General features: G+C 46.5%; 75 protein-coding genes (2 of these 75 cut by a window edge). 41 read left to right on the forward strand and 34 right to left on the reverse strand.

The genetic code is table 11. From position 1 onward, the window contains the following. On the forward strand, positions 1–77 hold the end of the coding sequence (locus tag ADM98_RS09085; protein ID WP_053454519.1) for a zinc-binding dehydrogenase. The gene continues 955 nt to the left of window position 1, outside the view; 77 of the gene's 1,032 nt are visible here — the last part of the coding sequence; its start codon lies off the left edge, out of view; its stop codon occupies positions 75–77. A 74-nt stretch (positions 78–151) separates the two neighbouring features. Here ADM98_RS09085 and ADM98_RS09090 read toward each other — a convergent pair whose 3' ends face one another. Further along, a complete protein-coding gene (locus ADM98_RS09090; protein ID WP_053453201.1) occupies positions 152–646 on the reverse strand; it encodes a hypothetical protein in 495 nt (164 codons plus the stop codon). A gap of 230 nt (positions 647–876) precedes the next feature. On the opposite strand from ADM98_RS09090, the gene ADM98_RS09095 reads away from it, so the two are divergent. Beyond that, positions 877–1,731 (forward strand): LysR family transcriptional regulator, encoded by an 855-nt coding sequence (locus ADM98_RS09095; protein ID WP_053453202.1) that lies wholly within the window; start codon positions 877–879, stop codon positions 1,729–1,731. A gap of 70 nt (positions 1,732–1,801) precedes the next feature. Here the strand turns inward: ADM98_RS09095 and ADM98_RS09100 are convergent, their stop codons facing one another. The 4 genes from ADM98_RS09100 to ADM98_RS09115 form a co-directional block, all read right to left on the reverse strand. Next, positions 1,802–2,089, reverse strand: coding sequence for a putative quinol monooxygenase (locus tag ADM98_RS09100; RefSeq protein ID WP_053453203.1), 288 nt, complete (start codon positions 2,087–2,089; stop codon positions 1,802–1,804). 54 nt (positions 2,090–2,143) lie between these two features. Continuing rightward, entirely contained in the window at positions 2,144–2,806 is a 663-nt protein-coding gene (locus ADM98_RS09105) for a type 1 glutamine amidotransferase domain-containing protein (RefSeq protein WP_053453204.1), read from the reverse strand. A 164-nt stretch (positions 2,807–2,970) separates the two neighbouring features. Then, on the reverse strand, positions 2,971–3,357 hold the full coding sequence (locus ADM98_RS09110) for a hypothetical protein (protein ID WP_053453205.1): 387 nt from the start codon (positions 3,355–3,357) through the stop codon (positions 2,971–2,973). Between the two features lie 43 nt (positions 3,358–3,400). Beyond that, entirely contained in the window at positions 3,401–4,261 is an 861-nt protein-coding gene (locus tag ADM98_RS09115) for an alpha/beta fold hydrolase (protein ID WP_053453206.1), read from the reverse strand. 249 nt (positions 4,262–4,510) lie between these two features. On the opposite strand from ADM98_RS09115, the gene ADM98_RS09120 reads away from it, so the two are divergent. After that, positions 4,511–5,194, forward strand: coding sequence for an ABC transporter permease (locus ADM98_RS09120; protein ID WP_053453207.1), 684 nt, complete (start codon positions 4,511–4,513; stop codon positions 5,192–5,194). Between the two features lies 1 nt (position 5,195). Continuing rightward, the gene (locus tag ADM98_RS09125; RefSeq protein WP_053453208.1) at positions 5,196–6,086 is read left to right on the forward strand and encodes an ABC transporter ATP-binding protein; all 891 of its coding nucleotides are present in this window, start codon (positions 5,196–5,198) and stop codon (positions 6,084–6,086) included. On the opposite strand, the gene ADM98_RS09130 is transcribed toward ADM98_RS09125, so the two are convergent. The 3 genes from ADM98_RS09130 to ADM98_RS09140 form a co-directional block, all read right to left on the reverse strand. Then, complete coding sequence (locus tag ADM98_RS09130; protein WP_053453209.1) at positions 6,075–6,686, reverse strand: YdeI/OmpD-associated family protein; 612 nt, start codon at positions 6,684–6,686, stop codon at positions 6,075–6,077. The two genes, ADM98_RS09125 and ADM98_RS09130, sit on opposite strands and share 12 nt — an antisense overlap. 66 nt (positions 6,687–6,752) lie before the next feature. After that, entirely contained in the window at positions 6,753–7,838 is a 1,086-nt protein-coding gene (locus ADM98_RS09135; RefSeq protein ID WP_053453210.1) for a GGDEF domain-containing protein, read from the reverse strand. A gap of 154 nt (positions 7,839–7,992) precedes the next feature. Further along, positions 7,993–8,376, reverse strand: a complete 384-nt coding sequence (locus ADM98_RS09140) for a hypothetical protein (protein ID WP_053453211.1) — start codon at positions 8,374–8,376, stop codon at positions 7,993–7,995. Positions 8,377–8,517: 141 nt separating this feature from the next. Between ADM98_RS09140 and ADM98_RS09145 the strand changes: the two genes are divergently transcribed. From ADM98_RS09145 to ADM98_RS09160, 4 genes are all read left to right on the forward strand, one after another. Then, positions 8,518–9,522: an ABC transporter ATP-binding protein gene (locus tag ADM98_RS09145; protein ID WP_053453212.1), complete on the forward strand. Its 1,005-nt coding sequence runs from the start codon at positions 8,518–8,520 to the stop codon at positions 9,520–9,522. Next, on the forward strand, positions 9,519–10,313 hold the full coding sequence (locus ADM98_RS09150) for an ABC transporter permease (protein ID WP_053453213.1): 795 nt from the start codon (positions 9,519–9,521) through the stop codon (positions 10,311–10,313). The genes ADM98_RS09145 and ADM98_RS09150 overlap by 4 nt, the downstream gene beginning before the upstream one ends. Further along, the gene (locus ADM98_RS09155) at positions 10,310–11,101 is read left to right on the forward strand and encodes an ABC transporter permease (protein WP_053453214.1); all 792 of its coding nucleotides are present in this window, start codon (positions 10,310–10,312) and stop codon (positions 11,099–11,101) included. The genes ADM98_RS09150 and ADM98_RS09155 overlap by 4 nt, the downstream gene beginning before the upstream one ends. 250 nt (positions 11,102–11,351) lie before the next feature. Next, a complete protein-coding gene (locus ADM98_RS09160; RefSeq protein ID WP_160315924.1) occupies positions 11,352–12,239 on the forward strand; it encodes a DUF2268 domain-containing protein in 888 nt (295 codons plus the stop codon). Between the two features lie 66 nt (positions 12,240–12,305). Here the strand turns inward: ADM98_RS09160 and ADM98_RS09165 are convergent, their stop codons facing one another. The 6 genes from ADM98_RS09165 to ADM98_RS09190 form a co-directional block, all read right to left on the reverse strand. Next, the gene (locus ADM98_RS09165) at positions 12,306–13,889 is read right to left on the reverse strand and encodes a PH domain-containing protein (RefSeq protein WP_235504864.1); all 1,584 of its coding nucleotides are present in this window, start codon (positions 13,887–13,889) and stop codon (positions 12,306–12,308) included. 7 nt (positions 13,890–13,896) lie between these two features. After that, a complete protein-coding gene (locus ADM98_RS17580) occupies positions 13,897–14,199 on the reverse strand; it encodes a PH domain-containing protein (protein ID WP_053453217.1) in 303 nt (100 codons plus the stop codon). 273 nt (positions 14,200–14,472) lie between these two features. Further along, positions 14,473–15,249 carry a hypothetical protein gene (locus ADM98_RS09175; RefSeq protein WP_053453218.1) on the reverse strand — a complete coding sequence of 259 codons (777 nt, stop codon included), beginning with the start codon at positions 15,247–15,249 and terminating at the stop codon, positions 14,473–14,475. Positions 15,250–15,334: 85 nt separating this feature from the next. After that, positions 15,335–15,757: a MarR family winged helix-turn-helix transcriptional regulator gene (locus tag ADM98_RS09180; protein WP_053453219.1), complete on the reverse strand. Its 423-nt coding sequence runs from the start codon at positions 15,755–15,757 to the stop codon at positions 15,335–15,337. 19 nt (positions 15,758–15,776) lie between these two features. Continuing rightward, positions 15,777–16,196 carry a MarR family winged helix-turn-helix transcriptional regulator gene (locus ADM98_RS09185; RefSeq protein ID WP_053453220.1) on the reverse strand — a complete coding sequence of 140 codons (420 nt, stop codon included), beginning with the start codon at positions 16,194–16,196 and terminating at the stop codon, positions 15,777–15,779. A 154-nt stretch (positions 16,197–16,350) separates the two neighbouring features. After that, the gene (locus tag ADM98_RS09190; protein WP_053453221.1) at positions 16,351–16,881 is read right to left on the reverse strand and encodes a hypothetical protein; all 531 of its coding nucleotides are present in this window, start codon (positions 16,879–16,881) and stop codon (positions 16,351–16,353) included. 199 nt (positions 16,882–17,080) lie between these two features. Here ADM98_RS09190 and arr point away from each other — a divergent pair, with 199 nt between their 5' ends. The 3 genes from arr to ADM98_RS17340 all read left to right on the forward strand — a co-directional run bounded on the left by arr (position 17,081) and on the right by ADM98_RS17340 (position 18,295). Further along, entirely contained in the window at positions 17,081–17,482 is a 402-nt protein-coding gene (gene arr, locus ADM98_RS09195; protein ID WP_053453222.1) for an NAD(+)--rifampin ADP-ribosyltransferase, read from the forward strand. A gap of 16 nt (positions 17,483–17,498) precedes the next feature. After that, positions 17,499–18,023: a hypothetical protein gene (locus ADM98_RS09200; RefSeq protein ID WP_053453223.1), complete on the forward strand. Its 525-nt coding sequence runs from the start codon at positions 17,499–17,501 to the stop codon at positions 18,021–18,023. Positions 18,024–18,118: 95 nt separating this feature from the next. Continuing rightward, positions 18,119–18,295 (forward strand): hypothetical protein, encoded by a 177-nt coding sequence (locus tag ADM98_RS17340; protein ID WP_160315925.1) that lies wholly within the window; start codon positions 18,119–18,121, stop codon positions 18,293–18,295. Between the two features lie 11 nt (positions 18,296–18,306). On the opposite strand, the gene ADM98_RS09205 is transcribed toward ADM98_RS17340, so the two are convergent. Further along, positions 18,307–18,744, reverse strand: coding sequence for an Rrf2 family transcriptional regulator (locus ADM98_RS09205; RefSeq protein WP_053453224.1), 438 nt, complete (start codon positions 18,742–18,744; stop codon positions 18,307–18,309). Between the two features lie 164 nt (positions 18,745–18,908). On the opposite strand from ADM98_RS09205, the gene ADM98_RS09210 reads away from it, so the two are divergent. Further along, on the forward strand, positions 18,909–19,544 hold the full coding sequence (locus tag ADM98_RS09210; RefSeq protein ID WP_053453225.1) for an NAD(P)-dependent oxidoreductase: 636 nt from the start codon (positions 18,909–18,911) through the stop codon (positions 19,542–19,544). Between the two features lie 128 nt (positions 19,545–19,672). Next, positions 19,673–19,855: a hypothetical protein gene (locus tag ADM98_RS09215; protein WP_053453226.1), complete on the forward strand. Its 183-nt coding sequence runs from the start codon at positions 19,673–19,675 to the stop codon at positions 19,853–19,855. A gap of 440 nt (positions 19,856–20,295) precedes the next feature. On the opposite strand, the gene ADM98_RS09225 is transcribed toward ADM98_RS09215, so the two are convergent. The 5 genes from ADM98_RS09225 to ADM98_RS09245 all read right to left on the reverse strand — a co-directional run bounded on the left by ADM98_RS09225 (position 20,296) and on the right by ADM98_RS09245 (position 23,109). Beyond that, positions 20,296–20,655 carry a hypothetical protein gene (locus ADM98_RS09225; protein ID WP_160315926.1) on the reverse strand — a complete coding sequence of 120 codons (360 nt, stop codon included), beginning with the start codon at positions 20,653–20,655 and terminating at the stop codon, positions 20,296–20,298. Beyond that, positions 20,648–21,448 carry a hypothetical protein gene (locus ADM98_RS09230; protein ID WP_053453229.1) on the reverse strand — a complete coding sequence of 267 codons (801 nt, stop codon included), beginning with the start codon at positions 21,446–21,448 and terminating at the stop codon, positions 20,648–20,650. The genes ADM98_RS09225 and ADM98_RS09230 overlap by 8 nt, the downstream gene beginning before the upstream one ends. A 28-nt stretch (positions 21,449–21,476) precedes the next feature. Next, positions 21,477–22,019 carry a GNAT family N-acetyltransferase gene (locus ADM98_RS09235; protein ID WP_053453230.1) on the reverse strand — a complete coding sequence of 181 codons (543 nt, stop codon included), beginning with the start codon at positions 22,017–22,019 and terminating at the stop codon, positions 21,477–21,479. A gap of 29 nt (positions 22,020–22,048) precedes the next feature. After that, positions 22,049–22,459, reverse strand: coding sequence for a DUF2231 domain-containing protein (locus tag ADM98_RS09240; protein WP_053453231.1), 411 nt, complete (start codon positions 22,457–22,459; stop codon positions 22,049–22,051). A gap of 86 nt (positions 22,460–22,545) precedes the next feature. Next, positions 22,546–23,109, reverse strand: a complete 564-nt coding sequence (locus ADM98_RS09245; RefSeq protein ID WP_053453232.1) for a DedA family protein — start codon at positions 23,107–23,109, stop codon at positions 22,546–22,548. Between the two features lie 160 nt (positions 23,110–23,269). Here ADM98_RS09245 and ADM98_RS09250 point away from each other — a divergent pair, with 160 nt between their 5' ends. The 3 genes from ADM98_RS09250 to ADM98_RS09260 all read left to right on the forward strand — a co-directional run bounded on the left by ADM98_RS09250 (position 23,270) and on the right by ADM98_RS09260 (position 25,782). Continuing rightward, positions 23,270–23,899, forward strand: coding sequence for a DedA family protein (locus ADM98_RS09250; RefSeq protein ID WP_053453233.1), 630 nt, complete (start codon positions 23,270–23,272; stop codon positions 23,897–23,899). Between the two features lie 86 nt (positions 23,900–23,985). Continuing rightward, positions 23,986–25,080, forward strand: coding sequence for an MGDG synthase family glycosyltransferase (locus ADM98_RS09255; RefSeq protein WP_160315927.1), 1,095 nt, complete (start codon positions 23,986–23,988; stop codon positions 25,078–25,080). Positions 25,081–25,095: 15 nt separating this feature from the next. Then, complete coding sequence (locus ADM98_RS09260; RefSeq protein WP_053453235.1) at positions 25,096–25,782, forward strand: polysaccharide deacetylase family protein; 687 nt, start codon at positions 25,096–25,098, stop codon at positions 25,780–25,782. A gap of 44 nt (positions 25,783–25,826) precedes the next feature. On the opposite strand, the gene ADM98_RS09265 is transcribed toward ADM98_RS09260, so the two are convergent. Then, positions 25,827–26,075, reverse strand: coding sequence for a hypothetical protein (locus tag ADM98_RS09265; protein ID WP_053453236.1), 249 nt, complete (start codon positions 26,073–26,075; stop codon positions 25,827–25,829). Between the two features lie 82 nt (positions 26,076–26,157). Next, positions 26,158–27,267: a GGDEF domain-containing protein gene (locus tag ADM98_RS09270; RefSeq protein ID WP_053453237.1), complete on the reverse strand. Its 1,110-nt coding sequence runs from the start codon at positions 27,265–27,267 to the stop codon at positions 26,158–26,160. Positions 27,268–27,424: 157 nt separating this feature from the next. On the opposite strand from ADM98_RS09270, the gene ADM98_RS09275 reads away from it, so the two are divergent. Further along, positions 27,425–27,958, forward strand: a complete 534-nt coding sequence (locus ADM98_RS09275) for a DUF402 domain-containing protein (protein ID WP_160315928.1) — start codon at positions 27,425–27,427, stop codon at positions 27,956–27,958. After that, positions 27,955–28,440 carry an NUDIX hydrolase gene (locus ADM98_RS09280; protein WP_053453239.1) on the forward strand — a complete coding sequence of 162 codons (486 nt, stop codon included), beginning with the start codon at positions 27,955–27,957 and terminating at the stop codon, positions 28,438–28,440. Before ADM98_RS09275 ends, ADM98_RS09280 begins: the two co-directional genes overlap by 4 nt. A gap of 36 nt (positions 28,441–28,476) precedes the next feature. On the opposite strand, the gene ADM98_RS09285 is transcribed toward ADM98_RS09280, so the two are convergent. After that, positions 28,477–28,974, reverse strand: a complete 498-nt coding sequence (locus ADM98_RS09285; protein WP_053453240.1) for a DinB family protein — start codon at positions 28,972–28,974, stop codon at positions 28,477–28,479. An 86-nt stretch (positions 28,975–29,060) separates the two neighbouring features. Here ADM98_RS09285 and ADM98_RS09290 point away from each other — a divergent pair, with 86 nt between their 5' ends. The 5 genes from ADM98_RS09290 (at position 29,061) to ADM98_RS09310 (ending at position 32,525) form a co-directional block, all read left to right on the forward strand. Next, positions 29,061–29,816, forward strand: a complete 756-nt coding sequence (locus ADM98_RS09290) for a helix-turn-helix domain-containing protein (protein ID WP_053453241.1) — start codon at positions 29,061–29,063, stop codon at positions 29,814–29,816. After that, positions 29,816–30,451: a M15 family metallopeptidase gene (locus tag ADM98_RS09295; RefSeq protein WP_053453242.1), complete on the forward strand. Its 636-nt coding sequence runs from the start codon at positions 29,816–29,818 to the stop codon at positions 30,449–30,451. The genes ADM98_RS09290 and ADM98_RS09295 overlap by 1 nt, the downstream gene beginning before the upstream one ends. Next, entirely contained in the window at positions 30,421–30,693 is a 273-nt protein-coding gene (locus ADM98_RS09300; RefSeq protein ID WP_082318528.1) for a phage holin, read from the forward strand. Before ADM98_RS09295 ends, ADM98_RS09300 begins: the two co-directional genes overlap by 31 nt. Positions 30,694–30,827: 134 nt before the next feature. Continuing rightward, complete coding sequence (locus ADM98_RS09305) at positions 30,828–31,964, forward strand: GGDEF domain-containing protein (RefSeq protein WP_053453244.1); 1,137 nt, start codon at positions 30,828–30,830, stop codon at positions 31,962–31,964. Positions 31,965–32,030: 66 nt separating this feature from the next. Further along, complete coding sequence (locus tag ADM98_RS09310) at positions 32,031–32,525, forward strand: Imm64 family immunity protein (protein ID WP_053453245.1); 495 nt, start codon at positions 32,031–32,033, stop codon at positions 32,523–32,525. A gap of 43 nt (positions 32,526–32,568) precedes the next feature. Here the strand turns inward: ADM98_RS09310 and ADM98_RS09315 are convergent, their stop codons facing one another. Next, the gene (locus ADM98_RS09315) at positions 32,569–32,862 is read right to left on the reverse strand and encodes a hypothetical protein (RefSeq protein WP_053453246.1); all 294 of its coding nucleotides are present in this window, start codon (positions 32,860–32,862) and stop codon (positions 32,569–32,571) included. A 210-nt stretch (positions 32,863–33,072) separates the two neighbouring features. Continuing rightward, positions 33,073–33,753 (reverse strand): hypothetical protein, encoded by a 681-nt coding sequence (locus ADM98_RS09320; RefSeq protein ID WP_053453247.1) that lies wholly within the window; start codon positions 33,751–33,753, stop codon positions 33,073–33,075. Positions 33,754–33,877: 124 nt separating this feature from the next. Here ADM98_RS09320 and ADM98_RS09325 point away from each other — a divergent pair, with 124 nt between their 5' ends. Continuing rightward, complete coding sequence (locus tag ADM98_RS09325) at positions 33,878–34,951, forward strand: threonine aldolase family protein (RefSeq protein WP_053453248.1); 1,074 nt, start codon at positions 33,878–33,880, stop codon at positions 34,949–34,951. Here ADM98_RS09325 and ADM98_RS09330 read toward each other — a convergent pair. Beyond that, the gene (locus ADM98_RS09330) at positions 34,921–35,328 is read right to left on the reverse strand and encodes a MerR family transcriptional regulator (protein WP_053453249.1); all 408 of its coding nucleotides are present in this window, start codon (positions 35,326–35,328) and stop codon (positions 34,921–34,923) included. The two genes, ADM98_RS09325 and ADM98_RS09330, sit on opposite strands and share 31 nt — an antisense overlap. A gap of 82 nt (positions 35,329–35,410) precedes the next feature. Between ADM98_RS09330 and ADM98_RS09335 the strand changes: the two genes are divergently transcribed. The 4 genes from ADM98_RS09335 (at position 35,411) to ADM98_RS09345 (ending at position 37,506) form a co-directional block, all read left to right on the forward strand. After that, positions 35,411–36,160, forward strand: a complete 750-nt coding sequence (locus ADM98_RS09335; protein ID WP_053453250.1) for an SDR family NAD(P)-dependent oxidoreductase — start codon at positions 35,411–35,413, stop codon at positions 36,158–36,160. A gap of 506 nt (positions 36,161–36,666) precedes the next feature. Further along, on the forward strand, positions 36,667–37,008 hold the full coding sequence (locus ADM98_RS09340) for a DUF3139 domain-containing protein (protein WP_053453251.1): 342 nt from the start codon (positions 36,667–36,669) through the stop codon (positions 37,006–37,008). 46 nt (positions 37,009–37,054) lie between these two features. Beyond that, the gene (locus ADM98_RS17345) at positions 37,055–37,210 is read left to right on the forward strand and encodes a hypothetical protein (protein ID WP_160315929.1); all 156 of its coding nucleotides are present in this window, start codon (positions 37,055–37,057) and stop codon (positions 37,208–37,210) included. An 83-nt stretch (positions 37,211–37,293) separates the two neighbouring features. Next, positions 37,294–37,506, forward strand: coding sequence for a hypothetical protein (locus ADM98_RS09345; RefSeq protein ID WP_235504865.1), 213 nt, complete (start codon positions 37,294–37,296; stop codon positions 37,504–37,506). A 214-nt stretch (positions 37,507–37,720) separates the two neighbouring features. Here ADM98_RS09345 and ADM98_RS17350 read toward each other — a convergent pair whose 3' ends face one another. After that, positions 37,721–37,897 carry a hypothetical protein gene (locus ADM98_RS17350; RefSeq protein WP_160315930.1) on the reverse strand — a complete coding sequence of 59 codons (177 nt, stop codon included), beginning with the start codon at positions 37,895–37,897 and terminating at the stop codon, positions 37,721–37,723. Between the two features lie 73 nt (positions 37,898–37,970). Here ADM98_RS17350 and ADM98_RS09350 point away from each other — a divergent pair, with 73 nt between their 5' ends. Both ADM98_RS09350 and ADM98_RS09355 read left to right on the forward strand, forming a co-directional pair. Continuing rightward, the gene (locus ADM98_RS09350) at positions 37,971–38,264 is read left to right on the forward strand and encodes a hypothetical protein (protein WP_053453253.1); all 294 of its coding nucleotides are present in this window, start codon (positions 37,971–37,973) and stop codon (positions 38,262–38,264) included. After that, positions 38,261–38,455, forward strand: a complete 195-nt coding sequence (locus tag ADM98_RS09355; RefSeq protein WP_053453254.1) for a hypothetical protein — start codon at positions 38,261–38,263, stop codon at positions 38,453–38,455. Before ADM98_RS09350 ends, ADM98_RS09355 begins: the two co-directional genes overlap by 4 nt. A gap of 25 nt (positions 38,456–38,480) precedes the next feature. Here the strand turns inward: ADM98_RS09355 and ADM98_RS09360 are convergent, their stop codons facing one another. Beyond that, positions 38,481–39,056, reverse strand: coding sequence for a hypothetical protein (locus tag ADM98_RS09360; protein WP_053453255.1), 576 nt, complete (start codon positions 39,054–39,056; stop codon positions 38,481–38,483). A gap of 219 nt (positions 39,057–39,275) precedes the next feature. Between ADM98_RS09360 and ADM98_RS17680 the strand changes: the two genes are divergently transcribed. Both ADM98_RS17680 and ADM98_RS09370 read left to right on the forward strand, forming a co-directional pair. Next, a complete protein-coding gene (locus ADM98_RS17680; protein WP_053453256.1) occupies positions 39,276–40,181 on the forward strand; it encodes a methyl-accepting chemotaxis protein in 906 nt (301 codons plus the stop codon). A 172-nt stretch (positions 40,182–40,353) separates the two neighbouring features. Further along, entirely contained in the window at positions 40,354–41,289 is a 936-nt protein-coding gene (locus tag ADM98_RS09370) for a cation diffusion facilitator family transporter (RefSeq protein WP_053453257.1), read from the forward strand. 46 nt (positions 41,290–41,335) lie between these two features. On the opposite strand, the gene ADM98_RS09375 is transcribed toward ADM98_RS09370, so the two are convergent. Further along, positions 41,336–41,653 carry a hypothetical protein gene (locus ADM98_RS09375; protein WP_053453258.1) on the reverse strand — a complete coding sequence of 106 codons (318 nt, stop codon included), beginning with the start codon at positions 41,651–41,653 and terminating at the stop codon, positions 41,336–41,338. Positions 41,654–41,849: 196 nt separating this feature from the next. Here ADM98_RS09375 and ADM98_RS09380 point away from each other — a divergent pair, with 196 nt between their 5' ends. Together ADM98_RS09380 and ADM98_RS09385 are read left to right on the forward strand one after the other, a co-directional pair. Continuing rightward, positions 41,850–43,028, forward strand: a complete 1,179-nt coding sequence (locus tag ADM98_RS09380; protein WP_160315931.1) for an MFS transporter — start codon at positions 41,850–41,852, stop codon at positions 43,026–43,028. A gap of 379 nt (positions 43,029–43,407) precedes the next feature. Further along, positions 43,408–44,148, forward strand: coding sequence for a sugar nucleotide-binding protein (locus tag ADM98_RS09385; RefSeq protein ID WP_053453260.1), 741 nt, complete (start codon positions 43,408–43,410; stop codon positions 44,146–44,148). 49 nt (positions 44,149–44,197) lie between these two features. Here ADM98_RS09385 and ADM98_RS09390 read toward each other — a convergent pair whose 3' ends face one another. Both ADM98_RS09390 and ADM98_RS09395 read right to left on the reverse strand, forming a co-directional pair. Beyond that, positions 44,198–45,337, reverse strand: a complete 1,140-nt coding sequence (locus tag ADM98_RS09390; RefSeq protein WP_053453261.1) for a globin domain-containing protein — start codon at positions 45,335–45,337, stop codon at positions 44,198–44,200. Between the two features lie 139 nt (positions 45,338–45,476). Continuing rightward, positions 45,477–47,090 carry an ABC transporter substrate-binding protein gene (locus ADM98_RS09395; RefSeq protein WP_235504866.1) on the reverse strand — a complete coding sequence of 538 codons (1,614 nt, stop codon included), beginning with the start codon at positions 47,088–47,090 and terminating at the stop codon, positions 45,477–45,479. Between the two features lie 120 nt (positions 47,091–47,210). Between ADM98_RS09395 and ADM98_RS09400 the strand changes: the two genes are divergently transcribed. The 4 genes from ADM98_RS09400 to ADM98_RS09415 all read left to right on the forward strand — a co-directional run bounded on the left by ADM98_RS09400 (position 47,211) and on the right by ADM98_RS09415 (position 49,708). Further along, positions 47,211–48,446, forward strand: a complete 1,236-nt coding sequence (locus ADM98_RS09400) for an MDR family MFS transporter (protein WP_053453263.1) — start codon at positions 47,211–47,213, stop codon at positions 48,444–48,446. A gap of 15 nt (positions 48,447–48,461) precedes the next feature. Next, positions 48,462–49,034 carry a GNAT family N-acetyltransferase gene (locus tag ADM98_RS09405; protein ID WP_053453264.1) on the forward strand — a complete coding sequence of 191 codons (573 nt, stop codon included), beginning with the start codon at positions 48,462–48,464 and terminating at the stop codon, positions 49,032–49,034. A gap of 159 nt (positions 49,035–49,193) precedes the next feature. Then, complete coding sequence (locus tag ADM98_RS09410; RefSeq protein WP_053454520.1) at positions 49,194–49,421, forward strand: helix-turn-helix transcriptional regulator; 228 nt, start codon at positions 49,194–49,196, stop codon at positions 49,419–49,421. Then, positions 49,418–49,708, forward strand: coding sequence for a hypothetical protein (locus ADM98_RS09415; RefSeq protein ID WP_053453265.1), 291 nt, complete (start codon positions 49,418–49,420; stop codon positions 49,706–49,708). The genes ADM98_RS09410 and ADM98_RS09415 overlap by 4 nt, the downstream gene beginning before the upstream one ends. Positions 49,709–49,835: 127 nt before the next feature. Here ADM98_RS09415 and ADM98_RS09420 read toward each other — a convergent pair whose 3' ends face one another. Next, positions 49,836–50,582, reverse strand: a complete 747-nt coding sequence (locus tag ADM98_RS09420) for a hypothetical protein (RefSeq protein WP_053453266.1) — start codon at positions 50,580–50,582, stop codon at positions 49,836–49,838. Position 50,583: 1 nt separating this feature from the next. Beyond that, positions 50,584–50,907, reverse strand: a complete 324-nt coding sequence (locus ADM98_RS09425; protein ID WP_053453267.1) for a PadR family transcriptional regulator — start codon at positions 50,905–50,907, stop codon at positions 50,584–50,586. A 141-nt stretch (positions 50,908–51,048) separates the two neighbouring features. Here ADM98_RS09425 and ADM98_RS09430 point away from each other — a divergent pair, with 141 nt between their 5' ends. The 3 genes from ADM98_RS09430 to ADM98_RS09440 are packed head-to-tail and all read left to right on the forward strand — an operon-like array spanning position 51,049 to position 53,370. After that, positions 51,049–51,717, forward strand: coding sequence for a GntR family transcriptional regulator (locus tag ADM98_RS09430; RefSeq protein WP_053453268.1), 669 nt, complete (start codon positions 51,049–51,051; stop codon positions 51,715–51,717). Beyond that, positions 51,717–52,649, forward strand: coding sequence for a DMT family transporter (locus ADM98_RS09435; protein ID WP_053453269.1), 933 nt, complete (start codon positions 51,717–51,719; stop codon positions 52,647–52,649). The genes ADM98_RS09430 and ADM98_RS09435 overlap by 1 nt, the downstream gene beginning before the upstream one ends. Before the next feature lie 16 nt (positions 52,650–52,665). Beyond that, positions 52,666–53,370, forward strand: coding sequence for a DUF554 domain-containing protein (locus tag ADM98_RS09440; RefSeq protein ID WP_035408116.1), 705 nt, complete (start codon positions 52,666–52,668; stop codon positions 53,368–53,370). Between the two features lie 42 nt (positions 53,371–53,412). Here ADM98_RS09440 and ADM98_RS09445 read toward each other — a convergent pair whose 3' ends face one another. Further along, positions 53,413–53,765: the 3' portion of an NUDIX hydrolase gene (locus ADM98_RS09445; protein ID WP_053453270.1), read on the reverse strand. 118 nt of this gene lie beyond the right edge of the window; only the last 353 of its 471 coding nucleotides appear in the window; its start codon lies beyond the right edge, outside the window; it ends in the stop codon at positions 53,413–53,415.

The raw sequence follows: 53,765 nt of genomic DNA on the forward strand, positions 1-53,765 counted from the left end.
CACTCGCTGAAGCGCGTGAAGCGCAAGCCTATTTCAAACAAGCCGGTAAATTCGGGAAGGTCGTCTTGCTACCCTAAATGAAAAAAGAACAAAACGAGCTATCTGATTCCTTTTAAGGAAAGGATAGCTCGCTTTCGTATCGATCTATAGATTACGCGTTAGGGAAAATATGATAGAGCGTGAGCATCGAACTGACAGGTTCGTCTTCCGTGTAATCCGTGAATTCCTCTTTTGATTGATAAATTGTATACGTATTGTGTGGGAACAGTTCCGTTATCCATTCTGGAACATCTGTAGAAAGTGGAAGCGACTGAGTCCGTTCAAGTGGAAACGGTGTTCCGACCGGATTCGGTGTGTGGACATGTATTGCGTCTTGCGAAGCATCCTCGAGTGCGATTGTCATGTAAATCTGATGCTCCATCTGTTTTTCTTGTAGTTTTTGCTGCATATCCTGTAAGGCGAACAACGCGATTCGAAGGTGTGCTTTACGAATGCGTAGACTCGTGTTGCCATGTCCATAAAAGTCAGGATGCATATGCCAGTCGTTGAACCAGTCGTCTGAATCAATATAGGAGGGAGAAGAAAAGCTTTTAAATTCAAGTGCGAGATTTTTAAAATAACGGCGTTTACCGCGAAATTTTTTCATGATTCGTCGACCTTTCAAGTTAAGTATATGTACATATTATCATGTCGTATCAAGACCATCTTATCTATTGAACGACGCACAGTCATAATACGATGTTCAATTATTATCTTTAAAATCATATTCAAATCATTCATAAATATTTTTATGATACTCTAAATAAATCATTATTTGTCTTATGTATCTAGTGTTTTTATAATCAGGGAGAGAGTAAATCCAAAGGAGAACACTACATGATTGATTTTGAATGGTATCGGAGTTTCATCCATGTCTACCAACAACGTTCCGTCTCAGCAGCGGCCCGAATTCGTTTTTTAACACAACCGGCGGTCAGTCAGCATATCGCGGCGCTCGAGGCAGAACTCGAGACATCCTTGTTCATCCGTGCGCCACGGCAAATGATTCCGACCGACGCAGGAAAAGCGCTCTATACTCAAGTCGTCGGACTGATCGACCGGCTCGAGGCATTATCGCTGGAGATGAAATACGAAGCAGGGGAACAACCTCGTCCACTCTTAAAGTTCGGGGGACCGACGGAATTCGTCACGCATGGCGTCGTGCCAAAACTCCCGCTTGACGTCGCGCAATTCACGGCAGTCTTCGATTTGACGGTACCACTGTTGCAACGCTTACTTGCAAATGAGCTCGATTTCATCATCGCGACGAAACGGATCGATGAGCCGGGTGTCCAGTACGTCCCGATTGCCGACGAACGTTTTCATTTAATTGCTCCGATCAACTACGACGTTCCGGAAACGGATCTGAAGGAATGGATGGACCGACAGCGCTGGATTAGCTATGGACTTGAGTTGCCGATCATTCGTCGTTACTATCAGACACAATTCGGGGAACGACCAGGGATTCGACCAGAAATGATTTTACCGAACGTCGACGCGATTCTAAAAGCGATCGAGGCGGGGCACGGCATTAGTGTTCTACCGGACTATCTCGTCGAAGCGGCGATTAACGCTGGACGGGTACAACGGATTGCGCCAGAACGATTCGCGACGAACCAGTTGTATGTCGCCTATCGATCCGATTCACGCCATGACCCAGTGCTACAACAGGTGATCGAGGCATTAAGTTGAATAAGATGAAAAAAGTCCAATCCTCAAGCAAATGCTGAGAGGATTGGACTTTTTTAGTATGAAATATACCTTACTTCGATATGTCATGTAAGAACGTCAAGTTTCGATCAGCGACGAGACTGGAACTGTTTCCTCGATAGGCTTGATAGTGCGGTGAAGCGACATGCTGATCGAATGCGTCCTGATCACGCCATTGTTCGTAAAAGTAGAAGACATTCGGATCGTCGACGGCTCGGTGTGCCTGATACGTCAGGCAACCTGCCTCCGACCGCGAAGGTGCAAGCACACCTTCGATGATTGAAGCGAGCTGTTCGCCTTGATTCGGATGCGCTTCGATCCGGGCAATCAGTTGAATCATCGATAGAACCTCCTATGAAAAGAGATCCTTCATCCAAAGGATCTCTTGTTTCGATTAGTTGAGTGTATGAATGACGGCTTTCGCGACCGCGATTGTGGATTGTGGATTTTGACCCGTGACGAGGTTTCCGTCGACTTGGACGTTTTCCGTAAAGTTGTCAGCCGTGATGACGTTCGCACCGAGTTCACGAAGACGTGTCTCGAGCAAGAATGGCATGTAGACGTCAAGACCTGTCGCGCGTTCTTCTTCATCCGTGAACGTTGCGATCGTCTTTCCAGCGACGAGTGGTGTTCCGTCTGAGAGTGTCGCACTGACGAGTCCAGCTGGTCCGTGGCAGACCGCAGCGACCGTCTTGTTCGCTTCAAACAATGTCCGAAGGGCGTTGTTCAAGGCATCACTTTGTGGCAAGTCGAACATCGTACCGTGTCCACCTGGCATGAAGATTGCATCGAATGCTGAGAAGTCCTGGATTGCTTTTAAATCAAGTGTCTCTTTCAAGAGTGGAGCTGTCGCTTGGATCTCAGCTGGGACTTCCTCTTCTAGGCTCCGTGCGTCGATTGGTGATTCGCCGCCGTTCGGGCTTGCGACCGTGACGGTATATCCTGCGTTTTTGAATTCGATGTACGCTTCCGCGAACTCAGACAACCAAAGTCCAGTTGCGTGACCTTCTTTCATTTCTTTCGCGTTCGTGACAACCATTAAGATGTGTTTACTCATGATGTGTTCCTCCTTTTTCGTTTGCCGATTGGCTACGTGATTAGAATACGCCTGACTGAAACGAAAAACAAATTAATAAAAATGTGTATATCGATAAATAAATTTATAGATAAAAATTAAAACTACTTCCGACTATTGCGTCGAAAGTAGTCTGAAAAAGTGGATTAACGTACGTCAGAAGAATAGTTAGATAGCATCGAGTGACTTCGTATTGTCACAATGACACTCGCAAGACTTGCAACCGTTCCGAGGACGGCGACGATAATTGTCGAAGAACCATTCGGAATCAAGAAGCCGACCGGAATTAGTCCGACGAAGCTAAAGACGATCAGTGATTGATAAATGACATTGACGATCTTCAGTACAGGGTGCTCGAAAAACGATAGGATGAGTGGTGGTAGGAATAAGAAGACAATTAGTCCAATCGCCATGTAGACCGATAACGGCTCCTCAAACGAGATGGTATTGCCTGTTGAATGGCGTGCTGCGACGAGCACGGCGACGATCGCGACGCATAAGGTTACACAAACGAACGTTAACCGTTTTAGCATATGAACCCCTCCTTTTCACTCTAATTCCATAATAAACCAATTGTCAAAGGGAAGACAATCTTTTTCCGGACGCCCAATGATGACGAATCGCCTCGATGATGATGTCGGGACGATCCCAGTGCAACAGATGCCCGGTTTCCGGAACGAGATGGATCGTCGTATTCGTCAAATCGTGTAACAGATTCGTCGCCTGAAGTCGAATTGGTATTTGATCCGTCGGTAACGTCGCGACATATAACTGAATAGGTGACCCCTTAATATCTGCTAGAAAATCAAGGACATCATCGTAGTGAAGTGCGCGTACGATCGCAGCAGCGGTCGCTCCACGCGCATGCCAGTGATAACGTCCGTTTTCTAGACGAAGCAAGTCGGTACCCGCCTTGTCAAGAGCAGGGGAGCGACGTGCATCCGGAGCATAGACAGCAACGTCTAAAAATTCGTCCCATGTCGCGACAGAGTCTTCGAAGTCACGTTCGTAAAAAGCGACTTCCTCTTCGACTGACATCCCGTACAGCCGTTTACTATGATAGCCACCGTCGATCAGAATCGTACCGAGCACTCGATTAGCATGTTCAATTAAATAATAGAGCGAGAGGACACTTCCCCATGAGTGGGACAAAGCATAGAACTGACGAATATCGAGTATATGTAGGACCTCATCGATCCAGTCCGTGAGTGGCTTCATGCGATAGTGTAGAGGATCTGTAAAAGCTGCTGTTTTTCCGTGACCGGGTAAGTCGAGCGCGATGGTGCGAAATTCGCTTGCGAGTGCTTCTGCGATTTCGATGAAGCTAAGACTTGTACTGCCGAGTCCGTGGAGGCAAACGATCGTCGGAAGGTCTTGTGTTCCCCATTCCGTGATGTGAACCGCTTGCTGCTGACAGTTAATTGTGTAACGTTTCATCCTACTACTCCCTTAGAAAGCGTTTCTTTCACTGTACCATAAGGAAAATATCGGGATTTGAAAAATAAGGAAACTTTCTGCGGGAACTAGCGTAGAACAGATGATACGTCATTTACATAAAGGAGACTTCAAATGGAAACAATCATCACGATGCTCTTAACGGTCATTACTTTATATGGACTCGGAGTCCTTGTTACGAAGCTAAAAGATCGATTGCGTTAATCAAAAATACGTCTAAAGGAGTCGACCATGTTTCCGATCCTCAAACAAGAATTCACGAGCAGCTTTAAAAGTATCAAAGCGATTTTGTTGATCCTCTTTCTGACGATCAGCTCAGTCTTTACAGCGTCCTATTTGACGAGACATCCGGAACTGCTCGCTGGAGTCAATCAATCGTCCGTCTATACATCAAGCATTAAATTCTTCATTCTATTCTTCGGTTTTCTGTTTGTCTCCGCGCTATCGCATGACATTATCAACCGTGAAATCGAGACGCGGACGATTCGTTTACTCGTCACGAAGACATCGCGCTTCCGAATCATAGCGGAGAAGTTTCTTGGATCTTTGTTCTTCTGGTGCGCAACGCTTTCGATTAACTTTTTGATTGTTTCGCTCTATGCGAAGCAGTTGTTCTGGATGGACTATGTAACGATCCTGATTGTCATCATCTACATCACGAGTTTTAATATCTTCTTATCGACGATGATCACGAAGCCTGGTTTGACGATGTTTCTTGGTATCTTTTTCGGAATTATCGTACCGATCATCGGCTTATGGTCGGCGTTCTCGGAGAAGTGGTACATGGTACCGTTTCAATACATCTTGCCGTATCATGCCGTCATCGTTTCTGGAATTCAACTGCTAATACCTGTGTTATGGAGTGGACTGTTCTTGGCGATTGCTTACTTAAAGCTCAAACGAAAGGATTTATAATATGAATGCGATTGAAGTAAGAGGATTGACGAAATCGTTCGGTATAAAAGAAGTCTTACGCGAGGTTAATCTGACAGTCGAGCAAGGAGAAATCTTTGGTTTTTTAGGGCGCAATGGTGCCGGGAAATCGACATTGATTCAGATTCTAACTGGGATCACTCAAGCATCAGCTGGAACCGTCTCGCTGCTCGGTGAACCCGCTGATCGACTGGATGCGATCAAACGACGGATTGGTGTCATGCCGGATACATCAAATCTCTATCATGAGATGACAGCGCGCGCGTTTCTTGAATACATGGCAGGATTATCTGAAGTTCGCGTCAGTAAAAGTGAGATCCTAGAACTACTCGGTCGGGTCGGATTGAGCGGGACGGAGCGTCAGAAAATCGGGAGCTTCTCGTTTGGGATGAAGAAGAAAATCAGTATCGCACAAGCACTCGTCGGAAATCCAGAATTGCTTTTTTTAGACGAACCGACATCTGGTCTTGATCCAGAGTCCGCAATCGATATCCAGCGACTGTTGTTCGCGTTAAAAGCCGACGGCAAAACAATCTTTTTGACCTCGCATAACTTAAACGAGATCGAAAAGATTTGTGACCGCGTCGCAATCATGGCAGAGGGACGAATCGTGCGCTGCGGAACTGTTGCATCGTTGCAAGAAGCGATCGGGCAGGAAGTTCAGATTCGCATTCGGACTGTCCCACAACTCGAGCTATTACATCTTCCGAATACCATTCAGGAATTGTCGCAAACGGATGAATATACACGGCTCAATCTACCGACCGAAGAGGATATTCCGGAGTTACTCGTCATGCTCGCGAAGCAAGACATAAAAGTGTATGAAGTACACATCGAACGCCAATCGTTAGAAGAGATTTTCTTAGCTGTCTGAAGGAGAAAGGCTCACTTCCGTTGTCGAATGATTTTCAACGAATAGACGACCTCCATCATTCCATTGACCGTATATCTGATTCAGTTTCGTTTTTTCAATTAAGGTCTGCAGACGTTTTTCGTAGAGAACCGGATCTTTGCGCACACTTTGAATCGTATCGATCCGGATGCGGCGATAGAGCTCCGGGAAATTGTTAAAATTCTCATCGACGATCGGATCTTCCTGTAGACGTGCCTGAATCACTTCATCAATGACGAATGCTTCAGGAGACATGTCCGGTAAAATTTGTCGACCGGACGGTTGCATCAAACCGAGACGTTCCAAGCGACGGACACGTTCTTTATTGAGTTCAGTCCAGTTACTGTTCGGGCGGCGTGGTGTAAAACGTTGCGCCAGTTCACCGTCTTCGGTTTTCTTTGTAATCCCGTCGATCCAGCCGAAGCAAAGTGCCTCCTCGACGGCATCGAGATAGAGAAGACCATCTCCGGCTTGTTTTCGACTGAGGATTACCCAGCAAAATGACTTATGTTCCGCGTGTTCCGATAACCACTGTCGAAAGTCCGCGCGATTAATAAACCGTAAGACGTCCGTGATCTCCATGCTCGTTCCTCCATTCCATAGTGAAATCCCCCCTTAGCGTTATACGAGGGAGGATTTCACTTTTTTTCAACATAACGGGTCATGATGAAAGACACAATTTCGACCGCTCTTTTTCGCTTGATAGAGAGCAGCATCTGCTTGCTGGATCGTCTGCAAAAAATTATGCGTCTCGGACGGTTGGTTGGTTTGTCGAGACACACCAATCGATAGCGTTACTTGAAGTGGTTCCGTTACGGATAGCTCGTACGTCCGTTTGGCACTGGCTTCACAGATTTGTTCTGCAAGTCGTCGCGTCTCAGGTAACGAATGCTCCGGCAACAGCATCATGAACTCCTCGCCACCAAATCGTCCGAGTACACATGAAGGGGGACAATAGGACGTAAGCAAGGCGCTGATTTGACGCAGAATGTGATCGCCCTGGTCATGACCGTATGTATCATTGACCTGTTTGAAATGATCGACGTCGATGATCATGATGGAAAAGTTCATCTGTTGTGATTTATAACGCTGGACGGTCTCTTCCAAACGGCGCCGATTATCAAGACCTGTCAGCGTATCCGTCAAAGCGAGACGACGATGCATCCGGACTTGATTGAAGTGCCACCGGACTTGATGCAGAATGCTATGCAACAGAAGTCCAGCACAGCCATTGCCGATGAGAAAGATAGATATCGCAGTCACGTCATTCGGTCGGACGTGATGGACGTATGGTAAACAGAGAATGAGTGCGATACCGAAAATGATTGGAAACGAGATGAATCGGTCAGGTGCTTCGTTCTGTAAATAGAGCACGACGATGCTGACAATCAGGTACGTCAAAACGAGCCACATCACGTCGGTTGACGGAAAGACAAATAGTTGGAGGGCAGCGAAGACGAGTGTCGTGATGAAGCCGCTACTGATGCCGCCATAGATGAAGGCGATGACGATCAATGTAATTGATAAATCAAATCGAAATCCCTGATAGGTGATGGCATTGAGGATGATCCAATAGCCAGCACCTATTGCAAGAAGCAGTACTAATAGATTTTTCTTCAGCCAACTGTCTAGCGTATTTCGAAACTGAAACCGTTTAAAAAAGAACAGGGAGATGAGCACGAAGAAAAAGGTTAGCGCGACATTGAGGATGAGGTGATTCAGTGTATTCCACATGTTCGTGTTCCTCTCGACTAGTTTCTAAAAATTAACTACAGTAAAATGATTCATTTAGTGAATATTTATTCTATACAACCAACGATACCCTAAAGATGTATGAAAGTATCATGATTTTCTTATCTTTTAAAAAAGAGTAATGCGTTCAATCAGCTTAATAGTACTCTGAGATTTTTTCACGCGAAGATTCGACTAGATAATCGAGTGAGACGAAATTCCGAATGAATGCGTAGGCACCGATTTCCCCGAGTGGCACGCCTAATCGTTCAGCCTGTTGGCTCCGCGTATCTTCTTCCTGATGTAAAATCTCGAATCCAGCAGCTTGCATCCGCTCCCCGTCGAATTCAAGCGTCACGACGTCACCGTCTACCCAGTCTGTTTTCAATTGGTGGAAATGAGTACGATAGGCATCGTTTGGTGGATCGACTTCAAACGCGATCAAGCCTTTGGGTGCATCGACTTGGAATATTGGCGACAATCCGCCGCGTGTCACGATGGATTTCATGTGATGGCGATGTGTCATATGACGTAAGATCATGGTCTGACCACTCCTTTTTCATCTATTATTACGCGACTTCGTCAGAATATCGAGAAAAATTTTCAAATGAGCTGGAAGATGTTTGGATTTTTCTGGTATACTACTTTTTCGGAAAGCGTTTGCACAAAAGGGGGAGAACACATGCAATCATTTGCGATCAAAGCAACGGGACTGACGAAACACTATCAGATCCTACAACGGGAACCAGGACTACGCGGGGCAATCAAAGCGCTGTTTCGCCGGACCTACCGGACGAAAGAGGCAGTCAAAGGCATTGATTTGACGATTGAAGCAGGAGAGCGCATCGGCTACATCGGCTTCAATGGTGCCGGGAAATCAACGACAATCAAGATGCTTGCTGGTGTCTTACGTCCGGACGCGGGGAACGTTCGGGTATTTGGACTTGACCCACATGCTGACCGGGTCAAGAACGCATCGCAAATCGGTGCCGTTTTTGGTCAGCGGACCCAACTGTTCTGGGACATTCCGGTCCAAGAATCGTTTGAGCTGTTGAAGGAAATTTATCAGGTGCCGAAGTCAGAGTTTGATGAAACGCTCGCGTGGTTTCGAGAGAAGCTAGAGTTAGCACCGCTCCTTGACGTACCGGTCCGGCAACTGTCGCTCGGTCAAAAGATGCGTTGTGAATTAGCAGCAGCATTCCTACATCGACCAAAAGTCGTCTATCTCGACGAACCGACGATCGGACTTGATATCGAGATCAAGGAAACGATCCGTCACTTCATTCGGGAGATGAGTGACCGCTGGGGCACGACCGTCATCTTGACGACACATGATATGCAGGACATCGAGGAAGTCTGTGATCGAGTGATCGTCCTTGACGACGGGAGCATCATCTATGACGATACGATTGATCAGTTGAAGGAGTCATTCAGCCATGAGCGGACGCTTCGGATCACACTGGAAGAACCGGTGTCGTTTACTTTACCTACGGCGTTGATCAACCGCGTGATCTTATTTACGACGGATGAATTGACGTATGAGCTCGCGTTTGACGACCGCGAATTATCGAGTGGACAAGTCATCAAGGAGATCGTCTCATTGTATGCGGTCCGGGACGTCTCCGTTTCCGTACCGAAGATGGAGACATTGATCCGAAAACTGTACCAAGCGGGGATCAGCGCATGAGACTCCGAAAATATACCGCGTTGATGCGGTCACAAATCAAGGTCGATCTTGCCTACACCGCTTGGTACTGGGCCAGTATGTTTAGCGTGACGATGCGACTGTTCATTCTCTACTTCTTCTGGCAAGCGGTTTACGCGAATAAAACGGACGTCTCCGGCATCTCACTGTCGACAATGCTAACTTATGCGATTCTCGCGACGATGATCGATCAGTTCCGTGGCGGTGCTGGACGCGATCTCGCCCGGATGATTAAACAAGGGGCGATTGCAATCGAATTGCTGCGTCCGTATCACTTGCTCGATAAATTACTCGCGCAAGACATCGGCTCAAAACTCTCGGTCTTGTTCCGCTCGATCCTACCACTTGTCCTCGTCTCGATTCTGTTCATCGGTGTGGATCGACCACAGTCATGGCTAGCTGGACTCGCTTTCGTCGGCAGTGTTGTTTTTGCCGTCTTACTTGCGACACTGATTGATTTACTCGTCGGTATCTTCGCCTTTTATACCGTCAACATTTGGGGACTTTCCGTCTTACAAGACGCTGTCATCACGATCATGTCTGGAGCAATCGTTCCGTTGACGTTATTCCCGGACTGGTTTCAAACGATCAGTCTCTACTTACCGTTCGCTTCGCTCGTCTACGTTCCGGTCGCGATTTATACGGGAGAAATCGGTGCAAGCGGCATCCTGCAAGCGTTACTCGTCCAAATCGGTTGGTTGATTGGGTTCTTTGTCTTGTTACGTGTCACGTTCGCGCTCGCGATCCGGAAAGTGACGGTGTTCGGCGGATGAAACGATACATAAAACTCTACTGGCTGTATGCAAAAAGTCATTTTAAGGTCATGATGGAATATCGGATTGATTTCCTGATTGGTGTCCTGTCGGTCTTCGGTCAACAGTTTGCCTCACTCTTTTTCCTGTCGGTCGTCTTTCAGCATATCGAGACGTTAAACGGTTGGGATTTTTACGAAATCTTATTCATCTATGGGATCGCTTTCCTAGGACGTGCCTTGCATCATATCTTCTTTGATAACCTCTGGACGATCGGCTGGCAGTACATCCGGACCGGTAATCTGGATCGATTATTGATGCGCCCGGTCAATCCGCTGTTTCAAATCATCGCTGAACGGGTCCAACAAGACGGGTTCGGTCAATTGTTGATTGGTGGTGGGGTGCTCTATATTGCTTCAGAGCAGTTGAACATGGTCTGGAGCTTCGGTGATTTTTTGATGTTGGTCGTCCTTGTTCTTTCGAGCGGCCTGCTTTACATCGCGATCAACTTGTTTTTTGCGACGTTCTCGTTCTGGATGGTCGATAGTCTGCCGGTCGTCTCAGCAGTCTTCAGTCTGAGTGACTTTGCTCGTTATCCGATGACGATCTACTCGAAAGTATTAATGTTCGTCTTGACCTACATCATCCCGTTCGGATTTACTGCCTTTTATCCGGCGATGTATTTCTTTGACGGGAGAGGATATGGAGCGATGGCTCTTGCGTCACCACTCGTCGCGATTATTGCCTGTTTGATTGCCTATCGGTTCTGGTTGTTCGGGCTAAAAGCATTTGCGAGTACGGGGTCATGAAATGATGAGAACCTTGAAGTGTTAGGACGCTTCAAGGTTCTTTTTGTGTATAGCGATTTAGAGATAGATTTTTTGTCTAAAATATGAAACTTTTGTTATTAAATAACAGTATAGAATATTGAGACGTAAATCTGAGGGAGGGGTTACATTGAAAAAAGGAGTGCTCGTATTACTCTGTTTGATGTTGGTTACCTTATCGGGGTGTACCGTTTGGGAAAGGGCAGAAAACTTCTTTTCATCGAATGACGAAATGATTAAAAACAAGACGATCAAGATGGGTCAAGATGATCAGGTCAAGATTGTTCCGCTCTATACGCAATACAATCAGTACTTAGAAGAAGCGATGCAGACAGGAAACTCAAACGACAACACGAACAGTTATCTTAAACATGTCTTAGGCTACATCGATGAAATCGGTGAGCAACAAAATCTCGATCTAACATATATGAAAAGTTATTTTATGCTACAAGCTACTGAGTATAAAGAACAATTAGTGAGTCGGACGAAAGAGCTGATGAAACAAGATACAGAGATCAAAAAAATCATTGAGAAAAGTTATACTGCTTCACATCGGGCATTACCTAAACAAACGAATACGATTTTCATCGTGCCTGTTAACTCGGAATTCATGGAGCGTATGGATGTCATGGGAGGGGTCGCAGGATTAGCAACTAGAGATTGCTTCATTTTATTCCTTACTGCTGACTATGATAAGAAAATGTTAGAATATGCAGTAGCACATGAATATCACCACACTGCTTTATATGATCGAATGAAGTTAGATACTTCTTTAGAAGACGAAGCCAGTCCACTGATCCATTCACTCCTCCTTGAAGGGAAGGCGGATCAGTTCGCGAAACGCGTCGTCAAAGGTGTGACACCAGCCTGGGTCGAGCCATTAGAAGAAGAGACGAAACAGCATGTTCTACGTTTAATGAAAAATGGCGAGTTAACGCAAGATGATATCATGGACGGAAATAATGATAAGGATGTACCTTTGTGGAGTATGTATCGATTGGGTAAAGACATCATGGACGCATATCTTGAAAAACATCCTTCAGAATCGATAGTAGATTGGACGACTAAAGACGCGGAAACGATCTTAAAGGATTACAAGTATAAAACTGATCTCCTTTGATTCAAAAAATAGACCCGTCAGTATAAAAGAAGCTGACAGGTCTATTTTTTGTACTTCAAGATTGATTCATTCGATATACCATCTTTGACAATGCTTCGTCCATTCAATCGGAACATCCGTGATCCGTACTTCCTTTGCTGGAGTCGCATGTAAGGTGACGGTGACGGTTGCAAGACCAAGACGTTGTTGCACGTAAGACTCGGACAGCTCGAGTCGTTCGATGCCATCACGGCGCATCCAGTACGTAAGAGGGGCGAGTCCCCCTTGATGGAAGTGTAGCAATGTCGGACTCATCGTATATATACTGAAGCGGCGACTCAAGATTTGTGACGTGATGATAGCAAAGCAGATCAACACGGCAAGAAAACGTAAGCTCGGGAACATGAACCATATGCAAATCGGAATGATACCCCATAACAAGACGGTCCGACATAATTTTACGACGATTGCCAGTTGAGGAATCGTAAGCGTCCGAGGTGCCACTTGAAAATCAGGTAACACTTTCGGAATCAAGTCGAGCGCTTTTGAACGTTGGATGAACGGGAACAAAACGGCAGACGTGTTTTTGTCTTGTTGTTCGGGATCAATCGAACTGATCATCTTGACTTGATTGATTCCGAGTAACTGATGGATGAAACGACTCCGCATCGTCATGGCTTGAATCCGGTCTTTTTGAATCGAGAAGCGCGTAACGCTCTCCCAGCCTTTTTCAATCTGAATCAAGCGTTGATCTGCATCAATGCGAAAGCCAGAATATAAGCGATAATTCCGAAAGACACCATAACTGAGAGCAAGGATGATCAAGATTCCAATCATCGAAACACGCATGACGTTAGATTGGGTACTGAATCTGACAATCGAATTGATGATATCATCGAGCTCAAGAAAACGACTTAATTCTCGATAAACAGAGTAAAGAAGGAAGAAAAAGAACAACGGACTGAGTGACGTCAGCGAAGCCAGCGCAATCTCCTTGAATTGAATCGCGTATTGTTCTTGATTTGGCGCTAGCATGGTCGTTGCGACTTCTGGTAGTGCCTCAGGATCATGCTTTCGTGTAACGATTGACTCGATCTGTTCCTTGATTTGTGCTGCTTCTAGTTTTGACAGCATCTCAAGACGAACGTCGGCATCGGAATCCGTCGAACCGGTCTCAATGACGAGTGACGTCAGACCCGTCACGCGATGAAACAACGATTCGTATTCCGTGATCCCTTGGATCCGTTCATAGGGAATCTGTTTTTTCTCCGTCACGAACGCACCTTTTTCAATCAGAAGCTCTTGTTCCTTGAGTTGATAGTTAAAGTGTTTCCACTGCAACACGAGACCGATTAGATGCACGAGAATGAAACTACCGAGCACCGTGTATCCATACCAAGAGAACAGCGGTAAGGATAAGCGGCGGAACAAGAAAGAGATGATGAGAGCGACGAAAACGAATTCTTCCGTAGCAATGCCGAAGCGATACGGAATCCAGGCAGGATGGAGCTTAAAGGAAGTCATGGATGGTTCCTGTCGCATCAGCTCGCTCCTTTCGTGACGTACGGTCTGATAAGGCAGTGATTCGTTGCGTGATTTCCGTTGCTTGTGCAAGTGGTAAAGACGGAATGTCATGGACGTAACCGATTGTGCCAATTTTGACTGTTGCAAGATTATATTATTTACTGAGTGGTCCTTGCGATGTCTTAACGAAATAGATTTTATTGATTGGGATGATCAGATGCTTGCGCATGAAGGCACCATGCTTTAATTGAATGCACTGAGCATCAATCTCGTAACGCCATGTCTTTTGCCGGTAGACCGGTAATACGGTGCACTCAATCAAAGCCGAACTGATCGTCACTGCAATCAACACATAGAGAACGATCCCGTTCCAGCTGGACCACTGATAGTACGTATCGACGAATAGCAGACCAACCAATACGATTAACACGGCAGTCGAAACCAACGCATCGGTCAATCGCCATACTTTGATTGCGTCTTTCGAGATGGTTTGAGTAGGTTCTTTTAATTCATATATTCATATGGCTTCCTTTCTATACTCTTTGTAGAGATACGTCATTGATTCATTATCAAAATGTAAAATGATGGTATTATGTATGGGGGTACAAACCTATCACTAACAGGAATAATATTCCTTTCAAAACTGTAATGAAGTTTTCTTTTGAAGTTGATTCATCATAAACGAAACACGTCCGAATCTCCTTTAAGTTAAGACATTCGGACGTGTTTTTTAGGTAGTATCTGTTCGTGCGAGTGAACGAATCGTTGTTGACATGGCAGGTGAGACAGGATGAATCTGTTCGATATAATCGAGAATTGCTAGTGCGGCTGTTTTATTTTGCAAATAGCCTGGCATCATCTCTGAGAATCGGTTGACCATTTCTGGAAAACGTTGCTCAATCCGACGTTCCGGAGCAAACGGATCAACGTATGTCGCTTCCTCTTTTTCAAATGATGATAAAACATATATCAATTGACCGACAGCAAATTGTTGAATCAAACGAAAGGCTGATAACGTTTCGCCACGTGCTTCGCGACAGAGCCCGACATATAGATTCGTCAGCGCTTCATGGATGGCGTAATCAATCGATGGATGTTCGCTCGAACTGTTATGCGGTTGCGGGACTAAGCGTTCAAACGCGTCGAAGGAAGAATCGCACCACACGATGCGACCTGCTGAAAATGCAATTTCAGAAAGCTCATCTAATTCAAAGATGGCGAATTCGGCATAGATGCCGTCGTCGAACATAATTTTATGTCCATCCTGCGTATTCTGAAATTGAAATTGTAGAGGATGTGCGTTTTCTAACCAGTCAAGTTGCTCGATGAATCGAACCTTTTTACCGGGTTTTGCGATGACGAAAAAATCTAAGTCCGAATAGTCATCGAGTCGTTCGAGTTCTTGACCGACAGAACCGAGACCAAGCAGGACAAGCGCATCATCTGTTTGTGCAATCGTTTGCCCAATTGCGTCTAATCGTTCTAATAATACGTCTCTATGTGTCATCTCTGTTGCTCCTTCTTTTTAGTATCTCTATGTAAAAACCGCGGACACCTCGATAGGAAAGCGTCCGCGGTTATCGGAAGTACGATCAAAAATGATTGCTTTGCATCTTATGCAGCAATTGATCAAATGTCTCATGATCTTTAGATGTGAAGGCGCGGAAGTAGCGATCGTCAATCTCCTCGATCTCAGGCGCTGATTTTTGAACGAGAGCTGTGCCATCCTCTGTCAATAGAATCCGCTTTTCTCGGTTGATCCGTTTTCGGATGACAAGATGCTCTGCTAAGAGTTTTTTGACGGTTTGCGAAATGGCACCACTTGAGAGCTCAAGCGTTCGTTCGAGTGATTTCTGTGTGGCACTCTCCTGATGATACAGTGTCATCAGTAAATCAAACTGTGACTTCGAGAGTCCTTTGGGTTTAAGTACATCGTTGACTTCTTTCGAATAACGGCCGTGAATCCGCTGAATGGCGTTCCAGTGCTGCATCGAAGATTCGAATGTGAAGGTCATGTTTTTTCCTCCTCTTCTGTCATGCGGGATTGAGCTTATTGAAGAAACGGATTAATTCTTCCTGTTGTCGAGCCGTCAAGGCATTGAATTGTTCTTGTTGAAAACGTTCATAGGCGGGCAAAACTTCTTGAAGGATGGCTGTTCCTTTATCCGTCAACAGAAGATAATTCGTCTTCCATTTCCGCTTGCGGGTGATCAATTGCCGCTCGAACAGTCGTTTGATTCCGTGTGAAATCGTGCCATCGGTCACTTGGATCCGTTCAGCGATTTCCTTCTGGCTCGTACACGAAGTCGTGTGTAGGCAACGCAATACTTCAAGATTCGTATGGGATAGATCCCAATGTTTCAAGAATGCATTGACGCGTTTGATTTGTTGATTATGGTAAGTCGAAATCGTTTGCCAGCATGCCATGGGATATGTCTCTGTCGTTGTTGTCATGGGGAACCTCTTAAATATAGAATGTACTGCTGATGAACTACTTTTACCATACCATATTAAAAATATGTCGTGCTACTAGTTTGAACGCAAACCCATGACTTCCCATCATTTTAAGGAATCTGTACAAAAAAAGACCTGAACATGTCAGGTCTAATTAGGATGGAATCCCGTTTGATAGCGTGAGGTAAGAATCCATTAATCGGAATCCATACTTCGTAAAACATTGATCCGAGACGCGCCCTTGTAAAGTGATCGTCGCATAATCACCACGGATGGCATAGTGCGTATACTTTTTTTCGATGTCATGGATCAATGATTCAAGAAGCAGTCCGCGCTCACCGAGACCTTCTTCACGGACGTTGATTTCAAGTAAACAGAACGTACCGAATTCCGTAAGAGAAGTGCGCTCGGTCCGTTCGTGGAGAACGGTCAAGAATGAACGTTTTGAGATAAGTGATCGATTATTTGATGGTTCAAGAATCGTGACGTAATAACTGAGTGCCGGCGGACGCAAATTACGCGTGACTTCAACGACTTGACGCTGGTTATTATATGCGAGACCAACGATTTGTTCTTGTGGATGACTCGGCACGGTCAGTCCTTCTTGCTCACAAACGGTTTGCCACTCGGCTTCTGGAATCCAGACAGCCTCTTCGGTTTTCGCTAAAGCTTTAAAGAACTTCACGTTGAACGGATGACCTCCTAACGTATATGTAAAATGACTATCCCCATCATGCCTGACGGGCAGACAAAAAACGAGTTACAATCTGACGACAAATCGTTTTCCTTTGTTACAAGTATACCGTGAAATTTCATTTTGAAACAGACTACATCTCCCTGCATCTACTGTCTATACTAAATATATAAGACAGGAGGCGAATAGTATGAAGGCAGTCGAAGGACCGTTTTTTCATGGCACGAAAGTCACTTTGCAAATCGGGGACGTGTTGACGCCAGGATACGCGTCGAACTTTCGCGAACAACCGCTCAAGCACGTCTATTTCACAGCAACACTTGATGCAGCGAAGTGGGGGGCGGAGCTCGCACGATCTAACGCTCCGGAACACATTTATCTCGTTGAGCCACTCGGGTCGTATGAGGATGATCCGAATCTAACGAACAAACGGTTCCCTGGTAATCCAACTCGCTCTTATCGCTCGCTTGAACCGGTAAAAATCATTGCTGAGCTCGGCACGTGGGAACGTCACACGGACGAAGAGATTGAGACGATGAAAGCATCCCTTCAACGATTACGAGCAGAAGGGAAGGATACGATCATTGACTAAAAGACGAGGAGAAGATGTGTCTGTACATGACTTCGAATCGATCAAGCCAAAGACTGTGACCGCAATTGATCAGCTCCTAGTCGACAATTTGCATGCCATTCGCCTGGATCGAGACGACGAGCGATTGATCACGATCATGGAAGATCCGTTCGTTCCACCATATGAAACGATCTTGGGTGTCTATTGCGTGTATCGAAAATCAATCCTAGATTTGCTGAAAGGAAAGATTATCTCTGTCGATAGTTATGACTTCAAAGGAGCGTTCTCAAAAGATAAACTCCTGACAATAGAAGATGTCGAAGGAGTGCTTGGTATGGCGACATTCATCGTTATTGCTTCAGAAGATAACACATATATGTCCCACTATTTCATCGGTGGTGACGCAGAGAAACTTAATTCGATATTGAATGTATGCTTCGGTCATCCGAATAAATCGGATGAACATGCGTCGAAACGTTCCATCAAACGCTTCGAGCAGGATGTTCTGATCGTTGAAAAGATGGGGTGTGTGAAGTTACTAGGAAATGAAAAGAGAAACTAATTAAATTTATGATACACACTAGGAGGTATTCTTTTACCATAATGCACTGCAGGTGAATATGAGGTGGTATAATATGTAAAAAGGAGGCCGCTCGAATGTCTCGCTTTAAACAAGAAAAGAAACAAACACTTGATCATCTTCGTGATGGTGTTGATCAGGGTCTCGGTAGTGCCGTACCTCGTGGACAAAACGACGGGATGCGCGGACTTGAGATGCTCGCGGTTCTCGTCGTTCTCGGTGGTGGGTACCTGTTATATCAATGGTTCATGTAATGAAAGAAGCATCATCCTTGCGAGGACGATGCTTCTTTTTGTTCGATTTCGCTGACGATATCATCAAGTGTGACGTGAGCGAGCACCTTCTCAAGCGCGGATTGTGCGAGCTCAAAGATCGGTGTGACGGTCGATTGGATGTTTCGTCCGACCGGACAGTCTGGATTTGGTGTTGCATGAATGCCGAACAGTTCCTTATCCGGAACGACAGCAACGGCTTGATAGACATCAAGTAGTGTGATACTAGATAACGGTCGTGCGAGTCGTGCTCCAGCGACACCCGGGCGAACCTCGATCAAGTCGGCTTTCTTTAACATCCCCATGATCTTACGGATGACGACCGGATTCGTATTGACGCTACCGGCAATCAAGTCGGACGTCATCTTCTCGTCAGTCGCAATCAACGAGAGGATATGGATGCCGACGGAAAAACGTGTACTGATGGCCAACGGATGACCCTCCTTTATAAAAGCATTGTTCTCTCATTATACGTTGTATCTTTCGTTTGGCAAGAAAAGGGGAATGAGAAGCATGAGTGTTGACAAAACACTCGTTTGTAACTATATTGGTTACATGTAATCAAATCAGTTACATATAAAAAGGAGGAATCATCATGAACATTGGAATCATTGGAGCTACAGGGAAAGCGGGACAATTAATCGTACAAGAAGCGATTGATCGAGGACATGACGTTACGGCGATCGTCCGTAATGCGGCAAAAGTGACGGCAGACGTTACGATTCTTGAGCGGGATGTCTTAGCACTGACGAAAGATGATTTGAACGGACTTGACGTTGTCGTCAATGCGTTCAATGCCGCGCCAGGTGAGGAAGAAAAACATATCGAAGTCGGTCGTCACTTGTTGGATGTGTTAGCAGGAAGTAAGATTCGATTATTTGTCGTCGGTGGTGCTGGTAGCCTGTTCGTTGACGAAAGCCGTTCGACACGCGTCATGGAAACGCCGGACTTCCCGGAAGCCTACTATCCGACAGCTTCTAACATGGGGAAAAACTTGATCGAACTGCAAGGACAGCAAGATGTAACATGGACGTATCTCAGTCCGGCTGGATTCTTTGATCCAAGCGGGAAACGAACAGGAACGTATACAGTCGGTGGCGAGCAGATGATTCTGAACACGAAAGGCGCGAGTTACATCAGTTACGCGGATTACGCGATTGCTGTAGTGGATGAGATTGAAAACGGACAACACCTCAACGAACGGTTCTCCGTCGTTGGCGAACAAGGATGATGGTGACAGACCGACTTACGTAGTCGGTCTTTTTTGATGGACGGAGTACGAGATACAGCGGAGGACGGATGGCGGAGTGGTGATGTTCAACTAAAATGAAGGGAGAAACGACTAAAGGAGCTTAAACTATGATGCGACGATGCTTTAGTATCATCAGTCTGTTAGCGGTCTTGATCGTCTGTACGACATCGACGCAACCGTCCCGATTTGAGCGTTCAGAACCCGTCGTGACGATTGAAAATCATTACGCGGGACAGATCAATTGGCCGAGTGAAACTGATCAGACGATCGATTTCCACACCACACCATAAACCGACTCTTGTTACATAGTGTCTAACAAAACGACCGCTTCCTTCGAGGAAACGGTCGTTTTGTTGCAAGTTCAGAACCCTAAAGCTGCTTTGAAAAAGATGAAGATAAATGCAATTCCGCTCGTTAAAATCAGGAACGGTAAGATAATCAATAATTCGAGATGTCTTCTGACGCCATGGTAGAGCAGGAAGAATAACGTCAAGCACACTGTCAGTATGGAAAGGGTTAAGGTAGCAATGAATAAGTAAAGTGGGGGAACGGAGATTACTTGATAAAGTGACGATCTGGCAATCATATCGTAGGCTAAGCCGAAGGATAGTAAAATAAATAAATACAAGACTGATTTTTGTCGTGTCATCTAATGTAACTCCTTTTATGAACGATAGACTTAGTATACTTTATTTTCTAACATAAATGTAAGTAAATGGATGAAATCAATTTAGTCTTGTTTGTAAAGCAACGTCAAGCGCGTCATCAAAAAGTAGAGGAAAGCGGCGCTATTTGCAATCGTCTGAAAAAGAAGCGCTTGAAACAGACCGTCGAACACGATCAATAAGATCCCACCAAGTAGTAAGGCGATGCCTTGATTCAGGAACAGATGCGACGACCAAGATAGTGGACGGGAGCGGAATCCAAAGTAGCGAATCGCGTCCGTCAAGATGCCGCCAATCGTGATAATGATTGCAAACGACAGCAACGTCTCAAAGACATTTTCGTAATATCCAGGATCAGCATTCGGCATGAGGCGTGGTGACGATGGAAGATGTTGATAGAGCATCAGAAAAATCCAATTAGTCATCAGAAGTCGAAATGACAGACGGATCATGGTGTTCCTCTTTTCCGGTTTTCATGATGATGAACAGATGGGTAATCATTACATATAAAAAAGCAGCGAATGCGTTTCCGATAAAAACTGGAACTGGAAACAGGCTGAACAGAACAGACACACCAGCAAACATGAAGACCGTTCCTTGATGAACAAGCAGGTGCGTTTTAAAAGGCAACGAACGTTTCGCGAAACGGATGGATAAGAGAACGTCAGCAATCACGATACCGCTGACGAATACAAGCACAACAACGTCCAAGTGCTCATTGACCAGTTGCACCGTGTAGGATAGAAACGGCACTGTCATCGTCATCGATCCAAACAAATTAAGAAACAAGAAGAAACTAAAGACAGTGCGACACAACCAACCGGATATGTAAGGAATCCATCTCGGATACTTCCGCGCCGACTCCGATACGATGAGATAGATCAGCGCTACACCAGAACAGAACAAGACAAAATAGAACGAAAATGGATTGGGCTGCATCAGCAGATAGAGGCCGACACTGGCAAATAGGGCACCTGCTTGGTTGAGGATGATTCGTTGTATGAACGAAACGCTTGAACGGAATAACAGGCGTGGAAGACCATCCGTCAGAAATGCGCCAAACAGGATGACGGGACCGGAAAAGAGCAAACCGATCATGAAGAAGTCGGTGAATGAAGTGCCGTACGTCGTTGGATCACCGATTTCATAACTAGCGACGAGTGCATACAAACAAGCAAATAGAATGGTCGTAATGAAACTGTTTTTCACTAAAGTCAACGTTAAAAACGTCCTTTCTGATGGACATTCAGAAAATTTTATACCAGTAAAGCGTGAGACCGATTTGTGGATTAGCATACTGTTTCAACGTATCGACACCACCAAGCACGAATCCTTGCCGAGCGTAGAATCGGCATGCGATTAAATTGTCGTGCTGGGCTTCAAGCGATAAGCCGACTAAATTTCGCTCCTTGGCCCATGTCGTCGCAGCAGCGAGAAGTCGGTGTCCGACGCCATGTTTACGAAACGCTTGTTTGACAGCGATGTTTTCGATATAAGCGAAGCGATTCCAGTCACGAACGAGACGGATTTGTCCGATGCACGAATCACCCGAAAAGGCGAGAAAAACGATTCGGTCTTCCTTTTCGATGTACTTCGTCCAATCAAGTTGATCATCTGGGAAACGCGTCGTCTGCGAGATTTCGAGTAGATGTTCTTCATAAGACCACTTCCCCTCAACGAATCGAGGGGATACGTACCCGATAACCGGAAAGGTATCATTTGCATCATTGACGACAGCAATCGTTGAGGGGGTAAGTGGTTGAATCATGATTGTTTCTTTGTTTAACATGTAGTCCTCCATTTTTCATTCGATATACTTTACCGTGTGTAGACCATCTGCCCTCCGAGATGACCCGCGTACGCGAGTAGACCACTCCCGATGAGAGCGATGACTAGACTCACGATGAGCAGTCCTTTTCCTTTTGAGCGGTAGCTAAGTAAAAGAAATAATAACGATATACCAAAGGTAATCAAACTGTATAAAGCAAAGTCTTCATGGTGATGGATGTCGGCTCGGGCCAAATTCCATTTGTCGATGCCGAATTCCTCGGCTCCTTCTCCGGTGATGTAGGCGACGATGCCTGATAGTAGCCCGACGACGAGCGTGATTAAGGCAAATAACTTAAGTCGTGCCCATTTTAATGAAACCAGTAACAATAAGGTCGCAAATAATAACAGTCCGATTGGGGCATGCACGACGAGTGGGTGAAGCTGGATACCATTTAGCATGAAAGAACCTCCTTCAATGAGTTAGGAGCATTCTACCAAATATTAGAAGGAGGCAAGTTTCATTTTTTAAACAATAGGGTCATACGTCAACGTTTACGTTGGTGGAGCACTCGACGAAATCCCCAAACGAGGAGCGCAATGGCTAAGATGAACCACGTTGCGTGACGGATGGCGAAATGGGCGATCAAGGACCAGCGTTCTCCGAGCAATAATCCACTCCACATGAACAAGAGGGACCAGATTAAAAACGAGACACTTGTCAGCCAGGCGAAAGTCCAAAACCGAATTCGCAAAAAACCAGCGAGAAGGCCAAACAATGTCTTCCAGAGAGGGGGGAGTAACATGTAGTAGATACCATGCTGATGGAAGCGGATTTCTAGCTGTGTCAATCGGTTGAAGAAATTCGGGAATGTCCGTGCCAATCGTGATCGGATAGGTGGTCCACCCCAAAAAGCAATCGCATACAATATGCTTTGAGAGGCAACGAATGCAACGTTTGCGATGAGAATCATGGGTAAAAAGCTGACGACATGTATTGAAACGAGATACCCAGCGTAGGCTAAGATCAACTCCGTCGGAATGAAGTGTGCGAACAACGTAAGAATGATTCCGAGATACCGATATTGTTCCATTACCAGTTGCCAGTGCATCAGATGTCCCTCCCTTACATATAGCATTCCTTTTCTCAAAGAAATCAAATCGAGTCAAAGGTTTGAGTCAGATGGAAAAGGGAATTTTTTAACGATGACGAATACATAGTCAGAAGACGATGAAACAAGATAGAGAGACAGCAGTAGAGGACGTGACAACATGAACATGGATACGGTCAACCAGTATCTCGATGCCTATGGATATAGCGTTATTTTCATTTTTTTATTTTTTGGCATCGTTGGGATTCCAGCACCGGAGGAATCATTACTCGTCTTGGTCGGTATCTTAAGTGGTCAAAACGAAGAACGCTTAATCTATTCGATCTTGACCGCGTACGCGGGAACGTTTGTCGGGATGCTGACGGCATATGCAGCAGGACGTTTTTTCGGACCGACCGTCTTACGGTACGGTCGTTTCATCGGCTTGACGAAGGAACGCTGGGAGCGGGTCTCAAATGGCTACATGGGACGGATCAACCGGACGATTATCGTCGGTCTCTATATTCCAGGTGTACGACAGATCAATCCGTATTTTGCGGGGATGAAACGGATTCCATTTGGTCGGTATTTCTGGGTATCGGCACTTGGATCCGCACTGTGGGTTGTTCCTTTCGTCTTACTCGGACACTTTGCCGGCAAGACGTTTCATATCAAACCGGAAGTCGTGCCGTATTTCGGATTTGCCTTACTTGTGCTCTTCCTCTTAGGTGTACTCGTGAAATGGCTTAAACGTAAGCGACTTGAAAAACGCGTCGTTTCAGGAAAAAACCAAGCGGGAAAAGAAGACTAAGCGATACTTCTTTTAGAAGGATCATCGGGATAGTTTGAAGGAGTGGACAGACAATGCAAAAAATAGTGATCTTTCCTTTTTTAAGGATGCGATCCGGTCATCACCTTGTCGCTGAAGCGATCGCAGAACGATTGCAGGGACCAGGCGTTGAAGTCAAGGAAGTGGAATTGCTCAGTACGATCAGTCCGTTCGCGGAATGGGTGACGTCGAAGTTTTATCTGAACTGGATCCGCCATTTCTCAAACGGCTATAGTCGTTTTTATCATCGACACATTGCGGGACGCTCTAGCAACACACAATCGACAGGATGGACGTCGCATTATTTTCAACAACAAATGTTACGGATCATTCAGGCGGAACAGCCGGATGTCATCATCTGTACGCATGCCTTTCCGTCCTATCTGTTGAATCAATTGAAGGAACGAAACCTTTGTGACGTACCGGTCATCAATGCCTATACGGATTTGTTCGTCAGTCGGGTCTGGGGGAAGACGCATATCGAGTATCACTTGTTACCGAATGCAGAAGCAAAGCAGGAGTTGCTCAAGCAACATGCCGTGCCAGAAGAGCGCTTGTTCGTGACGGGAATTGCGGTCCATCCGGCAATCTCTGGCGGATCAATCTTCCGGTCGCCTCAGTCCCGCAAACAAATTCTCGTTGCCGGCGGGAACGGTGGACTTGGACAACTAGAGACGTTGCTGACGCAAATCGAGCACTGTTCGGAAGCTGACTTTTACGTCTTATGTGGCAATAATCGCTCGTTATATAAACGACTGTCGTCACGGAAACATGCTCACATCCATCCCCTCGCCTATATCGAGTCACGGAATGAAATGAATCAGTTGTATGAACGGATGGATGCAATTGTCACGAAGCCTGGTGGTGTAACGGTTAGCGAAGCATTCGAAAAACGGGTGCCGCTTTTCATGCAGCACGTCCTTCCAGGACAAGAAGAAATCAACCGCACCTATCTATTAAATAAAGGACTTGCGTTTTCGTTTGATCAAACGGATACGCTCGCTGACGTCATTCGGCGGACGCTTGAGAACCCGGACGTCATGCACCAATGGCATCAAGCAATCTCACTTTATCAAAGTGAGCAAGTCATTGCCGATCGAAGATTTTTTGAGGAACGGATTGCAGGTTGCCTTGAAAGCAACCGACGTCAAGTAAACGGATAAAGGAGAGTCATGCAGATGCGGTCACGTCTTGTCACAGCGGGAGTTCTCGCTACCCTTGCCTATACGGTCGTTCCGTATATGGCGTCACGCGTTTTCGGATGGCGCGTCACGAAGTCACTGGACTCACGATACGTCGCCTTGACATTCGATGATGGTCCAGATCCCGTCTATACAGCAGAATTACTAGACCTCTTACAAGAAGAAGGCATTCAAGCGACATTTTTCGTCGTTGGTCATAAAGCGGAAGCACACCCAGACATCATTCGCCGGATCCATGAGGAAGGTCATCAACTCGGGATTCACAACTATGTCCATCGTCCGAACTGGTCGATGCGACCGTCGACGGTCCGAGAAGGCATCAAGCGGACGTCAGCGATCATTGAACGGATCACCGGCGAACGGCCGACGGTCTATCGTCCACCGTGGGGCGCACTCAATGCGGGAGACGTCCTCTGTCCTCCTTCATACAAAATGATTCTCTGGTCGAAGATGGCGGAGGATTGGAAGTTAGAGGGTGGATCAGCAAAAATCAAACGGCTGCTATCGAGTGTAACAGAAGGGGATATCATCTTGTTACACGATAACGGGGATACGTTCGGCGCAGACCCTCAAGCACCCGTGCAGACGATTGCGGCGCTGAAAGAACTGTTACCGGAGTGGAAAGCACGCGGCTTACAGTTCCGTCGAATCGATCAAACGTAAAAAGAGGACCTACCATGAATCCGGTAGGTCCTCTTTTGTGTTGGTCACGCTTCGCGTGAGATATCGTCTTCACCTTCTTGACTATGGTGCAGCATCAAACGTCGCACGACGAACGAGCGTAAGAATAAGATGAAGGTGATGATCGGAAGAAGTAACGACCAAGATTGCGTTAAAAACAGTTCGTCGAACGTCGTAATCATGACGAAATGATGACCGACATACAACCACATGAAAAAGGAACTGACGAATAGGATCGTTTCTGACATCGTCATGAACTCAAAATCGGATTTCATTGCTTCACTCCTTATGGATAGTATGGAATCTCTTCAGACATACCGTACCGAACAATCAGATCTGTCTATCTCTAGCTACTTTTTACGAACGGACCGGTTCACGGTCATGTGTCGTAATCGCTGCCTCGGCATCGACTTCATGAAGAATGACACGATTTCGTCCTTGCTCCTTTGCAGCATAGAGCGCTTCATCCGCTAAAATGTTCATCCGCTGGACAGCGACATGTTTTCCATGGGCGATGCCAACGGACGTTGTGATCGTGATGGCAGGAAAACCGTCGAGCTGAAAGCGTGTGTTTGCAATCCGTTCACGAATCCGGTTAGCGACTTTTGTAACTTTAGACGGCGTCAAATCATACACGAGAACCATGAATTCCTCACCGCCGATCCGAGCCGTGATATCGTGTGGACGCGTCTCTTCCTGCAAAATCCGTGCGAACTGTTGTAAGACGAGATCACCGTTCGCATGCCCATATGTATCGTTGACATGCTTGAAGTGATCGATATCGAGTGCGAGTACATTGTAGAAACGTCCTTCTGTCTCTAACATCGCCGTCCGCTCATCCCAGACACGTCGATTATATAGTCCCGTTAAGTGATCGAGCTCCGCCGATTGTTTATAGCGTTGAACTTGTTCATTGAGCAACTGAAAGTCGATCGTCAACACACTTGATAAGAGTCCGACAGCGAGTCCAATCGACCACGTCGAGGCGAGTAAGCGAAGCGCGGCGTCACTAAAGCCAAGATTAATCGAAACCGCGATTGAGATCATGAACAAGGCCCAAACGTTCATGATGAGATTTTGCAAAAAGGGTCGGTGGAGCAAGCGTTTATGGATGAAATACATACCAGTACTGATACCAAGAACGGCAAGAAAAGCGACGACCGCTTGCGGTGTCCAACCGAAGTAAAAGCGGGAGCAAGCGATGATCAACGTCGCGATGATGAGTGGAGAACGAACACCGTAAAAGGCGAGCAGGACGAGCGGGAGATGACGCAAATCCATCCGCAACGAATCGTTGACGGCAATGCCTTTAAACATCAAGAGCACGCCGAGCAGTCCTGTTGCAAGACCGACGATAAGTGATTTTAAGCTGCTTGAGGCGAGACGTTGACTATAAATGATTTTAGCGATCAAATAAAAGCCGGTGAAGGCGATACAAGCATTCAATAACAACTCGGCAATGAACATCGGTTCCACATCCTTGAGTGTGATAGTGATACTTTCACGATAGCAGTTTGGCAAGGGATGTCAACGAGGGAGTTTCAAAATTTTAAAGATTCAGGTAAAGGCTTGCTCCTATGAAATCATTTGGTAAAATAAGAGAGCTCTAAGGGGAGGGATGAAGTTGAAAGGTAAACGGCTAACGATTCAAGCGAAGAAGTACGACGAACGTCCACACTATTCATGGGAAGGAATAGTCCTCGAGCAGACGGACAAGTATCTGCTCGTCGCAAATACGCCAGGACGGACGTTACATCATCATCGACGGGAAGCGATCTTTACATACGATAATTACAGTCTTGAATTTTATCCGTTCGACGCCGATTTTACGGTCGGTCTGGATGTGGAGCTTACTGGCGAGACAACGTACTACTGTAACATTTGTCTCCCACCGATCCTTCAAGGTGATGTCTTGTCGTTCATCGATCTTGACCTCGATCTCGTCTATCGAGACGGAGCATGGACGGTCGTCGATGAAGACGAATTTTTAGAGAATCAGAAATTGTATCACTACCCGATCGAACTGGTCGAACGAACCCGTACGTCGTTGCTCCATTTACAACAACGCATCGCGCAGCAACAGTTTCCGTTTGACGGTTTTTTAGATACGTTCATCCCGACCGTCCTGAAAATGAAGATTGGGAGGAATGACCAATGAACACGATTCGTTGCCACCGAGCATTTGGCGTTTATGGATTATTAATGAAAGACGATGCCTTACTCGTCATCGATAAGAATGGTGGACCGTATATCAATCGCTATGATTTACCAGGAGGCAGTCTAGAGGAAGGGGAGACGCTCGCTGAAGCAATGCGACGCGAGTTCACGGAAGAAACAGGGTTCGAAGTGGCAATCGACCGACAAGTCGGGGTCGCTGACTTCAAGCTCCCATGGGACTGGCGGGAATTCGATGAAGTTCATCACATTGCCGTCTTTTATCTCGTTAGGCAGACGGGTGGTGCGCTCGGTATTCCTGATCAATTCGCCGGACAAGATTCGCTCGGTGCCCGCTGGGTCAAGGAAGATGAAGTTTCAATCGATAACGCGTCACCGCTCGTACTCGAAGCATTCCGCTGGATTAAGGAACAACAACTCGATCTTGAGGCAAGACGATTTACGAACTGGCAGGTCTTGAAATGAATCGAAGCGCTCTTCGCATGAGGAGAGCGCTTTTTTTCATGTTCGATTCGCTAATGCAGCATCGAGCCGTCGTTTTTGATGCTGATGATGCGCGAGATGGTACGAAACGAGAGCGTACCACTCTGCTGCGTTCAACCACCCTATCCCACCGTGACGCGTCTTTTGGTCAGATGCTGTCGACTGAGCGATCGTTGCGAGCGTAGCGTGACGATCCATCAGCTGTCGCCAGCGCGACCGTAATCGCTCGACTTGATCCGTCTCGTCAGGTGGTGCATTCATCGCATCCGGTAAACGGATCGGAGTCGCCGGAAACGCACCGGCAGCAAATAATTGTTCCCCGAACGGAGACTTCCCGGATTCTGTTACGGGTGCGAACTGGCACGCCTCGACCTCATCTAAATATTCATGACTGACCATAATCAGATGGTCGTACATCTGACTGATCGACCATGTGTCGTGATCGAGATGGTGGATCAACTCGTCCGGTCGGTAGTGATTTAGCTCCTGCAAATAAAACGCGAATAGATTGTCCATCATGTCCCTCCTCAAAACTAGTCCTTATTCTTTTCGAACAAACAGTCACTTCTTCCTGTCATCTTTCCTAGAAAGGAGGAATCACCATGCAAGCCCCTTATCTTCCGGTTCCCCATACGCTCTTACGGAGCGGGACGGCATTTGCGTCCGTCCATGAAAAGATGATTTACCTAATCCTTGAAAGTTTCAGCGGTCAAGACGGTCAAGCATTTCCGTCCTATCAGACGATTGCCGACGCTGTCCCGTGCAGCAAATCAACGGTCAAGTCGTGTATCCAGTCCTTGATTGCGAGCGGTCGGATTGAAAAGGTCGAACGGTTTACGAAACACGGAGGACAGACATCAAATGCCTACCGTGTCCTGCCCCGTGTTGAGAGTACACCCCCGCCGAGTCAAGAGATGACCGCCCTCGAGGTATCAGTTGACTCCGAAGAAGAAGTCTTGAAGAAAACGTCTTTAAAAATGGAACTGGTGCAGCAGTACGAGACGAATCTCGGAAAGGCGACGCCACGAATCGAACAGGAACTCTTGCAGCTTGCGTCGGAGCATCCGATCGAGCGGATTCAGTACGCGATTGAAGAGGCAGCTCGCGCGAACAGTCGTCATTTCGGGTACATCGAACAAGTCGTCAAGCGTCTCGCGACCGGATTACCAGCTGAACGGCCGAAACGAATAACCAAACGTTCAAGAAGAGATAATTCATTATTTCAATTACCGAATTGGGTGAAACAAGAAAAAGTAGCACAACTCGCTTACGAGGCGAAACAACAAGAGCAGCAAGTCATTCCTGACGACGCCGAAATCGCTGAATTGTTACAAGCGTTAACAAGGGAGGGAGCTTGATGCAACTAAAAGAGTTACTGCAACGGGCGAACCAAAAACTAACCATTCCCGGCATGCATCCGACTGTCGTCCGAATCGCGCGTGATGTGATCCAAGAGCTCTATCCGCAAGGAATTAAGCTCGGCATTGCGCAAAGCTTTCGGAGCATTGCGGAACAAAATGCATTATATGCGAAAGGACGGACGACGCCAGGACCAATTGTGACACAAGCACGAGGTGGTCAATCAAACCATAATTTTGGTGTCGCAATCGACGTTTTTCTTTATCAGGATGGAGCATTGTTTCTCTCTCCACCAGACGCTCGGCTCCGAAGAATCGTTGCGGCGATGAAGCGGCGCGGGATGGACTGGGGAGGTGATTGGTCTCGTTTTCCGGACTATCCACACTTCGAACTGTATGATCATGTCAGTCTTGCGCGGCATCATGTACCAAAACCAGGACATTATATCCGTGAACGGATCCAAGCACCGGAACTCGTTCGGGCAATCGAAAAACGATTAGGTCTAGCGGTAACCGGAGTGTTTGATGCCCGGTTGACGGACGCTGTTCGAGCGTTTCAACAAACAGGTCGGCTTGCGGTAGACGGGGTCGTCGGTCCGCAAACATGGCGGCGTCTGTTTCCGGTGTCGCCATGATTCGTGTTCAGGCGTGGATTCGCCTCTTAATTCCGCTCTATGTTTTTCTTGAATTACTCTTACCGACACTCGGTTTTACAGCATTGCCGGTTTCGTCAAGTGACGTCGAGCGATTCGTGACGGGTTTGGTTGGACTAGTCGGTCTGCTCCTTGCTTGGTGGAAGAATAATGACGTGACAGAACGGGCACTCAGACGAAGACAAGCACAGGAACAGCTGGAAAACACATCCATAACCGATTGAGTGGGCTGGGAGCGTTTGGAATGTGTCGGCAACGGGCATTATTTCATACAAACGACTAACAGTTTGATTTCAAGATACCGATATACGAAATAGACTTTAGTCAAGTAGATAGAGAAAGAAAGGTCGGTCTTTTTGTGAAATGGTCAACGTTGCAGCGGTATTTGTTTTTAGCACTCTGTGCGCTTTTACTTACATGTGTCTGGAGCTATCAAGCTTTCTTGAAAATTGAACGAGAGAATGCACGTATCTTAAACGAAGCGATTCCCATCTCGACGGAAGCGGCAGAGTTGTTTCCGGCGTTACTGAACCTTGAACTGGTCGTCCGCAGTTACATCCTCTCACCAAACGAGGCAGATCTAGCGCAGTATGATCGGACGATTGATCGACTCGATCAAACGGTCTTGCGGCTGAATCAACTCGATGAGAACCATCCGATCATGCGAAAACTCGTTCGAACGGAAGCGATTCCCCGGATCGAGACAGCAAAGCAATTTTATGATGCACAATTGGCACTCGTCATGAGTGGCGATCGTACAGTTGCGGAGGCCAAGCGTTATCAAGGAATGCAGTACATCGAGACGTTTCGTCCGATCGATGCCCGCTTACGGACCGACGTCAACCGGATCATTGCTGAAGCAACGAATCGTTCCGAGCAAGCATCGAGTGCTGCGAAATGGGTCATCGTCGTCGTTGCGAGCATCGCTATTCTCGTCTTAATCGCATTCATCCAGACATTTCGGATGGAACGCAGTAAACAAGCCTTGATACATCGTTCTTTGCATGACGCTTTGACTGGTATACCAAATCGGCGAGCGTTCGATGAACGGTTGGAACAACTCTTAGAAGAAGCTAAACATCAGCAGACACCACTCTCTTTGATTTTGATTGATGTCGATGCCTTCAAATCCTATAATGATACGTATGGTCATTTAAAAGGGGATGAATGTTTGAAGGAAGTCGCTCGTGTTCTGAAGCGGCAAGCCCGTCACGGACAAGTTGCACGGTACGGTGGGGAGGAATTCACGGTCTTGATATCGCGTGGATTAGAAGAAACTCGTCATATTGCAGAGCGAATCCGGCAAGACATTCTCGACTTGAACATTGTACATGAACGATATGAACCCCTTTGTCGGGTCAGCGTCAGTCTTGGGTTGACATCGCTTGTACCCGGAGCAGAGACGACGGAAAAAGAGATCATCGATCAAGCCGACCAAGCGTTGTATCGGGCAAAAGAGAATGGGCGGAACCAAATCGGTGACATGGCAGGGTAACGAATAATCAGACGGGAATGAAGAAGGGTGATACACCTAGGATTTGTTTTTGAAAAAAAGCACGATATGGAAAACGCTATTCGAGCGGTCTTGGGTACTTTTCATCCAGACATACACTACCTTAGATTTGGTTATGCGACAGATCCAGACGGATCGCAGTGGATCGAGAAAAAAGGTCTTGTGAAAGACTGGTCTCCCTTGCTGGATAATTATTACGGGAATGCCTCTCTCGTCTTAACCGCGTATCACGGATTGCTGACAGTACCTGTTCGAATGACGATCGAAAAAGAACCGGATTGTTTTGGTTTTCAATTCGGTTTTCGAGAAGAAAACTTAATCCCGTTGACGATCGACCAGCAAGAGGCAATTTTCATGAAGGATATGCAAAGGATTGCTGACAGTTCGACCGCTCTGTATGCCTTTTGTGATTTTGATGCGGAAATCGAGCATGCGATAACGGAACGAAAACGGATCAACCGAGAATATGCGATCGTCTACTGGACAAAACAACAGGCTTTTTCGAAGAATCCTTGGAAAATCGATGGTTTTACAAACCGATAAACATAAAAGTCCCCCGCGTTAACTTCGGACGCGGGGGACTTTTTCATTGTAAGATGACACAATACGATCGATCGGAAATGAGAGGTGCCGATATGACATAAACCGTCTTGACAGGTTCACCACCGACACGTGCATCGAGTTGTGTAAGCTGGGATCGAATTTTGCGGCTCAAACCATAGCGAATCTCAGTACTCAGTTCATCGACATCTTCTTGTACGTGCAAGAGAAGTTGGAACGGTTCAAGCGAAAAGATTGAAAAATCACAGGAAATCCGTGGATCCTCGAATTTTTCATTCAATTCTTTCTTAATGAAATAGGCTTCTTGTGCACTGATCATCTTCTCTCACCTCACTCTCCTGGTTAAACGACGCTTTCTCTACTATAGTCTATATTACCCATTTTTCTGCCAACTAATCGTTTGAAATTGAAATGTAATCAATCCAATATTAAAAAACGCCTAAAAAAATTTTTCAAGATGCAATTTTATCCGTTTGCAATCAAAAAACCGCCGAGCTTCAAAGAGCGGGGCGGTAAAATAGAAAATTTATTAAATTGATGACTGGACTTGGCATCTCTTTAAATAGTGCTCCATCGATTGGACGAAGAAGGTCATTTGATGTGTCGAGATAACCGGCACTTTCCCATACCGGACTTCAAAATAAAGTGGATCGACAGGCGACGGGAACGCGATTCGATCAAACCATTCCGTTACAGTCTCGTGCGTCCGGCGCTGTAACGAAAGTGGCAGTTGTGCATTAAACTGAGCGAGTTTTCTTCGAATCGAGTCAGCAGGTAAGTCTTTTGTCTCATAAATGAGAATCGGGAAACGCTGTGACAACACGTACTCCGATGGATCGATACGAGGTCGACGTAGCCACTGAAGATAGTGCCATAAAAACCAGCTACAAAACAGGAGAACGAGACATAAGATGAGAAGATAAGGAGGTGTCGTCACGGAAGAGTCAAAACCAGTCCGAAACCATGCAGCTGGAGGATCAAATTCGCTAACCGTGGCAGTAGCCGTATTCTCACCATAAGACGTTCCTTCCTCAACTGTATCAAACAGCGATTCTTTCGGACCGCAGCGGTCCATGCAGTATGTATTTGTTGCTGGATCGATTTGTCCAAGCAATGATGTATAAAGTGACGGGATGAATTGTTGAACAGTAAGTAGTAAGAGAAAGACGAGTAGAATAAGAAGCAATAGGCGAGTGCGAAGCGTTTGCACGATTGAGACACCTCCTTTGGCGAGTACGTTCAACAGACTTTCGCTACACAGTATAGCAAAAGCACAGAGAGAATATTTTGATTTTTTCAAAAAATAGTCATTGATTTAGAAAGGAATGAAAGAGATGGATTTACGCACGAGTTACCAAGGAACGACCAAACGTTTAGATGGACATGGAAACCGGACGGTAGGAGTATTGCAAGAAGCGTTGCAGGGTGTTGCTGCCGATCAACCAAGCGATATCTATGGCAACGGCGAATTAATCAAGACGTTTGAGCGCAAGATGGTAGACTTACTCGGACACGAAGATGCGGTCTTTTTTCCGAGCGGTACGATGGCGCAGCAGATTGCGTTACGCATCTGGTCGGACGAACGAGATAATCGCAAGGTCGCCTACCATCCGCTTTGTCATCTCGAAATTCATGAACAGGACGGCTTAAAGAAACTGCACGGGATCGAACCAGTACTAGTCGGAGAAGCCGACCGTTTAATGACGATGGACGACATCAAAGCTTTGCCGGACGTCAGCTGTTTGTTGTTGGAACTGCCGCAACGCGAACTCGGTGGACTGCTTCCGTCGCGAGAGGAACTTGAAATCATCTGCGCGTATGCCCGCAAACAGAATATCCGACTTCACTTGGACGGTGCCCGTTTACTTGAGGTCTTACCATATTATGAGGCAGAAGCAAAGGACATCGCGCAGCTGTTTGACAGTGTCTATATCTCGTTTTATAAGGGACTCGGTGGCGTCGCAGGAGCAATCTTAGCTGGATCAGAAACGTTTTGCCAAGATGCGCGAATCTGGAAACGGCGCTATGGCGGTGATTTGATCAGTCTCTATCCGTATATTCTGTCTGCCGATCATTATTATGAACAACGAAAAGACCGCATGGCGGAGTACCATGCAGCCGCAAAAGCGCTAGCGAGCAGATTGAATGCGATTCCAGGCATTTCGACGCGTCCAGTAGAGCCTGTTTCGAACATGTTTCACCTCTACTTCGAGGCAGAAAAAGCTGTCGTTGAGGAAAAATTGACTGCCATCCAGTCGCACGGAAAAGTCGGCATCGCTGGTTATCTAGTTGACAAACATACCGGCTGCGCAACAGAAATCAATACCGGTGATAGTTTTCTTGCGTTAACGCCTGCCGAACGCGAAACGGTCTATCGTCAATTGACGGAGGCGTTCTCAGAGGATTGAATGACGTCCGGAGCGGGAATCGTAGGATGGAGGCGACGATAGGTGTCGACTTTTTCTGCGATCATTCGCTCCGTTTCTTGTAATGCTGCGAGTTGTGCTAAGACGTTCGCATGGTGTGCTTCAAGCAGCGCGAGGCGTTCCCGCGTTGTATCTTGCTCCCCCTGAGCAAGGAATAGTGACACATACGAACGGATTTGCTCGATTGGCATGTGCGTTGCGCGCAAGCGGAGGACGAACCGAAGCCACGTCACGTCTTGGTCGTTGTAACGTCGTTGACCGTTCTGACGTTTTGGGAACAGCAATCCTTCTTTTTCGTAATAGCGGATTGTATGAGCACTCGTTTCGGTCAGTTGACTGATTTCAGAAATCGTATACATGAATCTCACCTTTCCGCTTGACTTAGAGTTCACTCTAAGGATTAGACTCTCACTATACCAAATCGAAAAGGGGATATGCTACATGAAGTACACAGTTATTACAGGAGCAAGTTCAGGAATTGGATATGAGACGGCAAAACTACTTGCAGGAAAAGGAAAATCACTCGTTCTCGTCGCACGCCGGACGTCCGAGCTCGAAAAACTTCGGGATGAAGTCAAACAGATCTCACCAGACAGTGATGTCATCCTCAAGTCGGTCGATCTCTCTGATAACCAAAACGTCCATGATCTGTATGAAGGTTTAAAAGAACTCGAAATCGAGACATGGGTCAACAATGCCGGATTCGGTGATTTTGATCTCGTCCAAGAAATCGATCTCGGGAAAATCGAAAAGATGCTCCGCTTGAATATCGAGGCGCTGACGATTCTATCGAGTCTGTTCGTCCGCGACCATCATGACGTTGAAGGAACAACACTCGTCAACATCTCGTCGGCAGGCGGCTACCGGATCGTGCCGAACGCGGTCACGTATTGTGCGACGAAGTTCTACGTTAGTGCCTACACAGAAGGTCTGGCGCAGGAACTGCAAAAAGGCGGCGCGAAACTCCGGGCGAAAGTGCTTGCACCAGCTGCGACCGAAACAGAGTTCGCTGATCGTTCACGCGGGGAAGCAGGATTCGACTACAGCAAGAATATCAAGAAGTACCATACAGCGGCTGAGATGGCAGGCTTCCTGCATCAGTTGATTGAAAGTGACGCAATCGTCGGGATCGTCGACGGTGAGACGTATGAGTTCGAATTGCGTGGTCCTTTGTTCAACTACGCAGGATAAAATGGAGCAAGGTCCCTTTCTCGAAAATGAGAAAGGGACCTTTTGATGTAAGCATAATCCATATGAAGTGAACGAATGATTCAAAAAAAAATATCCATCACTTATTTTTAAAGACATTCTTTGCTAACTTCCATACAACATAGACGAATGCGCCAATGATTAGAAGATTCATCAGAGCGCCGACAATCATGAATTGTCCCATGATTTAACCACCTTTACAGACGTTGTAAACATGTTATTTTCGTTTGGAGAACCTCAAGCTAATAAAGAATATTGCCATCAGTACGATAGCGATGTTCAAGGCTAACGTTAACCTTTCATTATCGATCACTCGACCATTCAATAGATTCAAGATGATAACAATCATCATAAATGAGATTAAAAAGTATGTTATGGATTTTTTTATCATAAATGACTTCCTTTTTTTGTATTCTTGTATTAGTTTAATCATATCGATAATTTAAAAAAAAGGGGAATGTCGAAAAACGAATTAAAGGAGTGATGAAATGAAACGAATCTATGGATGGATTTCAATATTGATGATTGTAGGAGTGGGCATCATCGGTGCTTCAGCCTATAAGTCGTTTTACTATGATGAAAAACAAGAAGTCACTCAGGCAATCGATCATTATCTGAAACAACAGAAGTATATGACACACGTGAAAAACAAAGACATTCGATATGATACGAGCACGGGTGAATTCTTTGCACGAGTCGTGTTCCAAGATGAACCAAAGAATGAATATACGATCTATCAAGCGGGATCGAGTCATATAAAGGTCACGGGATATAAAGACGGCGTACAAATCACGAACAAACAAGAGGGACGGTATATTTCAGAGGATTGAGAGCCATCCAGATCAGGAATGGAAGTGAGGGGATAAAATGAAAAACATGATTTTCTTAGGAATCGTCGTTGCGCTACTAATGGGACTCTTTTCACTTCATTACGGGTTACATCTAATCGATGATACGACGCTTAAAGTATCGCTTTTGATTTCGCTGATCGTCGTACTAATCGTGCGGAAAAAATGGAAGATTTCGTTTTAACGAGAGCTTGATTGGGACGTCAGACGATTGTTTGGAGGAAATGATAAGTGAACGTTAATGAATTTTTGGGTTGGAAAATCAGCTTGGATGATGAATTATATGCCGTCATTGATGAGAAGGCGAGAAAAATGGTAGTGATGGGGGACTTCATCGAATTAACTGCAGTCTTGTGGTTGGATCAAAAGAACATCTTGCAATTAAAGCCGACATGGGATTGTGTGATCTCCATCGATGATGCTGCAAAACAGATTACGATCCGCTCGGCAGAATCATTGAGCATAAAAGAAGAATGTTAAGTGATCAAAAACGAGTTCATTCGAAAGATCGCTGAATGGGCTCGATTGTTATTTGAAGAACGGTGTCTACTTTAATTCATGTTGAACTGAACCAGTCACTTGAACATGATGCTGGTCGTATACAGTCGTCAGCATATGATCTTCAATGATTTCATAGTTATATGTATAGTTCGGTTCATTCGTGTATTGATTTCCAACACGTATCTTCCAGCTTTCAACTCAAAGACCGTTTCTTTTTTGAAATATCTTGGTCGTATCCTGATTTAACTAACATTCGTTCAATCTTGATTTCAGTCATCGTTTTAGAAACGAAGAGGTAAGTCGGATAGGCAGCTATCAAGATGACGAGAACGATAAGAGTATAGATCAGCGGGCGTACTTCTTTTTTCATGCAATCACATCCGTTCCGATGAAATGAATAGAGAAGCTAGGTAATCTATATTGAAGTTGAGGAGAGATAGATGATGGGAAAAAACAAAGACGAGATACCGTACTATATGAGGAACGTTCCGTTCTTCTTCCTAACGGCACTACTCGCACCCGTCGCGGAATTACTTGTCCTAATCCACTGGGAAAAGCTCTCTATGCAAATGAGAAATAATCATTTGACGTTCTCGATCTTAATGACCATGTTATACATCTCAAAAATACTGCCTGACGGTCTGTTTAAAATCATATTCGCGGTCTTTACGTGGACGTTGATTTTATTCGTGACATACATCTACTTCGGTGGCGGAAGAAAAGGAGGGAAACCATGAGTAAGTATCATCTATCAAGCATTCGGTTAGTTCTTATCGTCGTCATTACGTCGTCAATCTTGTATTTGGGATTCGATTGGGAACTCGGGTATGGCATCATCTTGTTGATTGGTTTAGTAGGATTCACGATTTATCGCAACTTTGAGGCTGCTCGGATCGAGAAAATCGAAGCGCAAACGAAGAACGATTGATTTCATCAGAAGTCCATCGTTCTTTTTAAATATGACCCCACCGAACTAAATCCTCGAGGTAATCACGATATGTTTCTTCGACTTCTTCTTCTGTCAGCTCTCTGGCTCGAATAACGAGGTCTTTTACGACAGGATCGGCAAAATGTGCACCACCGACGAGAGCATATAAGTAAGAGCCAATCACTTCAGATTGATTCCTAACCAAGAATCCAGTGATATATGTACCGTCAAGACTCTCTAAAACGATATCAACCCGGCGTCCTTCCATCTCATCGAGAATCAATTGATTGTAATCTGCTTCTTTTTGATTAACATATCGGTATCGTCGATTTCTCCTTTTATTATCTTGAATCTCCCACTCGAAATCGTCTAATTCACTAGGCGTAAAAAGCGAATCCAACATGGCAGCATCATCAATCTTTAGGCAGCAAAAGATGGCATCGTATTCAAGTTGATCGTCATTCACTAAATCCGAGATGTCGTCTTTCGGGATTTCGATTGCATTATATCGCCGGGATACGCGTTCGATGACCGTTTCTTTTTTAAACGTCAACTGTTGCTTCCGGTGTTGAAATTTATGAGATGCTTTTTCATACTCCATACTGTTTTCCTCCGTTCGAATTAAATGTCATATCTCTAGTGTAATAGCAATAGTTCTTAAAAGTAAGTGAGTCTGACCGTATCTCAGTAATAAAGAATTGTTCTTTTTTTGAATAAAACTATAAACAAGGTCAATTGCTGACGATAAATAGATACAGAATAATCTCACAAGAAAACTGTTGTAGAACATGAATGATACATAGAAGGAGTTAATGACACCATGAATGAAACCTTACCGAGACCGTTACGCTCACCAGCGATCTTATCGAGCCTTGAATCAAACGTCGCGATGATCTGTTTTGATCGCCAACGACGTGTCGTCGACGTCAATGACTTGTTTGCGAAAACGATGAAGTATAAACGCGACGAGATGATTGGCTTACAGCACCATACGTTTTGTACACCAGAATTCGCGAACAGCCGTGAGTATCAAGACTTTTGGACACGCCTGTTCTCGGGCTTCAGTACAGCGGATAAAATCAAACGAGTCGATGCCCGGGGCGACATCTTATGGCTTGAAGCAACCTACATGCCGATCTTTGAGGGAGAAGAAGTCGTCGGCGTCGTCAAGATTGCCAGTAACATCACGGACCGGATTGACCGGGTACAAGGATATGCGAAAAGCTTCCAGACGCTTGCTGAGGGATTGAATTTGCAATCGGTTCATGGATCGAAAGAGGGCAACCGGCTTCAAGAGACGATGACTACGATCGCGAGTGAAACGGCAGAAAACCAACAGACGTTCGAAACGCTGTATGACCAAGCAATCGAGATCACAAAGATTGCTGATACGATCAAGGAGATTGCTGCCCGGACGAACCTGTTGTCGCTGAACGCGGCAATCGAAGCGGCACGTGCTGGAGAACATGGTAAAGGCTTTACCGTTGTTGCGAGTGAAGTCAAAAATTTATCGGATTTAGTCGGAAGTGCAGTCGTCGAAGTACGGACGAATACGGAAACGATGAACCGTCAAATCATGGCGATGATGAAAAAGATTGAAGCGTCCCATCTCGAAGTCGCGTCAAGCCTTGCGACAGTAAAGGAAACGATGCAACGTTTTACCGCGATCGAAGAGGTCGCACATCAACTCGAGCAACAAACGGAAGATTTTCGGTCGTTTATTTGAGAAGAATACAAAGAGAGCGATGGCGAGAAGTCATCGCTTTTTTGTTTAGTCAAATTAGTCGTTTTGGAAGAGTACAGGCGTGGGAAATAACACGTGAGCCCGTTGACCGCAGAACGGAGGCACGTTATAATTCAAATAGACGTTTGAATGTAAAGCAAAAGGAGGCAACGTCATGGCACATGATCATCATCACCACCATCATCATACCGACAATAAAAAGGTACTGGGCCTGTCGTTCCTGATCATCACCGCGTTCATGATCGTCGAGGTCATCGGCGGAATTTGGACGAACAGTCTAGCGTTGTTATCGGACGCCGGGCACATGTTAAGTGACTCGATTTCACTTGCGATCGCCCTGCTAGCCTTCCAGTTCTCGAGTCAAGCACCGGATGCGAACAAGACGTTCGGTTCAAAACGCTTTGAAATCCTAGCCGCCATCATAAACGGCGTGACGTTGATCGTCATCGCTCTCTATATTTTCATTGAAGCCATTCAGCGTTTCATCGATCCACCCGCTGTCGCAACGACCGGGATGCTGATCATCAGTGTCCTCGGGTTGCTCGTTAATATCTTGGTCGCCTGGATCATGACACGTGGCGGTGGACATGAACACAATCTCAACATGCGTGGTGCGTATCTACACGTCTTAAGCGACATGCTTGGATCAGTTGGAGCGATTGCGGCGGCTCTTCTGATCATGTTCTTCGGTTGGGGATGGGCGGATCCGCTCGCGAGTGTCATCGTTGCGATCCTCGTCTTACGGAGCGGTTATTACGTGACGAAGGCGTCGGTGCACGTCTTGATGGAAGGGACGCCGAGCGACGTCGATATCGATGAAGTCGTCGCGACGATTCAGACGAACGAAGCCGTCCTCGGACTACATGATTTACACATTTGGTCGATCACAAGTGGCTATAACGCGTTATCGTGTCACGTCGTCGTCAAAGAAGACATGACCGTCCGGGAGTCGGAATCGATTCGTGAACAAATCGATCACGATTTAAAACATGTCGGTATTGAACACGCGACGATTCAGGTCGAGACGAATCAACACGCGCATGGTGATACGTTGTATTGCGACGGGAAACATGAATCGCATTCACATTAAAAAACGAGCGCATGTCCAAGTCGGACGTGCGCTCGTTTGCTTATGCTTAAATGATCGGCACCGTTGGTAGAAACAGCGTCGCGAACAGACTGATACTCAAGAACATCGAGTATCCGAAAAAGGTCGTTTTGGCATTTCCAGCAGCTCGGTTACCTAAGTACATGAAAAAGACGATAGATAAGAACGTCAAACCCGTCAATACGGACGAGTGGTGTTGATCCGGCGAAGGAGCAAGCGACTGGACAAGATGCGCGAGACCAAGCGGCAGGACGATCAATAGAAAGTAGTAGCCTAGACGAGCCTCGGATGGGACGTCGACCTGTTTCTGTTCGGTTTCATAGTCATAACGCGTTTGCGTTTTCATGGATCTTCACCTCCCTATGCGTTTTAGTATAGCGAATGAACATGTCGGCTCTGTTACAGACGGGTAAGAATGCCTTAACAGACGATGACGATGTGATGACGAAAAAAGAATGGGCAGCAATTGAGAAAAATTGTAAGATGAACAAGAAGTCGTTTTAGGAAAGGAATAAAGCATTATGTCACGTGCGTTTCGTTTTATGTATGTCTCCGATCTGTTATCGACCGTCGGGACGAGTTTCGTCTATATCGCGATCTACTGGTTAAGTGCGGAACAGATCAGTGCTGCTGGTGTCGCCTTGCTTGCAACCGGTGTCTTTTTGATTCGTTTTCTTGTCTCAACGTTCGTCGGACCATGGATCGACCGCTTCGTCAGTGCATCGTTGTACCAAACATCGTTACTCATTCGGATACTGGCGCTTAGTATCGCGTTAGCTGGGATTGGACTGACGGACGTCGTCCTACCGTGGTTACTCGGCTTACTCGTTGTTCAGACGATTCTACAAATCGTGGGTGGAAATGCCGTCTTCACATGGGTCGTCGATTTAGTCGAAGATGATCAATTGCCGCAAGCGAATGCCTATCTCGCAACCATCGAACGAATCGGTACGCTAAGCGGATTTTTACTCGGTGGGATGATGATCGCCCATTTCTCGATGGCGAGTATTCTGTGGTTCGATCTCGGACTGCATCTCGTCGCCTGGTTACTCGTTCGACATATGACAGGACAAGTCGCAGAAGGGGCGCATCAAGGATCGTACCGCGAATCGTTACTCGAAGGAATTCGCCACGTCATTCAAGACAGTCGCTTGAAATGGATCTTGGGTTGTGCCATCCTTGCAAACTGGATGATCACACCGATGAACACCTTACTTGCGCCATACGCGAAGGACGTCTTATTGGGGAATGCACAGACCTTTTCTGCGCTTGAGCTAGCGACGGTAATCGGGGGAATCACGATGTCGCTCCTATACGGGAAGTGGGTCGTCTCGATCAGGCAGGATAAGCTGTTTCGTGTCGCTGTTGTATTGCAAGGACTCGCGATTGCAATCGTTGCATATGTCTCGTCCGTACCCCTTGCGATTGGCGGGTTCGTCTTACTTGGCATGGCGCTGACACTGTTCGGGATTCCGTTTTCGACCTTGTTACAACGCTCGACGCCTGCGCACTTACTCGGACGGGTCCGGACGGCGATGGTCGCAGCTTCGACGGCATGTTCCGCGCTCTGCTACGGTCTGTCATCGTACTTGACGTCGTTCTTCAGCATCTCGTTCGTCTTCCTGTTCTTTGCCTTGAGTGGTCTTGTCATGACCAGTATCTGGTTACTGATTCATCGTACTGTTTCCTTTTCAGAAGTACGACAGGACAAGGTCGGATGAAATATCCGCCTTGAGATGGAGGTAAGCGGTTTCGCGCTTTTGTACACTAGAGATAGAAATGAACGATGAGGAGTGGAGTCGATGGAGAGTTTGTGGATCACGGCATTATTGTTTTTGATTCCGATCAGTGGGATGACGGTTTTCTTGAATGTACTGTGGCGCCGAATGGAAACGGAAGGCGTTTCGGAGTAAGGATGAACTAACTAAACAGTGCGTCTGCTTACCAATTTTAGATTGGACAGCGGACGTTTTTTTCATTTGAGGCATAAATGGTCGTAGAAGAATGACCTCAGATTCGTTAAATCAATACTTCCCGTGTAAACTGAAGTAGCAAGTGGTTTTATGATTTTTCGATCGAAGATAAGGGGGGAGCATCAACATGAAAGCAATCATTACAGGCATGAACGGAACGGTAGCGCCTGTCGTTGCGGACGTTTTAGCAAAGTACGACATCGAGACAGTCGCGTGGGACCGGACGAAAGTCTCGACGACTGAAGAATCTCGAATGCGGACATTTTTAGAAACCGAACGGCCGAATTATTTCTTACATATTGGGATGGGATCCGTCAGTTGGACGGAAGCGCTCGTTCGCTTGTGCCAAGAATATAAGATTCCATTTTTCTTCACGAGTACGGTGTCTGTTTTCTCGGACGACGTACCAGCACCGATTGAAAAGGATGCGAAGCCTGATGCGACCGACGAGTATGGTGCCTATAAGATTGCTTGCGAACAAGCGATTCAAGCAATTGATCCACAAGCGAAAATCGTCCGAATCGGTTGGCAAATCGGAACGGAGGCAGGTTCGAACAACATGGTCGATTTCTTTACGAACGAGATGAAGCAACACGGCGTCATTCAAGCAAGTCGCAACTGGTATCCATCGAGCTCGTTGCTTGAAGACACGGCGGAAGCACTCGTTACGATTTTACTGGAACGCGAAGCGGGGCTCTATCAGTTGAACGGAAACAATCGTTATTCGATGTACGATTTAGCGCGTGCCTTAAATACACTACATGCTAAAAATTGGACGATCGAACCAGTCGATGAACCGCGCCGAGACAATCGAATGGCGACAGACATCGTCTTGGTTCGCCCGTTATCAGAACGATTACCACTCTAATCAAACATCCCGCTCTTCTTGACGCGTGTCAAAGAGAGCGGGATGTTTTTTACTGCGTTATTGACGTTTCCGCTGCAAAAGCAAGTGCGGGTCCAAAGATTTCGTAATGAAGTTTATCTGGTGACGCCGTGAAGTGTTCAATGACAAATTGAATCATTGCTTCCGGACCACAGACGTATGTCAGATCCGTGATGCTTGCGATGACGTCTTTCGGTAAGCGTCCTGCCTGATCCGTTGCCTGATGTTCCGCATAACGAACGATGCGCGCGCCACGTTGCTCGAGTAAGGCGAGTTGTTCTGTAAACGGACGATTGCGTTCATCTTGGACAGCGTGATGTAATGTCACGTCTCGCCCGGCAGCTAATGCTTCCTCTGCCATTGCAAGCATTGGTGTAATCCCGATCCCACCGGCAATCAGAACGACGGGTTCGTCGGATGCATCAAGCGTGAAAGAACCTGCTGGCGCACTAATCAACACCGTGTCACCGATGCGAGCTGCATGTAAGTAGTCCGAGACAATCCCTTCTCGTTTGACGCCAATCGTATAGGTCGTCGTGTTCGATGCCGTCGTCAGACTGTATTGACGGTTGTGCCATAAGCCGTCTTGATCTTGAATCCGTATCGTGATGTATTGGCCTGCTCGATAATCAGGAAGCGGACCGTCCGTTTTAAAAGTCAGCGAGCGAATGCCGTCTGCTTGTTCCTGAATGTCAGAAATCTCGACAGGCTGATAACCAGAAAAACCTTTCGCCTGTTCGTCCTGCGCGTATAATTCAGCTTCAAGGGCGATGAACAGATCGGCAATCTCCCCGTACGCTTCACCCCACGCTTGCAAAATCTCTGGCGTCGCTGCTTCCCCTAAGACGTCTTGCATCGCTCCGAGTAATTCTTGACCGACGAGTGGATACATCTCCGGTTTGATTTGAAGACTCCGGTGTTTATGAAGAACTGGTAACAAGACTGGTTTTAACGTCTCGAGTCGATCGATGTGAGCAGCAGCGGCATAAACAGCCGTCGCAAGTGCTTGCGATTGTCGGTCGCTTCGTTGATTCGATTGATTGAAGACGTGCTTCAGTTCCGGGTGAGCCAGAAACAGTCGCTGATAGAAGACTTTCGTGATCGCTGCACCGTTAGCCGCAAGGACCGGTACCGTCGATTGGACGATTTGAATGGTAGAGGTTGATAACATAAGACCACTTCCTTTTCATTAAGTAATGAAGACAGTCTTAGTATTTCGTACTCGCCATTTTAATACAACATTTAAAATACTAGATTAATCGACATCGTGCGTTTTGTCACAAGCAGGTCAAAATTTCGACAAGGATTCGTCACGATTGATTGGAGATCCAGAGCTTGGCGAAGTCAAAATAACCGAATGAATCAATCGTGATGTTTTGCAGTTCGATCGGATATGGAATCAGTCGCGTATCGTGATAGAACGGGATGAAATAGGATTCGTCAATCAAGTAGCGTTCGATTGCTTGATGAATCGGGAGCCAATCTTCAAACGGTGTCGCATCGTATTGTTCAATCCATGTCAGCATCTCCGGCATCTGCTGAAACAGTCGGATCGGCGGTGAAAACGTGTTCGTCATGAACTGATAGAAGGCGTACTGAATATTCCGCTCGAACACTTCGGCATGGACGGCGAGATCGATCGTATCGTACGCATGGAAATCCGTGATACTCTCCTCAAATCCGACCTCGACGAACTCATACGGAATTCCGTCCTGATCGAACCGCTGACAGAGCCAGCGTGTCACCTTGTCCGTAAAATCAGTCAGCTTGATTCGGATCGGTTGCGTGAACAAGACGGCAGGACCTTCCGGTGTAGGGGAAGGTCGACTGAACGATTCAATAAATCCGGAGTCGTTTGGTTGTGCCCGTTCATGGAACTCATGAATGCCACCGCGTACTTCCGCGACGAGCCGGTGGATATAATGTCGCGCGGCTTTTGATTCAAACGGACCACCGGCGCGCGGATGAAGCAAGACAAGACCGAAGCCGGACTGGGTCGCAATCGTATCAATCGGACTGGAGTCAGAAGCCGATGTCCGGTAGACCGGGTCATATTGCTCCGGCATCTGGATGAATTCGATCCGGTCGAGCAGGGCACGGATACCAAAGTAGTTCGGGAACGCCGTCAGAACGGTCTTCTTGTCGTCGTGTTGCGTCAGTTGGAACGGTCCCGTTCCGACTCCGTCCTTGATAATGCTCGTATGTATGGAGGCGAGCTGTGGCAAAATCGAACTCCGGCGTTGATCGAGTGTGAGATCGACCCGGTACGGACCGTTCGAGACGATCTGTTTCACGTGCCGATAGGAATAGGCGTAAGCAGGGTAAGCAATTAAAGCACGCAGACTCTTCGTCACTTCTTTACTTGTCAGGAGCGAACCATCATGAAAGCGGACATCCTTTCGTAAGAAGAGACTGAGCGTCGCCCCGTTCCAGACATAGTGATGAGTCAGCTCACCTTGAATGTTGCCGTCGACGTCGATCGTAAACAATCGGTTAAAGACGTTCTGGACGAGGTGGGCACTATGGATATCCGCTGCTTCTAACGGATGTGTCGTCAGGAAGTTCCGCTTTCGCGGAATCAGCAAAGCGTCCGATGTCGTTTGCGTATAGCCGAACTTTCGCTCCAGTTGCCGCATGAAGCGTCCGGTTTGTGCCGGCGACCAGTCCCACGTCAATTTCTCCGTTACCGACTCGATTGACTCACGGTCGATTCGCTCTAACATCTGTTTCGCATACTCGCGTTCAACGTGGCGCAACCAGACGAGCTCACTCAAATTCCCTCGTCCACGACCACTCGTATAGTCAATCCAGCCTTCATCCTGCCATTTATTGAGATATCGTTTTGTTTGTTTAGGACTTAAATGGATCGCGTCAGCGAGTGTTGCGATTGAATAGTGTCCATTTCGGCAAGTCTTCCATAACATAAAAAGATAAGCATCCATCTCATTCATCCTCCTTAAAAGGGGACATCTTTTTTGAATGACGTCCATTTTTCTTATGTATTGTCTTGTTTATGATACAGGTAGAGAATGGAAGGTGACAATATGAAATGGAAAGAAATACCGAAACCAATTAAAGTACGTCTCATCACATCGTTTTTTAACCGGGCTGTCTCGTTTTCGATCATGCCGTTCATGGCCCTCTTGTTCGTCAAGGCATTCAACGAAGTCGTTGCTGGTGCATTTTTAATTGCAATGGTCTTCGTCAGCTTCATCACTAATCTACTCGGCGGATATCTCGCTGACCGCTTTTCCCGTAAACGCCTGCTCGTCACAACATCGACGTTGACGGCACTGACATTCATCACGATGACGATCTCGTTAACGCTTGACTGGATGTTGCTATTTATGGTCATTTACGCTGTCTTCTCGGTGACGAGTAACCTTGGTCGCCCGGCGATGAGCGCAATCATCATCGATGCGACGACGAAGGAAAACCGACAAGCGGTCTACGCGCTTGACTACTGGCTAATCAATCTCTCAATCGCCATTGGAACGGCGCTCGGTGGCTGGCTCTACGTCAGCAACCAATTACTCTTGTTCTGGATCTTGAGCTTTACGTCGTCCGTTTTACCGATCGCTTACTACCTGTTCCTCGAAGACACGCCGAAGACGTGGCAACGCCAAAAATTACGTGGCGTTCTCACGGATATCTTCAACAGTTATCAACTTGCTTGGCAAGATCGCCCGTTCGTCAGAGTTGTCTTCGGTTCAATGTGTATCTTAGCAGCTGAGTTTTCGATGGGGAGCTACGTTGCCGTGCGACTCGCTGATTCGTTCGAACCGCTCGCATTTGCCGGTTGGTCAATCAATGGAGTCCGAATGATGAGTATCATCAACATTGAAAATACGTTACTCGTCGTCACGTTGACGTTCATCGTCCAGCGACTTGCGAAACGATTATCACCACGGCGAACGCTTGCTGCAGGTCTCATGCTGTACACGATCGGTTACGTCGTCGTGACGAGTGCTAACAGTATGACGGCACTGATGGTCTTCATCTTCATCGCAACGATTGGCGAGTTGCTCTACTCACCGGTCTTGAACACACAAAAAGCGAACATGATGCCGGCCGATCAACGCGGGGCGTACTCGGCATTCGCGGGAACATCGTTTGCTGGAGCCGACTTACTCTCACGGTCGACGATTTTAGTCGGGACATTTTTGATCCCATCGATGATGAGTGTCTATCTCGGACTGATCCTGTTGACAGGCTTCGGATTGGTCTACACGAGCTTGTTCGTGAAGGAATCCGTCGAGCGACAGCGAAACGTATCTTAATAAGGGGGAATCGACATGAATTTACCAGATACATTAGAAACACCACGACACTTATTGCGCCGTTGGCAAGAAGACGATGCAGAAGCACTGTATGCTTATGCAAAGGAACCGAACGTCGGACCGAAGGCAGGCTGGGCACCGCACGCCTCACTTGACGAGAGCCGAGAAGTGATCGGAATTTTTCAAGCGTCACCTGGCGAATATGCTGTGACGGATAAGGAAACCGGTGAAGTGATCGGGAGCTTCGGTTTTCACTTCAACCGTCGCCCGGATGAGTCGATCACGCATGACCGTCAAGTCGAGATCGGCTATGTCCTTGCGCCTGACTACTGGGGAGAAGGACGGATGCCGGAGATCGTCGAAGCGATGCTTGATTTTATCTTCCGGGAACTACCAATCAATATCGTTTGGTGCGGACACTTTGATTTCAACGACCAATCACGCCGTGTCGTTGAAAAACTTGGCTTTACGCATGTTCTTGACCGACCATTCGTCTTAGAACGGATTGACGGACGAACCGTGATCAGTCGCGTTTACAACTGGACACGCGAGCGGTATGAAGTAGGACAAGGAATAAAAAATACGTAATAAAATACAAAGCAAGTCATCAGCGATTTTCTCTTAAACCGAGAACTTCGCTGTTTATTTTGTCTGCAATGTAAAAAAAACTTTACTTTAAGTCAAAAAAACTTTACTGTATATTTATGGGAATGATTAATTTTTGATGAGAGGAGAGAGGACTTGGGAATCAAAAGTGAGGGGAACATCAAGAATCGACTAGCTGTCTTAAGAGCTGAAAAAGGATGGTCGCAAAAAGAATTAGCCGAGAAGGTCGGAGTCAGTAGACAAACCATCATTTCCTTAGAGGGAAATCGCTATAGTCCCTCATTGATTCTGGCATTTGAGATTGCTTATTTGTTTGGTCAAGACATCAATGAAGTATTTCAATATGACCGAAAGGAAGAGGGAAAATGATAATCATCAACTTAGTTTTAATGCCGATTTTTCTATTGAGCTTGTTTGTATCTTTGACATTCATATTTGGTGAGGAAGGAAAAGATGAACGGGGTAGACGGATTATTTCTAGCGCTTATACATACACCTTTCCGATTTTTCCGATTGGTTGGTTACTATTAGAAACCTACCATCGGAGTTACGATCCCCTGACGTTTGTCGATTATCGAAATACATTAGGATTACTGATTCCTCTCACTTTCATTATTTTAGGTAGTGTGATTTTTACATTAAAAAGACGAGTATAAATCATTGATATAACTAAAATAATGTACGATACTCATTACACTTTAAAAATCATAAGACAAAGTAGCGACGTTCTCCATGTAGAGAATGTCGCTGCTTTGTCTTATTTTCTACTTAAGAATTAAGTGATTAATCTGTCTGACTGTTTTTGGTTGAACGGATAAAAGTAACTGCAATCGTAATAGAGGTCAAAACGTAACTCACGAGCACAGCAGTGATCTTTGACAAATCAAACACAGAAAGCAGCAACAGTTGGGGCACGAAAAAGACGACCACTGCAATCGGCAAAATCCATGTCTTCGTCTGCCATGCCGTAATGAGGATACAAATAATCATTAAGGCGCAAATCACCCAGCCGACGTTTGGAGATAACGTAATCTTTGGCGAATCGATAAGTCCATTGACGACTAGTAGTCCGATCATTAACAGAAGGTGAACGCTACCATGAATGCCGTAACGCATGATACGAGGACGAGCAGTATTACGTAAAGCATCTTGACGGAAGAGAAGCGCGAGAGTCGTCAAGTAAACGGCGCTAATTAGTAGAAAGCCACTGACGAGCAAGATACTGAACGTCGTTGTACCATTTAGGAGGTTTTGTAAATATAAAAAGCTAAACGCACCAAGATACACTTGCATGATCGTCCAAAAGGCTTGTTTTGAATCAAATGCCATCTCTTTAGATATCGACTGGATATAGTCAGCAGGACTCTCACCTGTGATCGCACGAACCGATTTTCCGTCTGCTTCCGCTTCGATCAGGTGATCTTCGAGTTCGGTGACGATCTCATTCGTTGCCTGTTCATTTTTACCGGAAGCAAGTAGGTATACCTTTAAGTCTTCCAAAAATCGTGTTGATTCCGTCGATAGGGTCATCTCATTCGTCCTCCTTTAAAATGCTTTCGACACTCGTCGAAAGGTGGTGCCATCTTTGCTTGAAGGCGGTGAGTTCTTCAACACCGCTCGTCGTAATCGAATAGTACTTTCGTTTTGGCCCTGAGGGAGAGACGCGTGAGGTTGCTTCGATCCATCCGAGTTTTTGCATCCGGATCAATAAAGGGTAAATCGTTCCTTCGCTGATGTCAGCGAAACCGTATGCTTTAAGTTTCGTCGCCAGTTCATAGCCATAAATCTCTTCTTCCGCAATCAGTGCGAGTAAGCAGCCGTCGAGAATTCCTTTTAACATTTGCGTCGATGACATCCGCATCTTCCTTTCGCTACTTGGTATTACAAGGTAATGATACGCTAAGCTATTTTGTATTGCAAGGTAGTGTGTACAATAAATCCAATGAATTTGAGGAAGAAGCTTTCATGACAGATTAATATGTAATATATTACTTATATGAAACCTACAATTAATGACTTATCCATTGCACGACTTCCTCTCAGTGAGGAAGTGTATCGGCGCCTGCAGCATCATATCATCACCTTACGCCTCGCCCCAGGAGAGAAGGTGAATGATCAAGCACTCGCGGAAGCGTTCGGCGTCAGTCGGACACCGGTCCGCGAAGCCTTGAAACGACTCGAAGAGGAGGGATTGATTTTTGCCAAACGGGGCTCACGGACAATCGTGACGGAACTCGATGCCGAACAGGCACAGCAAACCTATCCAATCATCGCGACCCTGCATGGATTGGCAGCGCGTCTTGCGGGACCAATGCTGACGAATGACGATTTAACAAGTCTGAAGGCGATTCATCAGCAGTTTACGGCGGCAATTGACAAGCAGGATACGGAAACGGCACTGGCACTTGACGATGCCTTTCACGATGTCTTCGTAAAACGCAGTCAAAACGATCAACTACGGGAGACAATCCGCCGGTTGACACCGTTGATCCGCCGGCTCGAATACGCCCAGTTCGATCGACTCGGACGTCAGTCGATTGCAGATCATGCCACGATTTTGACCGCGTGTGAAGAACGAGATGTCGAACAGCTCGTCCAAGCGACAGAGCATAACTGGAACGGGCTCGGTCGTCTACTCGTCTCAACATTAAAGGAGGAGAACTGATGCGACCGATTCTCTACGGCATACTCGCAGCGATGTTCTTCGCTGTTACGTTCATTCTCAATCAATCGATGCAAGGGGCAGGCGGTCACTGGATCTATAGTGCCTCACTTCGCTTTTTCCTGATGTTACCGTTCTTTATTGTCATCGTTTTGATGCGCCGCGGGATTGGGCGCGTCTTACAAGCGCTTCGAGCCGACATCGGCTTTTGGTTACTGTATGGAACGATCGGTTTCGGGTTGTTTTACGGTAGCATTTGTCTTGCTGCTGACTACGCACCAGGCTGGTTGATCGCCGGGACATGGCAGTTGACGATTCTAGCGGGACCACTGCTCGCGCCCTTATTTAACCAACGGATTCCGTGGTCGGCACTCAAGTATTCCGTCTTGATTGTCCTCGGTGTCGTCGTCATGCAACTATCGGTCGCGGGAAGTCTATCGCTTCAGTCACTTCTGTTCGGTGCCTTACCGGTTCTGGTCGCTGCGATTGCTTATCCGCTCGGGAACCGGAAGATGATGGAACGCTACGGGGATCAGCTCGATGTGTTTGAACGAATTCTTGGGATGACGCTCGCCAGTCTACCGTTTTGGATCGTTCTCTCCGTGATTGCTTACATACAGGTCGGCTTACCGAGTGTCAGTCAAGTCACCCAGTCCGGTTTCGTCGCGTTGTTCTCCGGGGTCATCGCAACCTCGCTCTTCTTCTACGCAACGTCGCTCGTCCGGACAGATCCAGTTCGATTAGCAGCGATTGAAGCGACCCAATCGTTTGAAATCGTCTTTACCGTTCTTGGGGAGATTCTTTTTCTCCACGCGGCACTGCCGACAGGACTTGCGACAATCGGTATCATCCTTGTCATGCTCGGGATGACGCTGCATAGTTTGAATCAGGCAGAGCGAACCGTCGTTCGTTCCGCTAAAAGAAAAATCAATTGAGAAAGTAGGCTGTCAGATGGTTTTAACAGGTACACTCGTCAATACCGTCCTGATCATCATCGGGACGTTGCTTGGATTGATGTTTCACCGGATTCCGGAACGTATGAAGGAGACTGTTCTGCAGGCGATTGGACTTGCTGTCGTCGTGCTCGGGATGCAGATGGGGATGAAAAGTACGAACTTTTTGATCGTCATCGGGAGTCTCGTCCTCGGTGGTGCGATCGGCGAGTGGTTCCGACTCGATGAGAAGCTCGACCGGATGGGGGCATGGCTCGAACGTAAGATCAGTCGCGGTCGTCCGTCGAACATCGCAGAAGGGTTCGTGACAGCGACGTTGATCTTCGTTATCGGTGCGATGGGTGTCCTCGGTGCGCTCGATGGTGGCTTACGTCAGGATCACGACGTCCTCTATACGAAAGGATTGATTGATGGTTTTACGGCACTCGTCCTTAGTTCAACGCTCGGGATCGGTGTCATGTTCTCAGCGATTCCCGTCTTTCTCTATCAAGGGGCGATTGCACTGAGTGCCGTTGCGATCACGAAATTCATTCCTGACGCTGCACTACAGGAATTCATCCTCGAGATGACAGCGACTGGTGGGGTGATGATTGCAGCAATCGGTCTCAACCTCGCTGGCATCACGAAGATTCGTGTTGCGAACTTGTTACCGGGAATCGTCATCGTCGCGGTCATCGTCACCGGTCTTCATTTGTTCTCATGAAAAATCCCCACTTGTCCGAAAGGACGAGCGGGGATTTTCTGTTTACGTCTCCATCAACGCGTTCGTTGAATAGACAGTAATCGTATGGCCATCGTAATGGAAGTCGTGCAATAACGGTTGATCCGTTGAAAGAGCAACCGGTAAGTAATGCCGGAGATTGCTGATGATGCCCATGTTATCGTCGTCTAAGATCCAGTCGAGCGATTTCCAATCGAGGATGCCTTCGACCGTCATGACTGGTGTCGGAAACGGGCGGTCTTCTAGTTCAGCAAGATAGAGATACATCCCAGACGTCTCTTCTCCGTGTAAGCGGACGATGCCTTTTGGTATCACCGAATCTAACGTGATGCCTGTTTCTTCGAACGTCTCGCGGATGACGGCGGCTTCCGGTGTCT

The organism is Exiguobacterium sp. BMC-KP, from assembly GCF_001275385.1.
Lineage (GTDB): Bacteria > Bacillota > Bacilli > Exiguobacteriales > Exiguobacteriaceae > Exiguobacterium_A.

Coding starts and splice junctions, on each gene's coding strand:
- ADM98_RS09090 (WP_053453201.1), bottom strand. CDS start 646: ATGAAAAAATTTCGCGGTAAACGCCGTTATTTTAAAAATCTCGCACTT.
- ADM98_RS09095 (WP_053453202.1), top strand. CDS start 877: ATGATTGATTTTGAATGGTATCGGAGTTTCATCCATGTCTACCAACAA.
- ADM98_RS09100 (WP_053453203.1), bottom strand. CDS start 2,089: ATGATTCAACTGATTGCCCGGATCGAAGCGCATCCGAATCAAGGCGAA.
- ADM98_RS09105 (WP_053453204.1), bottom strand. CDS start 2,806: ATGAGTAAACACATCTTAATGGTTGTCACGAACGCGAAAGAAATGAAA.
- ADM98_RS09110 (WP_053453205.1), bottom strand. CDS start 3,357: ATGCTAAAACGGTTAACGTTCGTTTGTGTAACCTTATGCGTCGCGATC.
- ADM98_RS09115 (WP_053453206.1), bottom strand. CDS start 4,261: ATGAAACGTTACACAATTAACTGTCAGCAGCAAGCGGTTCACATCACG.
- ADM98_RS09120 (WP_053453207.1), top strand. CDS start 4,511: ATGTTTCCGATCCTCAAACAAGAATTCACGAGCAGCTTTAAAAGTATC.
- ADM98_RS09125 (WP_053453208.1), top strand. CDS start 5,196: ATGAATGCGATTGAAGTAAGAGGATTGACGAAATCGTTCGGTATAAAA.
- ADM98_RS09130 (WP_053453209.1), bottom strand. CDS start 6,686: ATGGAGATCACGGACGTCTTACGGTTTATTAATCGCGCGGACTTTCGA.
- ADM98_RS09135 (WP_053453210.1), bottom strand. CDS start 7,838: ATGTGGAATACACTGAATCACCTCATCCTCAATGTCGCGCTAACCTTT.
- ADM98_RS09140 (WP_053453211.1), bottom strand. CDS start 8,376: ATGATCTTACGTCATATGACACATCGCCATCACATGAAATCCATCGTG.
- ADM98_RS09145 (WP_053453212.1), top strand. CDS start 8,518: ATGCAATCATTTGCGATCAAAGCAACGGGACTGACGAAACACTATCAG.
- ADM98_RS09150 (WP_053453213.1), top strand. CDS start 9,519: ATGAGACTCCGAAAATATACCGCGTTGATGCGGTCACAAATCAAGGTC.
- ADM98_RS09155 (WP_053453214.1), top strand. CDS start 10,310: ATGAAACGATACATAAAACTCTACTGGCTGTATGCAAAAAGTCATTTT.
- ADM98_RS09160 (WP_160315924.1), top strand. CDS start 11,352: ATGATTAAAAACAAGACGATCAAGATGGGTCAAGATGATCAGGTCAAG.
- ADM98_RS09175 (WP_053453218.1), bottom strand. CDS start 15,249: ATGACACATAGAGACGTATTATTAGAACGATTAGACGCAATTGGGCAA.
- ADM98_RS09180 (WP_053453219.1), bottom strand. CDS start 15,757: ATGACCTTCACATTCGAATCTTCGATGCAGCACTGGAACGCCATTCAG.
- ADM98_RS09185 (WP_053453220.1), bottom strand. CDS start 16,196: ATGACAACAACGACAGAGACATATCCCATGGCATGCTGGCAAACGATT.
- arr (WP_053453222.1), top strand. CDS start 17,081: ATGAAGGCAGTCGAAGGACCGTTTTTTCATGGCACGAAAGTCACTTTG.
- ADM98_RS17340 (WP_160315925.1), top strand. CDS start 18,119: ATGTCTCGCTTTAAACAAGAAAAGAAACAAACACTTGATCATCTTCGT.
- ADM98_RS09210 (WP_053453225.1), top strand. CDS start 18,909: ATGAACATTGGAATCATTGGAGCTACAGGGAAAGCGGGACAATTAATC.
- ADM98_RS09215 (WP_053453226.1), top strand. CDS start 19,673: ATGATGCGACGATGCTTTAGTATCATCAGTCTGTTAGCGGTCTTGATC.
- ADM98_RS09225 (WP_160315926.1), bottom strand. CDS start 20,655: ATGACTAATTGGATTTTTCTGATGCTCTATCAACATCTTCCATCGTCA.
- ADM98_RS09235 (WP_053453230.1), bottom strand. CDS start 22,019: ATGTTAAACAAAGAAACAATCATGATTCAACCACTTACCCCCTCAACG.
- ADM98_RS09240 (WP_053453231.1), bottom strand. CDS start 22,459: ATGCTAAATGGTATCCAGCTTCACCCACTCGTCGTGCATGCCCCAATC.
- ADM98_RS09245 (WP_053453232.1), bottom strand. CDS start 23,109: ATGCACTGGCAACTGGTAATGGAACAATATCGGTATCTCGGAATCATT.
- ADM98_RS09250 (WP_053453233.1), top strand. CDS start 23,270: ATGAACATGGATACGGTCAACCAGTATCTCGATGCCTATGGATATAGC.
- ADM98_RS09255 (WP_160315927.1), top strand. CDS start 23,986: ATGCGATCCGGTCATCACCTTGTCGCTGAAGCGATCGCAGAACGATTG.
- ADM98_RS09260 (WP_053453235.1), top strand. CDS start 25,096: ATGCGGTCACGTCTTGTCACAGCGGGAGTTCTCGCTACCCTTGCCTAT.
- ADM98_RS09265 (WP_053453236.1), bottom strand. CDS start 26,075: ATGAAATCCGATTTTGAGTTCATGACGATGTCAGAAACGATCCTATTC.
- ADM98_RS09270 (WP_053453237.1), bottom strand. CDS start 27,267: ATGTTCATTGCCGAGTTGTTATTGAATGCTTGTATCGCCTTCACCGGC.
- ADM98_RS09280 (WP_053453239.1), top strand. CDS start 27,955: ATGAACACGATTCGTTGCCACCGAGCATTTGGCGTTTATGGATTATTA.
- ADM98_RS09285 (WP_053453240.1), bottom strand. CDS start 28,974: ATGGACAATCTATTCGCGTTTTATTTGCAGGAGCTAAATCACTACCGA.
- ADM98_RS09290 (WP_053453241.1), top strand. CDS start 29,061: ATGCAAGCCCCTTATCTTCCGGTTCCCCATACGCTCTTACGGAGCGGG.
- ADM98_RS09295 (WP_053453242.1), top strand. CDS start 29,816: ATGCAACTAAAAGAGTTACTGCAACGGGCGAACCAAAAACTAACCATT.
- ADM98_RS09300 (WP_082318528.1), top strand. CDS start 30,421: ATGGCGGCGTCTGTTTCCGGTGTCGCCATGATTCGTGTTCAGGCGTGG.
- ADM98_RS09310 (WP_053453245.1), top strand. CDS start 32,031: ATGGAAAACGCTATTCGAGCGGTCTTGGGTACTTTTCATCCAGACATA.
- ADM98_RS09315 (WP_053453246.1), bottom strand. CDS start 32,862: ATGATCAGTGCACAAGAAGCCTATTTCATTAAGAAAGAATTGAATGAA.
- ADM98_RS09325 (WP_053453248.1), top strand. CDS start 33,878: ATGGATTTACGCACGAGTTACCAAGGAACGACCAAACGTTTAGATGGA.
- ADM98_RS09330 (WP_053453249.1), bottom strand. CDS start 35,328: ATGTATACGATTTCTGAAATCAGTCAACTGACCGAAACGAGTGCTCAT.
- ADM98_RS09335 (WP_053453250.1), top strand. CDS start 35,411: ATGAAGTACACAGTTATTACAGGAGCAAGTTCAGGAATTGGATATGAG.
- ADM98_RS09340 (WP_053453251.1), top strand. CDS start 36,667: ATGAAACGAATCTATGGATGGATTTCAATATTGATGATTGTAGGAGTG.
- ADM98_RS17345 (WP_160315929.1), top strand. CDS start 37,055: ATGATTTTCTTAGGAATCGTCGTTGCGCTACTAATGGGACTCTTTTCA.
- ADM98_RS17350 (WP_160315930.1), bottom strand. CDS start 37,897: ATGAAAAAAGAAGTACGCCCGCTGATCTATACTCTTATCGTTCTCGTC.
- ADM98_RS09350 (WP_053453253.1), top strand. CDS start 37,971: ATGGGAAAAAACAAAGACGAGATACCGTACTATATGAGGAACGTTCCG.
- ADM98_RS09355 (WP_053453254.1), top strand. CDS start 38,261: ATGAGTAAGTATCATCTATCAAGCATTCGGTTAGTTCTTATCGTCGTC.
- ADM98_RS09360 (WP_053453255.1), bottom strand. CDS start 39,056: ATGGAGTATGAAAAAGCATCTCATAAATTTCAACACCGGAAGCAACAG.
- ADM98_RS17680 (WP_053453256.1), top strand. CDS start 39,276: ATGAATGAAACCTTACCGAGACCGTTACGCTCACCAGCGATCTTATCG.
- ADM98_RS09370 (WP_053453257.1), top strand. CDS start 40,354: ATGGCACATGATCATCATCACCACCATCATCATACCGACAATAAAAAG.
- ADM98_RS09375 (WP_053453258.1), bottom strand. CDS start 41,653: ATGAAAACGCAAACGCGTTATGACTATGAAACCGAACAGAAACAGGTC.
- ADM98_RS09380 (WP_160315931.1), top strand. CDS start 41,850: ATGTATGTCTCCGATCTGTTATCGACCGTCGGGACGAGTTTCGTCTAT.
- ADM98_RS09385 (WP_053453260.1), top strand. CDS start 43,408: ATGAAAGCAATCATTACAGGCATGAACGGAACGGTAGCGCCTGTCGTT.
- ADM98_RS09390 (WP_053453261.1), bottom strand. CDS start 45,337: ATGTTATCAACCTCTACCATTCAAATCGTCCAATCGACGGTACCGGTC.
- ADM98_RS09395 (WP_235504866.1), bottom strand. CDS start 47,090: ATGTTATGGAAGACTTGCCGAAATGGACACTATTCAATCGCAACACTC.
- ADM98_RS09400 (WP_053453263.1), top strand. CDS start 47,211: ATGAAATGGAAAGAAATACCGAAACCAATTAAAGTACGTCTCATCACA.
- ADM98_RS09405 (WP_053453264.1), top strand. CDS start 48,462: ATGAATTTACCAGATACATTAGAAACACCACGACACTTATTGCGCCGT.
- ADM98_RS09415 (WP_053453265.1), top strand. CDS start 49,418: ATGATAATCATCAACTTAGTTTTAATGCCGATTTTTCTATTGAGCTTG.
- ADM98_RS09420 (WP_053453266.1), bottom strand. CDS start 50,582: ATGACCCTATCGACGGAATCAACACGATTTTTGGAAGACTTAAAGGTA.
- ADM98_RS09425 (WP_053453267.1), bottom strand. CDS start 50,907: ATGTCATCGACGCAAATGTTAAAAGGAATTCTCGACGGCTGCTTACTC.
- ADM98_RS09430 (WP_053453268.1), top strand. CDS start 51,049: ATGAAACCTACAATTAATGACTTATCCATTGCACGACTTCCTCTCAGT.
- ADM98_RS09435 (WP_053453269.1), top strand. CDS start 51,717: ATGCGACCGATTCTCTACGGCATACTCGCAGCGATGTTCTTCGCTGTT.
- ADM98_RS09440 (WP_035408116.1), top strand. CDS start 52,666: ATGGTTTTAACAGGTACACTCGTCAATACCGTCCTGATCATCATCGGG.